Source organism: Cobetia sp. Dlab-2-AX, assembly GCF_024124625.1.
Taxonomy (GTDB): domain Bacteria; phylum Pseudomonadota; class Gammaproteobacteria; order Pseudomonadales; family Halomonadaceae; genus Cobetia.
On the sequence record NZ_JAMXRV010000002.1, the window covers coordinates 57,028 to 114,698 of the forward strand.

Annotated in this window: 51 protein-coding genes and 1 pseudogene (1 of these 52 running past the window's edge); 21 read left to right on the plus strand and 31 right to left on the minus strand. The window is 61.5% G+C overall.

All coding sequences use genetic code 11. The features are described from left to right. A protein-coding gene (locus tag NH396_RS03335; RefSeq protein ID WP_253061648.1) for an FAD-dependent oxidoreductase crosses the window boundary here: on the minus strand, positions 1 to 1,323 show its 5' portion. It extends 123 nt beyond the left edge of the window; 1,323 of the gene's 1,446 nt are visible here — the first part of the coding sequence; the start codon lies at positions 1,321 to 1,323; its stop codon lies off the left edge, out of view. A 227-nt stretch (positions 1,324 to 1,550) separates the two neighbouring features. On the opposite strand from NH396_RS03335, the gene NH396_RS03340 reads away from it, so the two are divergent. Then, entirely contained in the window at positions 1,551 to 2,387 is an 837-nt protein-coding gene (locus NH396_RS03340; protein WP_253061650.1) for an FCD domain-containing protein, read from the plus strand. Between the two features lie 48 nt (positions 2,388 to 2,435). Then, positions 2,436 to 3,713 (plus strand): Zn-dependent hydrolase, encoded by a 1,278-nt coding sequence (locus tag NH396_RS03345; RefSeq protein WP_253061652.1) that lies wholly within the window; start codon positions 2,436 to 2,438, stop codon positions 3,711 to 3,713. Positions 3,714 to 3,840: 127 nt separating this feature from the next. Here NH396_RS03345 and NH396_RS03350 read toward each other — a convergent pair whose 3' ends face one another. The 5 genes from NH396_RS03350 to NH396_RS03370 all read right to left on the minus strand — a co-directional run bounded on the left by NH396_RS03350 (position 3,841) and on the right by NH396_RS03370 (position 9,043). Then, the gene (locus tag NH396_RS03350; protein ID WP_253061654.1) at positions 3,841 to 4,602 is read right to left on the minus strand and encodes a M15 family metallopeptidase; all 762 of its coding nucleotides are present in this window, start codon (positions 4,600 to 4,602) and stop codon (positions 3,841 to 3,843) included. Positions 4,603 to 4,608: 6 nt separating this feature from the next. Further along, a complete protein-coding gene (locus tag NH396_RS03355; protein WP_253061656.1) occupies positions 4,609 to 5,886 on the minus strand; it encodes a TRAP transporter large permease in 1,278 nt (425 codons plus the stop codon). Then, positions 5,883 to 6,458, minus strand: coding sequence for a TRAP transporter small permease (locus NH396_RS03360; protein ID WP_253061658.1), 576 nt, complete (start codon positions 6,456 to 6,458; stop codon positions 5,883 to 5,885). The genes NH396_RS03355 and NH396_RS03360 overlap by 4 nt, the downstream gene beginning before the upstream one ends. A 218-nt stretch (positions 6,459 to 6,676) precedes the next feature. Further along, a complete protein-coding gene (gene dctP, locus NH396_RS03365; RefSeq protein WP_253061660.1) occupies positions 6,677 to 7,705 on the minus strand; it encodes a TRAP transporter substrate-binding protein DctP in 1,029 nt (342 codons plus the stop codon). 408 nt (positions 7,706 to 8,113) lie between these two features. Continuing rightward, positions 8,114 to 9,043, minus strand: coding sequence for a LysR family transcriptional regulator (locus NH396_RS03370; protein WP_253061662.1), 930 nt, complete (start codon positions 9,041 to 9,043; stop codon positions 8,114 to 8,116). 193 nt (positions 9,044 to 9,236) lie between these two features. Between NH396_RS03370 and NH396_RS03375 the strand changes: the two genes are divergently transcribed. Both NH396_RS03375 and NH396_RS03380 read left to right on the plus strand, forming a co-directional pair. After that, positions 9,237 to 9,584 carry a DUF2848 family protein gene (locus tag NH396_RS03375; protein ID WP_290441698.1) on the plus strand — a complete coding sequence of 116 codons (348 nt, stop codon included), beginning with the start codon at positions 9,237 to 9,239 and terminating at the stop codon, positions 9,582 to 9,584. 197 nt (positions 9,585 to 9,781) lie between these two features. Beyond that, positions 9,782 to 10,952: pseudogene (locus NH396_RS03380) on the plus strand (amidase family protein). A gap of 145 nt (positions 10,953 to 11,097) precedes the next feature. On the opposite strand, the gene NH396_RS03385 reads toward NH396_RS03380, so the two are convergent. The 7 genes from NH396_RS03385 to NH396_RS03415 all read right to left on the minus strand — a co-directional run bounded on the left by NH396_RS03385 (position 11,098) and on the right by NH396_RS03415 (position 16,880). Beyond that, on the minus strand, positions 11,098 to 11,526 hold the full coding sequence (locus tag NH396_RS03385; protein ID WP_253061664.1) for an RcnB family protein: 429 nt from the start codon (positions 11,524 to 11,526) through the stop codon (positions 11,098 to 11,100). A 390-nt stretch (positions 11,527 to 11,916) separates the two neighbouring features. Beyond that, positions 11,917 to 12,354 carry an RcnB family protein gene (locus tag NH396_RS03390; RefSeq protein ID WP_253061666.1) on the minus strand — a complete coding sequence of 146 codons (438 nt, stop codon included), beginning with the start codon at positions 12,352 to 12,354 and terminating at the stop codon, positions 11,917 to 11,919. Between the two features lie 215 nt (positions 12,355 to 12,569). After that, a complete protein-coding gene (locus NH396_RS03395; RefSeq protein WP_253061668.1) occupies positions 12,570 to 12,965 on the minus strand; it encodes a VOC family protein in 396 nt (131 codons plus the stop codon). A gap of 157 nt (positions 12,966 to 13,122) precedes the next feature. Further along, the gene (locus NH396_RS03400) at positions 13,123 to 14,136 is read right to left on the minus strand and encodes a zinc-binding alcohol dehydrogenase family protein (protein WP_253061670.1); all 1,014 of its coding nucleotides are present in this window, start codon (positions 14,134 to 14,136) and stop codon (positions 13,123 to 13,125) included. Positions 14,137 to 14,471: 335 nt separating this feature from the next. Further along, the gene (locus tag NH396_RS03405) at positions 14,472 to 15,638 is read right to left on the minus strand and encodes a major royal jelly family protein (RefSeq protein WP_253061672.1); all 1,167 of its coding nucleotides are present in this window, start codon (positions 15,636 to 15,638) and stop codon (positions 14,472 to 14,474) included. A gap of 124 nt (positions 15,639 to 15,762) precedes the next feature. Further along, positions 15,763 to 16,491 (minus strand): glycine betaine ABC transporter substrate-binding protein, encoded by a 729-nt coding sequence (locus NH396_RS03410; protein ID WP_253061674.1) that lies wholly within the window; start codon positions 16,489 to 16,491, stop codon positions 15,763 to 15,765. Between the two features lie 98 nt (positions 16,492 to 16,589). Then, complete coding sequence (locus tag NH396_RS03415) at positions 16,590 to 16,880, minus strand: putative quinol monooxygenase (protein ID WP_176676911.1); 291 nt, start codon at positions 16,878 to 16,880, stop codon at positions 16,590 to 16,592. 122 nt (positions 16,881 to 17,002) lie between these two features. Here NH396_RS03415 and NH396_RS03420 point away from each other — a divergent pair, with 122 nt between their 5' ends. Next, a complete protein-coding gene (locus tag NH396_RS03420) occupies positions 17,003 to 17,893 on the plus strand; it encodes a LysR family transcriptional regulator (protein ID WP_253061676.1) in 891 nt (296 codons plus the stop codon). A gap of 186 nt (positions 17,894 to 18,079) precedes the next feature. Here the strand turns inward: NH396_RS03420 and phnE (NH396_RS03425) are convergent, their stop codons facing one another. The 6 genes from phnE (NH396_RS03425) to NH396_RS03450 all read right to left on the minus strand — a co-directional run bounded on the left by phnE (NH396_RS03425) (position 18,080) and on the right by NH396_RS03450 (position 23,770). Next, positions 18,080 to 18,904 (minus strand): phosphonate ABC transporter, permease protein PhnE, encoded by an 825-nt coding sequence (phnE, locus tag NH396_RS03425; RefSeq protein ID WP_306424379.1) that lies wholly within the window; start codon positions 18,902 to 18,904, stop codon positions 18,080 to 18,082. Continuing rightward, positions 18,901 to 19,662: a phosphonate ABC transporter, permease protein PhnE gene (gene phnE / locus NH396_RS03430; protein WP_253062182.1), complete on the minus strand. Its 762-nt coding sequence runs from the start codon at positions 19,660 to 19,662 to the stop codon at positions 18,901 to 18,903. Before phnE (NH396_RS03430) ends, phnE (NH396_RS03425) begins: the two co-directional genes overlap by 4 nt. A gap of 56 nt (positions 19,663 to 19,718) precedes the next feature. Then, positions 19,719 to 20,555, minus strand: a complete 837-nt coding sequence (phnC, locus tag NH396_RS03435) for a phosphonate ABC transporter ATP-binding protein (RefSeq protein WP_253061680.1) — start codon at positions 20,553 to 20,555, stop codon at positions 19,719 to 19,721. Between the two features lie 22 nt (positions 20,556 to 20,577). After that, a complete protein-coding gene (phnD, locus tag NH396_RS03440; RefSeq protein ID WP_253061682.1) occupies positions 20,578 to 21,525 on the minus strand; it encodes a phosphate/phosphite/phosphonate ABC transporter substrate-binding protein in 948 nt (315 codons plus the stop codon). Positions 21,526 to 21,767: 242 nt separating this feature from the next. Continuing rightward, a complete protein-coding gene (gene phnD, locus NH396_RS03445; protein ID WP_253061684.1) occupies positions 21,768 to 22,682 on the minus strand; it encodes a phosphate/phosphite/phosphonate ABC transporter substrate-binding protein in 915 nt (304 codons plus the stop codon). A gap of 704 nt (positions 22,683 to 23,386) precedes the next feature. Further along, a complete protein-coding gene (locus NH396_RS03450) occupies positions 23,387 to 23,770 on the minus strand; it encodes a hypothetical protein (protein ID WP_253061686.1) in 384 nt (127 codons plus the stop codon). Positions 23,771 to 24,223: 453 nt separating this feature from the next. Between NH396_RS03450 and purU the strand changes: the two genes are divergently transcribed. The 7 genes from purU to NH396_RS03485 all read left to right on the plus strand — a co-directional run bounded on the left by purU (position 24,224) and on the right by NH396_RS03485 (position 32,520). Next, positions 24,224 to 25,102, plus strand: a complete 879-nt coding sequence (gene purU / locus NH396_RS03455; RefSeq protein WP_253061688.1) for a formyltetrahydrofolate deformylase — start codon at positions 24,224 to 24,226, stop codon at positions 25,100 to 25,102. Between the two features lie 100 nt (positions 25,103 to 25,202). Beyond that, positions 25,203 to 26,144, plus strand: coding sequence for a bifunctional methylenetetrahydrofolate dehydrogenase/methenyltetrahydrofolate cyclohydrolase FolD (folD, locus tag NH396_RS03460; protein WP_253062184.1), 942 nt, complete (start codon positions 25,203 to 25,205; stop codon positions 26,142 to 26,144). A 38-nt stretch (positions 26,145 to 26,182) separates the two neighbouring features. Then, positions 26,183 to 27,424, plus strand: a complete 1,242-nt coding sequence (locus tag NH396_RS03465; RefSeq protein ID WP_253061689.1) for an FAD-dependent oxidoreductase — start codon at positions 26,183 to 26,185, stop codon at positions 27,422 to 27,424. Between the two features lie 95 nt (positions 27,425 to 27,519). Further along, entirely contained in the window at positions 27,520 to 27,831 is a 312-nt protein-coding gene (locus NH396_RS03470) for a sarcosine oxidase subunit delta (protein ID WP_253061691.1), read from the plus strand. After that, positions 27,828 to 30,836 carry a 2Fe-2S iron-sulfur cluster-binding protein gene (locus tag NH396_RS03475; protein WP_253061693.1) on the plus strand — a complete coding sequence of 1,003 codons (3,009 nt, stop codon included), beginning with the start codon at positions 27,828 to 27,830 and terminating at the stop codon, positions 30,834 to 30,836. Before NH396_RS03470 ends, NH396_RS03475 begins: the two co-directional genes overlap by 4 nt. Before the next feature lies 1 nt (position 30,837). Continuing rightward, positions 30,838 to 31,533 (plus strand): hypothetical protein, encoded by a 696-nt coding sequence (locus NH396_RS03480; protein WP_253061695.1) that lies wholly within the window; start codon positions 30,838 to 30,840, stop codon positions 31,531 to 31,533. Positions 31,534 to 31,674: 141 nt separating this feature from the next. After that, positions 31,675 to 32,520 carry an IclR family transcriptional regulator gene (locus tag NH396_RS03485; RefSeq protein ID WP_253061697.1) on the plus strand — a complete coding sequence of 282 codons (846 nt, stop codon included), beginning with the start codon at positions 31,675 to 31,677 and terminating at the stop codon, positions 32,518 to 32,520. Between the two features lie 172 nt (positions 32,521 to 32,692). Here NH396_RS03485 and amt read toward each other — a convergent pair whose 3' ends face one another. The 8 genes from amt to glnT form a co-directional block, all read right to left on the minus strand. Next, entirely contained in the window at positions 32,693 to 34,039 is a 1,347-nt protein-coding gene (gene amt / locus NH396_RS03490; RefSeq protein ID WP_253061699.1) for an ammonium transporter, read from the minus strand. A 160-nt stretch (positions 34,040 to 34,199) separates the two neighbouring features. After that, on the minus strand, positions 34,200 to 35,255 hold the full coding sequence (locus NH396_RS03495; protein ID WP_253061701.1) for a DUF3445 domain-containing protein: 1,056 nt from the start codon (positions 35,253 to 35,255) through the stop codon (positions 34,200 to 34,202). Positions 35,256 to 35,295: 40 nt separating this feature from the next. Further along, complete coding sequence (locus NH396_RS03500; RefSeq protein WP_253061703.1) at positions 35,296 to 36,240, minus strand: PDR/VanB family oxidoreductase; 945 nt, start codon at positions 36,238 to 36,240, stop codon at positions 35,296 to 35,298. Next, entirely contained in the window at positions 36,225 to 36,911 is a 687-nt protein-coding gene (locus NH396_RS03505) for a dimethylamine monooxygenase subunit DmmA family protein (protein ID WP_253061705.1), read from the minus strand. Before NH396_RS03505 ends, NH396_RS03500 begins: the two co-directional genes overlap by 16 nt. A gap of 562 nt (positions 36,912 to 37,473) precedes the next feature. After that, positions 37,474 to 38,814, minus strand: coding sequence for an FMN-binding glutamate synthase family protein (locus NH396_RS03510; RefSeq protein ID WP_253061707.1), 1,341 nt, complete (start codon positions 38,812 to 38,814; stop codon positions 37,474 to 37,476). A 14-nt stretch (positions 38,815 to 38,828) separates the two neighbouring features. Further along, the gene (locus NH396_RS03515; protein ID WP_253061709.1) at positions 38,829 to 39,515 is read right to left on the minus strand and encodes a protein glxC; all 687 of its coding nucleotides are present in this window, start codon (positions 39,513 to 39,515) and stop codon (positions 38,829 to 38,831) included. Continuing rightward, a complete protein-coding gene (locus tag NH396_RS03520) occupies positions 39,515 to 40,432 on the minus strand; it encodes a glutamine amidotransferase family protein (protein WP_253061711.1) in 918 nt (305 codons plus the stop codon). Before NH396_RS03520 ends, NH396_RS03515 begins: the two co-directional genes overlap by 1 nt. A 116-nt stretch (positions 40,433 to 40,548) precedes the next feature. Then, on the minus strand, positions 40,549 to 41,883 hold the full coding sequence (gene glnT / locus NH396_RS03525; protein ID WP_253061713.1) for a type III glutamate--ammonia ligase: 1,335 nt from the start codon (positions 41,881 to 41,883) through the stop codon (positions 40,549 to 40,551). A gap of 676 nt (positions 41,884 to 42,559) precedes the next feature. On the opposite strand from glnT, the gene NH396_RS03530 reads away from it, so the two are divergent. The 5 genes from NH396_RS03530 (at position 42,560) to NH396_RS03550 (ending at position 48,508) form a co-directional block, all read left to right on the plus strand. Next, a complete protein-coding gene (locus NH396_RS03530) occupies positions 42,560 to 43,705 on the plus strand; it encodes an aminomethyltransferase family protein (RefSeq protein ID WP_253061715.1) in 1,146 nt (381 codons plus the stop codon). Positions 43,706 to 43,894: 189 nt separating this feature from the next. After that, on the plus strand, positions 43,895 to 44,728 hold the full coding sequence (locus NH396_RS03535; RefSeq protein ID WP_253061717.1) for an XRE family transcriptional regulator: 834 nt from the start codon (positions 43,895 to 43,897) through the stop codon (positions 44,726 to 44,728). Between the two features lie 64 nt (positions 44,729 to 44,792). Next, the gene (locus NH396_RS03540; RefSeq protein WP_253061719.1) at positions 44,793 to 45,221 is read left to right on the plus strand and encodes a GNAT family N-acetyltransferase; all 429 of its coding nucleotides are present in this window, start codon (positions 44,793 to 44,795) and stop codon (positions 45,219 to 45,221) included. A 502-nt stretch (positions 45,222 to 45,723) separates the two neighbouring features. Continuing rightward, positions 45,724 to 47,199 carry a sodium:solute symporter family protein gene (locus NH396_RS03545; protein WP_253061721.1) on the plus strand — a complete coding sequence of 492 codons (1,476 nt, stop codon included), beginning with the start codon at positions 45,724 to 45,726 and terminating at the stop codon, positions 47,197 to 47,199. A 172-nt stretch (positions 47,200 to 47,371) separates the two neighbouring features. Next, a complete protein-coding gene (locus NH396_RS03550; RefSeq protein ID WP_253061723.1) occupies positions 47,372 to 48,508 on the plus strand; it encodes a hypothetical protein in 1,137 nt (378 codons plus the stop codon). Between the two features lie 78 nt (positions 48,509 to 48,586). Here the strand turns inward: NH396_RS03550 and NH396_RS03555 are convergent, their stop codons facing one another. Further along, entirely contained in the window at positions 48,587 to 49,654 is a 1,068-nt protein-coding gene (locus NH396_RS03555; protein ID WP_253061725.1) for a LacI family DNA-binding transcriptional regulator, read from the minus strand. Continuing rightward, on the minus strand, positions 49,651 to 50,637 hold the full coding sequence (locus tag NH396_RS03560) for a LysR family transcriptional regulator (protein WP_253061727.1): 987 nt from the start codon (positions 50,635 to 50,637) through the stop codon (positions 49,651 to 49,653). Before NH396_RS03560 ends, NH396_RS03555 begins: the two co-directional genes overlap by 4 nt. 148 nt (positions 50,638 to 50,785) lie before the next feature. Between NH396_RS03560 and NH396_RS03565 the strand changes: the two genes are divergently transcribed. The 3 genes from NH396_RS03565 (at position 50,786) to NH396_RS03575 (ending at position 54,256) form a co-directional block, all read left to right on the plus strand. Next, positions 50,786 to 52,135 carry an aspartate aminotransferase family protein gene (locus NH396_RS03565; RefSeq protein WP_253061729.1) on the plus strand — a complete coding sequence of 450 codons (1,350 nt, stop codon included), beginning with the start codon at positions 50,786 to 50,788 and terminating at the stop codon, positions 52,133 to 52,135. A 101-nt stretch (positions 52,136 to 52,236) separates the two neighbouring features. Continuing rightward, positions 52,237 to 53,727, plus strand: coding sequence for a CoA-acylating methylmalonate-semialdehyde dehydrogenase (locus tag NH396_RS03570; protein ID WP_043332153.1), 1,491 nt, complete (start codon positions 52,237 to 52,239; stop codon positions 53,725 to 53,727). Positions 53,728 to 53,944: 217 nt separating this feature from the next. After that, positions 53,945 to 54,256 carry a putative quinol monooxygenase gene (locus NH396_RS03575; RefSeq protein WP_043332154.1) on the plus strand — a complete coding sequence of 104 codons (312 nt, stop codon included), beginning with the start codon at positions 53,945 to 53,947 and terminating at the stop codon, positions 54,254 to 54,256. A gap of 555 nt (positions 54,257 to 54,811) precedes the next feature. On the opposite strand, the gene NH396_RS03580 is transcribed toward NH396_RS03575, so the two are convergent. Beyond that, positions 54,812 to 55,660 (minus strand): LysR family transcriptional regulator, encoded by an 849-nt coding sequence (locus NH396_RS03580; RefSeq protein WP_290441690.1) that lies wholly within the window; start codon positions 55,658 to 55,660, stop codon positions 54,812 to 54,814. Positions 55,661 to 55,782: 122 nt separating this feature from the next. On the opposite strand from NH396_RS03580, the gene NH396_RS03585 reads away from it, so the two are divergent. Beyond that, entirely contained in the window at positions 55,783 to 56,148 is a 366-nt protein-coding gene (locus NH396_RS03585) for a DoxX family protein (RefSeq protein WP_253061733.1), read from the plus strand. Between the two features lie 177 nt (positions 56,149 to 56,325). Here the strand turns inward: NH396_RS03585 and NH396_RS03590 are convergent, their stop codons facing one another. Next, complete coding sequence (locus tag NH396_RS03590; RefSeq protein WP_253062186.1) at positions 56,326 to 57,552, minus strand: glutamate carboxypeptidase; 1,227 nt, start codon at positions 57,550 to 57,552, stop codon at positions 56,326 to 56,328. Between the last annotated feature and the right edge of the window lie 119 nt (positions 57,553 to 57,671).

Sequence of the window (57,671 nt, forward strand, 5' to 3'; positions counted from 1 at the left end):
GCGGGCGAAGCGTCCTCTCACCTGCAGATCATCATTGCCCTTACTGCCCTGGGCATTGCCCAGCTTGTCACTCAACTTGCCGCTGAGCTCACCGACGCTGCCGGCACTGGAGAGTGACAGCAAGGTACCGCGGTCCTTGAACTCGAAGGCCTGAGCCGGCTCACCCTGCTGGCGACGCGGCAGTTCATCGGCGAGAAACTCGGCCTGCTCGCTGGCCACCTGAGCGGTGGGCGGCAGCGGTGCCTCATCGATGTTGGCACAATCGCCCAGTGCGAAGATGCTGTCATGGCCGAGGCATTGCAGCCCGGGCGTCACCGTGAATTGACGCTTCTTGTTGCTTTCCAGGGCGTCGACTTCTTCGACGATGGCAGGCCCGACACGCCCTGCCGCCCAGACCACCAGATCCGCGTCCCGCGTCACCGACTCGTCGCCGTCACGGATCTCGACACTGCCGGGGGACACCTTGGCGACCTGACGAGACAGTTCGATCTTGATGCCCTGCGTCTCGAGTCGCTGATGGATCGACTCGCGCAGTTCCTGTGAGACACCGGGCATGAAGGTCTCGGTGGCCTCGAGAATCGTGATCTCGACCTTCGCGCTCTTGGGTGCAGGGGCGTCATGCATGCCACGCGACTCATGCAGATAGGCGGCCAGTTCGACACCGGTGGCGCCGGAGCCGACGATCACCACCTGATACGGCCGTCCCGGGGACTCCCTGGCACTATCTTGAGCGCCTCCCTCAGTGCCTCCCTCAATGCCAACCTGAGCGCCGCCCTGGCTGGCTGACAGGCCAGCATCGTCTGTCGGTGATATTTCCATCGCCACATGATTGGCCAGCAGCCCACGCGAGAACTGCTGAGCGATGCGCTCGGCGTTGTCGGGGGAGTCCAGCAAGCAGGCATGCTCCAGCACGCCTTCCACGCCCATGTCCGGCGTCACGCCGCCCAAGGCCAGCACCAGCTGACGATAGCCCCTGACGCGCGCCGGCACCTCGGCGCTCGCGTGGTCTTCCCTGCTCGGGATCGCGGCTAGGGTGATCTGGCGCTGTTCAGGGTCCACGCTTTCGAGTGTGCCGCACTCATAGCGAAACCCCCACTGCTCGGCCAGACCGGCATAGCCCAGTTCATCGACCTGCCGACGCCCGAGGCCTGCCGCGATCTCGTGCAGGCGCGGCTTCCACACATGGCTGGTCTCGCGATCGATCAGCAGTACGTCCTTGTGGCCTGCCTTGGCCAGGCGGACCGCCAGCTCCAGCCCGCCAGCACCACCGCCAATGATGACGATGTCGGTGTCTCGCGTGCGGTGAGAATCGTGCGTTTCCATACGACCTCCTTTAGCAGGAACGAATATGAAAACCTTATGCCACTTCGAAGCCTTTTCAAGAGCGTTGTGCAATGGCATGCCGGGACACGGCTCTCATCGCGACGCGTGATGCCCATGACATGCCTGGCAACGCTTGAAGCCACTACAGCGGTTTGACAGCACTCCAGTCCACGACTAAAGCTTATTTATACGAATAAATTGACTGACTCGCCCATTCAGGACACCGCATGCCGACATCGCCTTCCCCTCTGGACACTTCACGTTCCAGCACCAGTGCCAACGCCTCTGGCACCCACCTGCCCAAACGGCAGAAGCTGGCCGAGCTGATCAGTGATGACCTGAGGCGCAGCATCGTGCGCGATGGGTTGAGCGAAGGCGACCGGCTGCCCAACGAGAAGGCGCTGATGGCCCAGTACGGCTGCGCCAAGGGCACGCTGCGCGAAGCCCTCAAGATTCTCGAGGTCGAGGGCTTGATCACCCTGAAGACGGGGCCCAATGGCGGTGCCGTGCTCAATGCGCCGAGCATGGAGCCCGCCAGCCGCATGCTGAGAAGCTTCCTGCATTTCAAGACACTGAATGGTGCCCAGGTCTATCAGTTACGCCGACTGCTGGAAGTCGAGATGGCGGTCTCGGTGGTGGGCCTGCTCAGCGAAGAGGACCTGGTGGCGCTCGAGAACAATGTCCATGACTGCAGTTGCCACCAGCCACAGGAAGAGGACCAGCGGCGCCAGCGCTTCCTGGAAATCGAATTCCATCAGGTACTGGCCCGCGCCTGCCCCAACCCGCTGCTCAGCTTCATGTGCCAGTTCCTCAACGACATGCTGCATGAGCTGGTCGTCATCAAGAAGGCCTACCTGCCGGAGCGCAAGCAGTTCGACCAGGCCAATCAGCATTACCACTCCAGCCTGATCACGGCGTTTCGCCACGAGGACCATGAGCAGGTCAGACAGCTCATGACAGAACACATGCAGGATGCCGAGCACCACATGACGGCACTCGAGGTGGAGATGGCCGACCAGTTGCTCGTCACCCCCGCGCAGCTGATGGCTGACAGCAAAGCCTGAAACCGCACGACACATCACAACAACAATACCCACGAAAGGATCAAGCCGATGACCACTGCCCTGATGGACACATCGCCCGCGAATACCCTGAACGAGCTGCGTACCGACAGCGATCGCCTGTGGCAATCACTGATGACCCTGGCCGAGCTGGGCGCCACGCCCAAGGGCGGCGTCAACCGCCAGGCGCTGACCGAGCTGGACCGCCAGGCGCGCGATCTCTTCATTCAATGGTGCAAGGCCGAGGGCTGCACGATCCGTATCGATGCCATCGGCAACATCTTCGCGCGTCGCGCCGGCACCGATCCGGACGCACCGGCGGTGATGACCGGCAGCCACATCGATACCCAGCCGACCGGCGGCAAGTTCGATGGCTGCTTCGGGGTGATGGCCGGACTTGAGGTCCTGCGCAGCCTTAACCAGCACGACATCAAGACCCGCTGCCCGGTGGAAGTGGTGATCTGGACCAATGAAGAAGGCTGTCGCTTCGCGCCCTGCATGATGGGGTCCGGCGTGCATACCGGCCAGTTGTCACTGCATGAGATGCTCGCCCAGCAGGACAGCGACGGCGTGACCGCCGGTGAGGCACTGGACGCCATCGGCTATCGCGGCAGCGATGAGATCCCCCGCGAGAACGTGCGCGCCTTCTTCGAGAGCCACATCGAGCAGGGCCCGATTCTGGAAGATGAAGCGACCACCATCGGCGTGGTGATGGGCGCGCTGGGTCAGCGCTGGTTCGATCTGACTCTGACCGGTCAGGAGGCGCACGCGGGCCCCACGCCCATGTCACTGCGCAAGGACGCCATGCTTGGCGCGGCCGAGATCACCGTCGCCGTCAATCGCATCGCCATCGATCACGCGCCGCATGGCCGCGGTACCGTGGGCGTGATGCAGGTCCACCCGGGCTCGCGCAACGTCATCCCCGGGCAGGTCAACATGACCATCGACCTGCGCTCGCTGGAGCCCGACTCCCTCACCGCGATGGTCGCGGAGCTGAAAGAAGTCGTCGAAGCCGTCAGCCAGCGGCATCGCCTGACCTACGAGCTCACCCCCACCGCCGACTTCGTGCCGGAACACTTCGCCGACAACTGCGTGAATGCGGTGCGCAATGCCGCCAGCCAGCTCGGCTACTCGCATCTCGATATCGTCAGCGGCGCCGGCCACGACGCCATCTTCATGGGCCGTATCGCCCCCGCCGGCATGATCTTCGTGCCCTGCGAAGGCGGCATCAGCCACAACGAGATCGAGAACGCCGCACCCAAGGACCTGCACGCCGGCTGCAACGTGCTCTTCCATGCGATGCTCGATCAGGCCGAGATCGTCAGCTGAACCATCAGGCACGGCCCGCTGAACGCTGATCGCATAAGCTGCTGAAACGAAAGCCCCGCTCGAGTCGTCATCGAGCGGGGCTTTCGTGTCTTGCAGGCTAGCGGCTGTCAGGCATTCTCAGACACCTTCACGCCAGTGAGCGTTTCCAGAGGCTCTCGATGCTGTCCATCTCCGCCGGACCGAACAGCGCCTCGGGTTCGCCGCGGTACCAGGCCCAGAGCTGATCACCGAAATCGAAGTGCCACCATTCGCTGGGCAGATTGGTGAAACCGGCCTCGGTCATGACGTGATAGAGCAGACGCCGGTTGTCGCGTGCCTCGGCCTGGGGCGTATCTCTGGCAGGCGGATGACGCTCGAAATGATCGGCGTGGGACTCGGGGGTCGCCTCGTCAAACAGCGTCCCCATCTCGAGCAGCAAGCCATCGGCGTCACACAGGGTGACATCGACGGCGCCGCCGGTGAGATGCGGACTCGGCGCGTCTGGGTCACGGCTGGGCAGCGAGACGAATTCGCGCGTACGCGCCAGCAGCTGCTCCTCATCAAGCTCAGGGTCATACGTCTTGAGCGACTGATACAGCGTCTCGAACAAATACTGCTGCACCCGCCAGGGGCGCCAACCATCCATCACCACCAACGAAAGCCCTTGCGGTAATGCGCGCGCGGCCTGCAACAGGCGCTGATACACCGCGCGCCGTACCAGACATTCATTGACTGCCCCGGGGATACCGAGGCGCGCATAGGCGGGATAGACCTTCAGACATGACGGCCCGAGGCTGGTCGGCACCAGAGTACTGTCACAGCCCTTGACGGGGATTCGGGTGACCTGCGTCCAGTCCGGCTCGTCATGACTCGGAATGGGGGGAATTGGGCGATTCAATGTTGACGTCATGAGGTGTTATCCAGACAGGGTCGGCAACCACAGGGTAAGAGGCGGGAAGATGATCAGCATCAGCAGCACCGCGACCGCCACCAGCACGAATGGCCAGATGGTACGAAACAGTGAGGTGATCTCGAGCTTGCTGACCGCGGCGGCCACGAACACGCAGGCGCCCATCGGCGGCGTGATCAACGCGATGGTGATATTGAGCGTGATGATGACACCCAGGTGTACGGGGTCGATGCCGGCGGCCATGGCCACGGGCACGAAGATCGGCGTCAACAGCATCAAGGCCGAGACTTCCTCCATGAACATGCCAGTGACGAAGGTGATGGCGCTGAGCAGCAACAGGATCAGGATCGGGCTGTCGATATAGGGTGTCAGCAATGCCACGAACTGGTTGGGCACCTGGGCATAGGACAACAGCCAGCTGACGATGGACGATACCGCCATGATCACGAAGATGGCGCTGGTAAGCCGTGCCGTATCCTTGATGGCACCCCACACCTCGACCAGCTTGAGCGGCCCCTGGCACAGCCCGCAGAGCAGCACATAGGCCACGATCAAGGCGCCGGATTCGGTCGGGGTCACGATGCCCAGCACGATACCGGAGACGATGATCACCGGTGCCACCAATGCCGGCAGCGCGCCGATGACCGCCGAGATCACTTCACTCCATGCCGGTGCCTGGCCACGAGCCTGCAGACCATGACGTCGGGCATACCAGGCATTCATGGCCATGAACGCCACCGCCAGTACAAGCCCCGGCACGACACCGGCCAGGAACAGGCTGCCCACGGAGGTATTGGTCAGCGAGGCGTAGAGGATCATGAAGATGCTGGGCGGGATGATCGGCCCGATCAACGAGCTGCCCGCCGTGAGGCCTGCGGCGAAGGACGTCGAATAGCCCTCCTTGCGCATGGCCGGCACCAGCAGTGAGCCCAGCGCGGAAGTATCGGCGACCGCCGAGCCATTCACGCCGGCGAAGAACACACTGGAAACGACGTTGACATGGCCCATGCCACCGCGCAGATGCCCGACCATCAGACGCGCCAGACGCATGAGGCGTTCGGTCAGGCCACTGATGTTCATCAGGTTGCCGGCGAGAATGAACAGCGGAATCGCCATCAGCGAGAAGGCATTGATGCCGCCGAAGAACTGCTGCGGCCCAAGGCGCTCCAGCATCGAAATATCGACGAACAAGAAGCCGGTCACGGCGGTGGCGAGCAAGGAGAGAAACAGCGGCAGGCCCAGCAGGACGTGCACGACGAAGATGGCCAGCATTGCCCAGATCATGTGCGCGGCCCTCCTGTCTTGTCATCATGCGCCGGAAGGCCGGCAGCCTCCTCGTCCGGTGCGATCTCCAGTGTCTGGGATGTCAGCGGCCGTGGGCCATGCAGCAGGACCTGCACCGTGATCAGCGCGAAGCCGATCGGCATCGAGAGCATCGGCACGCTGCGACTGATACCCAGCCCCATGGTGCGGAACATGCTCGCCGACATGGCGTAGTGCAAGGTCATCCAGCTCGCTCCGGCCATCAGCACCAGCGTCAGCCACCATTGGTAATGGATCAGCACCTTGGCCATGCGTGGAGGCAGACGCCGTTCGAGCAGCGCCACGCGCATGTGCGCCCCTTCCGCCCAGACGACGCCGATCGCCAGCATGACACTGGCGATGATGAGATAGCGGGTCAGTTCATCGACCCAGATGGGCGCGCCGCCCAGTACATAGCGCATCACCACGCCGTAAAGCATGATCAGCACCGTGGAAGCCAGCAGTACCGCCGCGATCGCCAGCGTCACGCGGCCACAGGCAAGCAGCAGGCCTTCCCGCAGGGAAGGCTGTCGTGAAGGAGTCATGGAAGTCATTTACCGCAATCCACCAGCAAGGAGGGAAATTCAGAGCCTCGATGCCCGGACTGTCATTGCCCGGGCACCGGGTACCGCAGCGAGATGCTCGCTGATGCTTGAGCGTCACTCGCCTTTCACCGAATCAGCGTGTCAGGTCATCGCAACAGACCATCGCAACAAGCCATCTCGAAAGACCATCGCAACAAGCCATCTCGAAAGACCATCGCAACAAGCCATCATGAAGACAGGCCGGCATCCTTCATGGCGGTATCGATCAGCTCTGGCGCGATGTCCTGGCTCTTGAGCCATTCCAGATAGGCCGGCTGGCCCTTGCTGCGAAACGCCTCGAGGTCCGCCTCGCTCGGGCGGATCACTTGCATGCCCTGCTCTTCCAGCGAGGCGATGCGCGATTCGACCTGGCTCTGGTTGTCATGGCGGGCCTGGGCATTGGCTTCCTTGACGGCCTCGAGCAGTGCCGTGCGCTCCTCCTCCGACAGGCTCTCGAGCAGCTGACCACTGGCGACCAGGAACTGATCGGAGTACTGGATGTTGGCCAGCGTCAGGTACTTCTGCACTTCCTGCAGACTGCCCAGCAGGATGTACATCGGCGGGTTCATCTGGCCATCCGCCACCCCGGTGCGCAGCGCCATGTAGACCTCCGTCCACGGAATCGGCGTGCCCGAGGCACCGAAGGCCTCATAGAGCGCTACCTGGCTTGGGTCCATCGCACGGAAGCGAAGCCCTTCGAAGTCATCGGGGCTGGTAATCGGCCGCTTGTCATTGGTGAAGGCCAGAAAGCCCCCTTCCTCCACGACAGCCAGAATCTCGGCGCCATTGGTGCGCTCGCTGAATAGCTGCTGCACCTGCTGCCAGTACTGACCTTCATCGAAGAAACGGCGGGCATCCTCAAAGCCGTCGAACATGAACGGTGTCGCGCTGACATAGACTTCCGGCACGATGGGGGCCATGCCCGCGAAGGAAGCGATGTTCAGACTCGGCGAGCTGATCACCTGCTCCATGCGTTCCTGCTCTTCACCCAGCATGCTGTTGGGATAGAGCTTGAGTTCCAGTTCACCATCGGTCTTCTCTTCCACCAGCGTCTTCAGGTTGCTGGCAAAGACGTGCACGGCATTCTTGTCGGCATCCGGCGCACCGTTGTAGCTGAGATTGATGGTCTGGGCCTGCACGCTGGCCGCGAGCAGACTGAGCGCCAGAGTGGAACCGGTAAGCGTCTTGCGCAGCAGAGATGTCTTGGACAAGGACATGTGGATTCCCTTTTGTTGTTGTAAATATTCGTTGTATGCGGCGGGAGTGACGCCGCCTTTGTCAGTGTGGCCCTGCGGCCAGTCAAGGTGAGGGACTTTCGCCTTCACACCTCGAAAGTAGCGTTGCCGCTGTAGACTAATCAATCGCCTGAGTGTTGTTTTTTCGTCCACACCTGAAAAAGCGCCTTGATAGTACCCTTCCTGACGACGACTGCCCCGCCAGCATGGGCTGTACGAGGCAGTCGGGGCGTTCTGTGACATGCTGCACTGAGCGAGAGAATGGCCTGTGCAATGGGACAGCCGTATGAGGAGATCGAGCAGGACAATCGCCCGTCAGCGCCAATACCCTGGCCTGTGCGTCGAGCGATGCTGCTTGAATGTCACATGACGAATGACACTTGTCGAACATCACTTGCCCAGCAGGCGTGGCGCATCCGCGGTAAAGAATCGCAGGCCCTGCTGAAGGTGGGTGACGCAGGCCTCGACGGCGACGGTCATCTCGCGCCCACGCCGCGTACACATCTGCGCACGGGTCATCGCCAGCGCAGGGTGCTGCATCGGCAGCAGGCAGATATCGCCACGCCGCAGCTCTTCCACCACGCTCAACTCCGGCATGAAGGTCACGCCGATCCCCGAACGCACGAAATTCTTGAGCACCGACACGGAATTGGTGCGCAACTGCGCGCGCAGCGAGACTCGCTCCTGCTGCGCCGCCTGATTGACCATCTGGCGCATGCCGGTGCATTCATCGATCAGCGCCAGCGGCCATTGCGCCACCTGCGAAAGCGTCAACGGCTCTGCGATCTCGAGTAGTGGATGCTCCGCCGGCACGATCAGATCCAACGGCTGGCAGGTCTCCACATGACAGCAAAGAATCGGATCGACAGGCGGGGCGTAGAGCAGCGCGATATCCACCTCGAAGTCGCGCAGCAGCTCAGTCGCCTCATTCACCCCCGCCATGCGCACCACGACCTCGATGCCGGGATGACGTGCCATGAAGCTCTGCAAGGGCAGAGAGATCAGGTCGGCAATGAAGCCTTCGCCCACTGCGATTCTCACCTCACCGCTGCGCAGGCCCTGCAAGGCGCCCAGCTGTGAAAGCGCTGCCGCCTCTGCCGCCTGCTGGCGATGAAAGTGATCCAGCAGCAACACCCCGGCCTGGGTGGCGCGCATGCCCATCTCGCTGCGCTCGCACAGCGCGACACCCACCTCTTCTTCCAGCTGCTTGATCTGGCGACTCACCGCGGAAGGGTCAAGATTCAGATGCCGCGCCGCGCGCCGCAGTGAGCCCCGGCGGATGATCTCATTCAGCGCTGTCAGCGCCTTGGGATTGAGCATGGAATACGGTACTCGCCAGCAGCAGTGGAGGAAGAGGCAAAACCCTGATCACTCAGGATATCCTTGCAGATCAAGCGACTCCAGAGGCCCATATCAGGAAGCGAGCGACCACGAAAAAGGAGCCGCATGAGCGCCTCCTTGTGGTTCGACGTGATCAGCAGTTGCCTTTCTTGGCCTGCTCGGGCGGACAGAGCTGTGTGCCAAGCCGATTGCCCGCCACGCCTGGAAGCTCAGTGAGGTCATCGACCACTGGGACAGCCTCGAGATCGAAAGCGAGATCGAAGACGCTGGCAAGACCGTGCGCTATCAGCAGGGAACCCTCGCCGAGCTGCTGCCGGTCGCTACCCTGATGGAGCGCCTGCCGGCCGGCATCGCCAAGGACGGCAGCCTGGCCCCCAACAGCGTACTGCTGTGCGGCACCGTGCCGGCGATCGGTGGCATCCGCCCCAGCCCGAGCTTTACCATGCGCCTGACCGACCCGCAGACCGGTCGTCGCATCGAGCACCGTTATGAGGTGGAAGAACTTGAGGTGGTGGCATGAGTGATGAGCACAAGCGCCTTGAGCAGGCGCGTGAATTCTGGGCGCGCCCGCCCCGCCAGCGCACGCTGACGCAGTTGCTGGAGGCCTATCAGACAGGCAGTTTCGGCCCCGAGCAGACCGCTACGGTAATTGCCGAGCGCCATCAGGCCCTGGGCGAGGCCGCCAGTCACAGCATCATCAGCCGTGATGATGCGGCCATGAGCGTGCAGGCCACCGCTCAGCAGCAACTCAAGGCAGCTGCGACGTCGTTGCCGCTGGGAGGGGTTCCGGTCTCGATCAAGGACCTCTTCGACGAGACCGGCATGACGACGTTGGCAGGCTCGCGGGCACTGGCAGGAAGCGCTCCTGCCAGTCAAGACGCCCCGGCGCTGAGCCGCCTGAAAGCCGCCGGCATCCTGCACGCCGGCCGCACCAGCATGAGCGAGTTCGCGTTCTCGGGCCTGGGCCTGAACCCGCATGTCGGCACGCCGCCCAACCCCTACGATGGCGAGCGCATCACCGGCGGTTCGACATCCGGCGGGGCAGCCTCCGTCGCCTTCGGGCTGGCCGCGGCGACCCTGGGCAGCGATACCGGCGGCCTTCTGTGGCCTGACGGGCTTCAAGCCGTCACAGGCCAGCGTGCCGGGAGATGGCGCCTTCCCGCTATCACCGAGCCTGGACTGCATTGGCCCCATCGCGCCCAGCGTCGCCTGCTGTCGCACGCTGTGGGAAGTCCTGAGCGGTGAGGTCGCTGACGCGACGCCGCTCACTCGCCCGCTGACGCTGCTGGTGCCGGAGAGCGAGCTGGTCAGTGAAGTTGACGCCGATGTGGCCGCCGACTTCGCCGCCCTGCTGGAACGGCTCGAAGGGCTGGGGGTTCGCCTCCAACGTGCGCCGATCGAGGCCATCGAGGCCGCTTACGCCATCAACCAGCGCGGTGGGCTGGTCATTCCGGAAGCGGCAGCCGTGCATCACGAACTGCTGGCCATTCATGAAGCCCAGTATGATCCGCTGATCGCCGAACGCCTGAACGGCGGGCGCGACATCACCTCCAGCGAATATCTGGCGCGCCTGTGGCCGCGCACCGCCATCCAGCAACGCTTCGCTCAGCAGGTGCAGGATGTCGATGCGGTGCTGATGCCGACCGTTGCCATGCGTGCCCCGCGTCGTGACCTGCTGGAGCAGGATGGCGCGCTCTTCGCCCAGCTCAACAAGCGCGCGCTGCGCAACACCAGCGTCTTCAACTACCTGGATGCCAGCTCGATCTCGATTCCGGCGCCGGCACCACAGAACGAGGAACCGCTGGGCCTGATGCTGTCGCGCCCTCAGGGTCAGGATGTGGCGCTGCTGCGCGTCGCCCAGGCGCTGGAGACACTGCTCTCGCAATAGTGCTGTGCCGGCTTAGCGCAGCAACGACTGACCGCAGCAATGGCTGCCACAGCAACGGCTTAGCTCAGCAGCGACCGAGCACAAAACGCAAAAGGGGCCTCCAGATGGAGGCCCCTTTTTCATGACGCGGACAGTCTGACTGTCCTCAATGATTGAGGATGATCGCGGTAATGGCACCGCCCGCCACGGCCGCCAGTACATAGCGACCATCGATGTTCAACCAGCGATGCCCCTGCGGCGGCGCAGACAGCTTGTGAGCACGCCAGTCACTCACCCAATAACGCTTGTTGGCGTAGTAGCTGCGCGGCACATGGTCGCCGCGACGCCAGTTGTGTGACTTCTGACCTTGATGCCTGGCCTGCGCCTGATGCTTTTGCTGATGATGGCGCTGAGACTGGTCGTGACGCGTCTGCTGCTTTTTCTTCTGATGCCCGTTGCCGTGGCTGTTGTGCTGGTTGCCTTGGCTGTTGTGTTGACCGCCATGATCATCGCGGTCGTTGGGCGATGCCTGCGCCAGCGACGCGGTCATAAGGGTGAAGATCATCATCATTACGGTCAGGGTGCGATTGCGCATGTCTGGCCTCCTCGTCGTACTCGGCATCAATGAATGCCGAGGCTGTGAATCAGGGTCATGAAACGGGGTCTGAGACAGAGTTATGAAACAGTGTTAACAAACGGTATGAGAGAACCCTATCGCCTCGTGTTCGTCACAGCAAGCCAGCGCGCCAACCTCCACTTTTGCGCACAATTCGCAACGATTTGTCGTCAGTTGACGCATCCTTGTTGCGTAATGACGACATCGAGAAGCAGATATTCGTAATGACTGATATGGCACGCCATGGCGCGTGACAAGCATTGGTGCCTGCGCATTGCATGGTCGCAAGGGAGTGGGCGCCCCATCAGAGCGTCGCCAGATGAGGACAGCTTGCATCAGAGATAGGTAGTGTCATCGCTGCCCGCGGCATCACTGCTCGAGCACGATCTCATCGATGACATGGCTTTCGGTATTCATCAGCACGAAGGCATTCTTGAGCTGCAGCCAGCGCTGGTTGGCGCCCGGTTCCGAGAGCTTGTGCTGCTGCCAATTCTCGACCCGAAGGCCATCATCCCGGGCGACAGTGTCCGGCACCTTGCCGCCCCGCTTCCAGACATGTGCCGGCGAAGCCTCTGCCACCGCTTTCTTCTCAGCCAGCTTTTCCTGGTGCTGAATCTTCTTCAATTCCCGCATCTGTTGCGCCTGAACGCGCTGCGCCTTTACCTGACCTTCCAGATCATGATGCTTCTGGCGCAGACGCTCCTCGTCCTTGTCATCATTACCCTCACCCGCCGAGTCAGCCTGCACGAGGCCAGCACCCAGCAACGACACCATCAGGGTCAGTACCGCAAATGACCGCTTCGCCATGTTGGCCTCCTCGGCTGATTGCGTATGCGTGCGATGTGCTGAGTCCAGCTCAGGCCATCTTGCTGACGGCTGGACACTCTGCGCTCCAGATCGCCATTCCCTACCATCAGCTTATCGCGCCAGCGGCGCAATGTGAGGTTGGATAACGCGCGATCTACACGCTTTCCTCAAGTCTGGCAGCCACTTGGCGCCAGATATGGCTTCCTAGAGTCATTTCAGGCCACGGCGCGGCAGGTTGCGGTGGCAAAATCGAGATGCAGATGATTGCCGTCCGGGTCTCGCATGTGCAGTTGCACGAGCCCGCCACCTGCGAGCGCGATCCGCTGATAGTGCGTACGGGAAGCCGCCAGGCGCGCCTCGAATGCCTCGATATCCGTGGCGGCAAGCGAGAAATGCTCAAGCCGGAGACTGGCATCACTGCTGATCGCTGGCAGGCAACCGATGTCGATGAGATGGATGACCGCCACCTCCCCGGCGTAAAGCCAGGCACCGGCAAAGGAGAAATCGGGTCGCGGCCCGCTGTGCAGCCCCAGTACATCGCCATACCACTGGAGCATGGCACTCAGCTGTCCGGTTCGCAGGTTTACATGATCAAGGCGCTGTATGCCCATGACAGGGTTCCATCATTTTATCAGCCACCCGGCACACACCAGCAGACAAAGCAGCTTGCGAGGGCTGGGTGGCAGTGAGAGTGTCTTTCACGAAAAGGAGTGCGACCGGTTACCCGGCCGCACTCCTTTCATGTCACCGCCTCAACAGTGGCTTCGATCAGAAGCCTTCGAGGACGATCTTGCCCTTGGCCTTGCCGCTTTCCAGCAAGGCATGCGCGCGCTTGAGGTTTTCGGCGTTGATGGTGCCGAAGGTTTCCGTCGCGGTGGAGGTGATTCTGCCAGTATCCAGCAGACCCGCCACCTTGGTGAGGATCTCACCCTGACGCGTGATATCGGCGGTGGTGAACAGTGAACGAGTGAACATCAGCTCCCAATGGATGGAAACGGCCTTGGGCTTGAACGGCACCACATCGAGGGTCTCCGGGTCATCGATCATGCCGAAACGACCCTGCGGCGCGATCAATTCGGCGACCTGCGGCGCGTAGTGCTCGGAGAAGTTGGTCGAGAACACGAAGGCCGGGGCACCAATGCCCAGCGCCTCGATCTGGGCCGGCAGCGGCTGGCTGTGGTCGATGACGTGATGCGCGCCCAGTGACTTCACCCACTCGCGAGTCTGGGGGCGTGACGCCGTGGCGATGATGGTCAGGTCGGTCAGCTCACGCAGCAGCTGGATGGTGATGGAGCCCACGCCACCGGCCCCACCGATGATCAGGATGGCACGTGCAGCACCCGGCACCGGCTCGGTGACACGCAGGCGATCGAACAGCATCTCGAAGCCGGTCAGCGTGGTCAGCGGCAGTGCAGCCGCCTCATGAGCCGGCACGGACTTGGGCGCTTGGCCGACGATACGTTCATCCACCAGATGGAGTTCGCTGTTGGTGCCAGCGCGGGTGATATCACCGGCATACCAGACCTTGTCGCCCGGGGCGAAGGCCGTGACCTGGTCACCGATGGCGACGACCTCGCCCACGGCGTCCCAGCCGATGACGGCAGCTTCGCCGGCGGCCGGCTCGCGGCTCTCACGAATCTTGTAATCCACCGGATTCACAGAAACCGCAGCAACCTTGACCAGCAGGTCGTGACCGGTGGCGACCGGTGTCTCGAGTTCGATATCGACCAGGGCGTCGTCACGATCAATGGAACCGGCAGCGTAGTAACCAATGGCTTTCATCAGAGTTTCTCCTAAAGATCAGGTCAGTCACGGCAGCGCTGAGGGCCTTGCCGTGATGCGATGACAGCATGTTAACTCTCTGGCCTTGGCGTAAAAACAACCCATGACCGCAAGGTTAATCCGGATAAAGCGGATAATGTATGACGAGTTTGCGTGTTGCGTGCAAGGAGACGCCGACGGGTGATCAGCTTGCGATGCGAGATACGCCGGCCAGACACAAAAACGACAACGCAGGACGGTCGTGAGACACGTCCTGCGCAGATCACAGGCTAACGAGAAAGCCATGGCGCCAAGGCAATGTGTTGCCCAAGGCCCAAGGCCCAAGAGAGCAAGGGTCAGTTGGCGGGTGTCAGCTTGAGCAGGTAGTAATGCTTGTCACTGCCATCCACGCCCTGGTTGAGTGCCGGATGGGCGTTCAGCTGGTTGGTGGTCAGGTAGAGGCTGCCATCCGGCGCGAAGGCGAAGCCATCCGGCCAGCGCAGACGCTCGTCATCCTGGGCGATCACCGACATACCTTCCGGCGATGAGAAGGTCAGTGCGTTGTGCTCCGCGTCACCGGCGATGATGCCACCGCGCTTGGTATCGAAGATGAAGCCATCATTGGGACGCTTGGAGGCGTAAGGCGTGATGGCGCGAGCCAGTTCCGCCGCCGTGGCAGTATCATCGGCCAGCTCAGCCGCCGGCAAGCGATAGATCTCACTGCCGTTCACGCCACCGAAATAGACGACGTCATCAGCCGGATCGAAGGCGATGGCATTCAAGCCCAGGTACCAGGGCTTCGGCTCACCATTCTTGTCGCCCTTGGCCGCCATCAGATGGCCATTGATGACCATGTCGTGTTCCACCGGCATCAGCCTTTCATCGCTCTGCAGCACGCGACGCGTCTTGCCGCTGGCGATATCCACCACCACGAAAGCCGGTTTCATGCTGGAGGCCGGCGCGGTAAAGGTCATGTCAGCGATATAGATCTTGCCGCGCTGCTCATCGATGACGAAATCCTGCAGGAAGGAGATCGGCAGCACGCTGTCACCGGCAAGCGAAATCACCTTCTTGAGCGAATCACTGCGGGTATCCCAGCCCACCAGCTTGGGCGCACTGTCCTGGCTGCCCATGTCGAGCATCCACACCACGCCCTGACTGTCGGAGTGCACGCCGATGATCGAGGCGATGCCGACCTCGCCCTTTTCCGGGCCATCGGCCCAGTCCAGGTTCGGGAACGGCACACGCTTGCCGTCCTGGGTGATCTCGACCACGCGCAGCGCCGGTGCATCAAGTGGCTGCTGGGACATGATCAAGCGGCCATCCGGCGTGAAAGTGATGTTGCCGGGGCGGGTGTCCGAATATTCGGCGACGGTGGTCAGCGTGCCGTCGCGCAGGGAGGCGGCTTGCGCATTCTGGGGGTTAACAGCCGTGCTGTCAGCGGCCGCCTGAGTGGCGCCGGCGACAGTGGCAACGCCCAGCGAGGCGATGAGGATGGCAGTCTTGAGGCGAGAAAATGGCATGGGGACTCCTTGCCCGCCGGTTGGCGCTATGCGCTGCACCGGCAGGGTCGATGATGATGAGATGAAGAGACTGGGCGGTGGCGTGGCCATCGCCCGGGATTTGTCTAGATTCAGGTGCGACGCATCAGGCGCGACGACGCAGGTTGTCTTCCAGTTCGCTCAAGCGAGGATTGCCGATGTAGAGCTGAGAGAGGTCCTTGAGGGCCGCGGCGCCGATGCGCTGGCGAGCCTCCTTGCGCACCACCAGCGTGGCCTCATCCTGGGTACCCAGAAGCCCCTTGGGTTCCTTGAGGGCGCGAATCCGGTAGCGGTGATGCAGGAACTGCGGATGCCACAGCGGCACCACGACCCAACGCCCCTGCGCCACCGCCGCTTCGTAACGATCGAAGCAGTCCGCTTCGCTGCCGGTGCGGAAGACATACCCGGCGGCGTCCAGACCATATTGCTTGATCATCTCAGCCGAGAAGCGACTGATGCCGGCCCCCGGATTGATGCCCTGAATGATGGGCTCCATCTTGCTGAGCGCCGGTTCCCGCAGCAGGTCCGTGACGCTTGCCACCGCGCTTTGTGGCACGTAATCCGGTACTCCCCAGATGCAATACGGTTCGTAGATTACGGCGATCTTGTCGACCTCCTCCAGCATGGGGGCCAGGTAGGCCTCATGACTCGAGGGCAACCAGGCGGAGGCCAGAATGTCGACCTCCCCTCGCCCCAGCATCGCGAAGGCCTCTTCGTGGGGAGCAGAAGCGAAGGTCACCTCATGGCCGTGGTTCTCCAGCACACGTGCCACTTCCAGAGCGCTGGCCTCATGGAAGGTCAATGCGATATGGCCGATACGGATGGGGTCTGTCATGACTGCCTCGAGTGGGTCATTGAAGAAGAAAGAAAGCGAGCAGGCCTGCATGGCCGCCCAGGAAAGCCAGAGCCCATATCCAGGACCCAGGCCCGCCCTCAGTCGAAGGCGGTCATTTCATGCAGGGTGAATTCGCTGACCGCGCCTTCCGTCGCTGCCATGTAGTCTTCCAGGTGCGGGGCCTGCATGTGCTGCTGCCAGAGTTCCCGCGAGGCCCAATTCTCATAAAAGGTGAAATGCGCCGGGTTGTCGTTGTTCTGGTGCAGGGTGTAGCCAAGGCAGCCTTTTTCGGCACGAGTGATGGGTACCAGTGCCAGAAGTGCTGCCTTGACCTGCTCGATCTGGTCCGGCTTGGCATGGATATTGGCGATGATGGTCAGCTGAGTCATGAAAGGGGCTCCGTGGCGTGATCGGGAAACTTGAGTTGCGCAGGCAATGTGGTCATCCTAGCCACAAGCCTCAACCGTATAAACGTACAACTTGCGCAAATATAATTCGGAAAAACCGTACAATGCTGCTGGATAATATTGCCCTGTTTCTGACCATCATCGAGAAAGGCAGCCTGACCGCTGCAGGACGCGAGACGGGCCTGTCGCCCACCACCGTGTCCGAACGCCTCGCCGCGCTGGAAGCCCATTACGGGGTGGTGCTGCTCAACCGCACCACGCGCGCCATCAGCCTGACCGAAGAAGGCCGGACACTGATGGAAGAAGCTCGCGGCCTGCTTGATAGCGTGTCAGAACTCGAGACCCGCATCCGCCTGGGCGCCCAGACCCTCACCGGCCGCATTCGTGTCAGTGCACCGAGCGACCTGGGCCGCAATGCCCTGTCTCGCGCCATCACCGAATTCCAGCGACAGCACCCTACCATCGAGATAGAACTGCTGCTGTCGGACAGCTACGTGGATATCGTCGGCCAGGGGATCGATCTTGCCCTGCGCTTCGGCACCATCATGGACAGTACGCTGCGCGTGCGGCATCTGGGCCAGAAACGCCGCCTGCTGTGCGCCTCTCCCACCTATCTGGCGCAGCATCCTGCGCCGTTGACGCCGGTGGACCTCAAGCACCACAACTGTCTGGTGATGCGCTTCGGCAAGAGTCTCGACAACGAGTGGCGCTTCGGTAGTCACAAGGTGCCGCAGATCGTCACCGTCAGTGGCAACCGGATCGCCAATGACGGCGAACTGGTACGCCAGTGGTGCCTGGAAGGATTGGGCATCGCCCTGAAATCGGAAGTCGATGTGAAGGAGGATCTGCATGCGGGCCGCCTGATCGAACTGCTGCCGGAACATGCCGCACCGCCCTCACCGCTGCAGCTGCTGTTTCCGCCGGCGCGCGCCCAACCGCGTCGTGTGCAGGCGTTTGCCCAGCATCTGGTCGAGACCTTCAGCGAACCGGCCTGATCAGGACACAGCCGCCTCGTCATTTGCCGGCCCGTCGTTGTCGATCTGGCGAGACATTTGCCGCAACCAGAACGCCAACACCTCTGTGCGCATTGCGCGCGACAGCGGTGTTGGCGTCTTGCTTTGTGCGTGTTGCGGACATGCCTCAGGGTCTGGGCCTGGATCTGGATCCGGGGATGGGCCAGGTTACAACACGGCCTGGCGCACCCTGGCCGAGACCCACTCGGAGGCGATCACGGTAAACAGGATCACCACGAAGATCATGCTGACCTGGTTCCACGCCAGCACGTTGAGCGAGGACTGCAGATTGAGCCCCAGCCCACCGGCCCCGACCAGCCCCAGAATCGTCGACTCGCGGATATTGATGTCCCAGCGGAACACGCTGATGCCCCAGAAGGCCGGCAGAATCTGCGGCACCACGGCATAGTTCATCACCTGCAGCCCCGAGGCACCGGTGGCGCGCACGGCATCGACCTGACGCTCATCGATCTCCTCGATGGCTTCGTAGAGCAGCTTGGCGACGAAGCCGATGGAGCGCAGCCCGATGGCGATCACCCCCGCCAGCAGCCCCGGGCCGATGATGGCGACCAGCAGCAGCGCCCAGATCAACGAGTTGATCGAACGCGAGGCCACGATGATCAGCAGCGCCAGCGGACGGATGAAGCGCACGCTCGGCGTGGTGTTGCTGGCGGCAAGGAAGGCGACCGGCACGGCCATGATCACGCCGAGCACGGTGCCCAGCGTCGCCATGTTGAGGGTGTCCCACAGCGGCTGCCACAGGCGCCCCAGGTAGCTCCACTCAGGCGGGAACATGCGTCCACCGATATCGGCCGCCTGGGCGGGCGCATCCTCCACGAAGGCCCAGATGGTGTCTTCATTCATCACCTGCCAGCAGTAGACGCTGAACGCCACCAGCCAGAACAGGACAACCCACTTCACCAGGCGCTGACGCGACGAAGAACGCTGCCAGACAGGGGCTTGAGACGGGGAACTGTCTGTCATGACTGTCATTGCACCCACCGACGGATATAGGAAGAGGAATATTCCACCACCAGCACGATGGCGATGATCATGATCAGGATGGCGCCGGCGGAATCGTATTCGTAGCGATCGATCGCCGTGTTGAGTGTCGCGCCGATCCCGCCCGCGCCGACGATGCCGATCACCGAGGACTCACGGAAATTGATGTCGAGACGATAGAGCGACAAGCCGATCAGGCGCGGCATGACCTGAGGCTGCACGGCATAGTTGACCACCTGCCACCATCCGGCGCCGGTGGCACGAATCGCCTCGATCTGGACGGCCTCACAGGCTTCGATTTCCTCGGCCAGCAGCTTGGCGACGAAGCCGATGCTGGCGAACGTCAGCGTCAGAAAGCCCGCGAAGGGTCCGAAGCCGAACATGGCCACCAGCAGGATGGCGATGATGATTTCCTGGAAGGAGCGCGACAGCGTGATGATGAAGCGGCACAGGAAATAGATCGGCGCCGGGGCCAGATTGCGTGCTGCGCCGATCCCGATGGGAATCGAGATCAGAATGCCCGCCAGCGTCGAGGTCCAGGTCATGGTCAGGCTCTCGATCAGCCCTTGCTGGATATCACGCCAGCGCGACGTGAAATCCGGGACCAGAAAGCCCTGCAGGAAGCGCCAGCCGCGGATCATGCCTTCCTGAACCCGTGCCCAGTCGACCTCGATGGTCGAGGCTGCCACCACCAGATAGGCGATGGCACACAGCATGAACAGCCAGGCATGCCAGCGACGCTTGAACATCACCGGCGGACGCTGCCAGCGGGGCGGCATGGTGTAGGAAGAGGAAGCTGGTGTTGTCATGTCGCCGCCACCATCTGCTCGCGCAGTGCCTGCGGGCGCACCGCCGGTTCGTCTGCCGCCTCCTCGGCGCCCTCTTCCGGATTGAGCTGCGTCCAGTCCTCGGCACCATAGATGGAGGTCAGCACCTCGTCGGTCAGTGCGTCCGGCGGTCCATCGAAGACCACTTCCCCGGCACGCAGCCCGATCAGGCGGTCCGTGAAGTTGCGGGCCAGCATCACATCGTGGATGTTGATGATCGCCGGCAGGCCACGCTCGCGGCACATGCCCTGGATCAGACGCATGATCTGGCGCGAGGTCTTGGGGTCCAGTGAGGCGGTCGGCTCATCGACCAGCAACAGCTCCGGATTCTGCTCCAGTGCCCGCGCGATGCCGACTCGCTGACGCTGCCCGCCCGACAGCTCATCGGCGCGCTTGTCGTGACGTCCTGCAAGCCCCACCCGCTCCAGCAATGCAAACGCCTGCTGCACGTCTGCCGCCGGGTAACGACGCAACAGCGAGCGCCAGTACGAGACATAGCCCAGTCGGCCTGACAGCACGTTTTCCATCACCGTCAGACGCTCGACCAGCGCATATTCCTGGAAGATCATCCCGATACGCCGACGGACGCGGCGCAGATCGCTCCCCTTGAGACCCGTCAGGGACTCGCCGGCCAGACTGATCTCGCCGGAGGTCGGCTCGACCAGCCGGTTGATGCAGCGGATCAAGGTCGACTTGCCCGCTCCTGACGGGCCGATCAACCCGACCACCTGCCCTGCCGGTACCTCAAGACTGACGGCATTGAGCGCCAGATCACCCGTCTTGTAGGTCTTGGTGACTTTCTCTAGTTTCAGCACGTTTGACTCCCGACCCTGCCGATCAACGGCAGTGGTATTGAACGTTGTTCGCCGCGTCGATCTTGCGGATGACTTCCCACTCCTTCTTGAAGGAAATCGGGATGAACTGGGTTTCCCCCACCGGCGTGAATTCTTCTGCCAGTGACGAGCCTTCCCACGGGAAGGTTCTGAAGGCGTCCTTGATCTTCTCCTGCAGCTCCGGCGTCAGGTTGTGCGCCATGCCGTAGCTGGTGGTCGGGAAAGTCTGGGAGGTATACAGCGTCTTGAGCTGCTCGGGCTTGATCACACCGCGCTGCTCCATGCGACGAGCGACCTTGTTGGCGATCGCGGCGGCCGGGTAGTCCTTGTTCGCCACACCGAGGACCGAGTTGTCATGCTTGCCGGAAAACACGGGGGTGAAGTCGGTACCGGCGACCATGCCGTAGTCGGATTTCAGAATCGCCGACGGTGCCTTGTAGCCGGAGTTGGAGGTCTCGGAGGTGAAGGCCATCTCACGGCCCTTGATGTCCTCGACCTTGTCGATCCCGGAGCCCGGATAGGTGATGATTTCCATCTCGTAACCGAAGGAGCCATCGTCCGCGGCCATCATGGTGAAGGGACGGAAACCGGCACAGGCCACCGCCAGCGGGGTGGAACCGGTATTGAAGCCGGCAATCTGCAGGCGGCCGGCACGCATGGCCTCGATCTGGGCGGCGTTGGACTGCACCGGGAAGAATTGCACCTTCTTGCCGGTCTTCTCGGCCAGATACTCCAGAAAATCAGACCAGGCGTCGGCGTAGACTGCTGGGTCTTCCACCGGGGTATAGGCAAATACCAGGGTGGCGGGGTCCTTCAGCTCGGCGGGGTCCGCGGGGATATCCGCCACCATGTCGCCATCGGCATCGCTGTAGCGTTCGCCCAGACTGAACTGCGCTTGCGCCAGCGTCGGCACCAACAGCAATGACCCCAACCACCATCCAAGACGCTTCATTCCCTTCTCCCGTGTGTTCTCTGGTCTACCCCCCGCCTCGCGCGTGGGACAGATATCATCAGCTGGCGACGCCACCCGACAATATTTACTAATCCATATAAGCCAATATTTTAGACTGGCATTCAGGGTCCTGGCCCTTCACGATCTAGCCCCTTCACTACCTCCCGGCCAGCCACATATGGCATCAATTCGGGAAGCCGCGTTACGCCCGTCATGTCACTGCCTGATCCCTCTTGCGGGGTTCAGCGGCAGTTGTATTGAACGTTGTTGGCGTCATCGATCTTGCGAATGACTTCCCACTCCTTCTGGAAGGAGATCGGCACGAATTGCGCTTCACCGGACTCGGAGAACTCCGCTGCCAGTGAGGAGCCTTCCCAGGGGAAGCTCATGAAGGCGTCCTTGATCCTGGCCTGCAACTCCGGAGTTAGGTTGTAGGCGACGCCATAGCTGGTGGTCGGGAAGGTCTGCGAGGTATAGAGCGTCTTGATCTGGTCCGCCTCGATCACGCCGCGGTCTTCCATACGCCCCATCACCGAATTAGCGACGGCAGCAGCGACGTAATCGTGGTTGGCAACGCCGAGGATGGAATTGTCATGCTTGCCGGAGAACACCGGCGTGAAATCGGTGCCGGCGACCATGTCGTAATCGGCCTTGAGGATGGCAGACGGTGCCTTGAAGCCGGAGTTGGAGGTCTCGGAGGTGAAGGCCATTTCCTTGCCCTTGATGTCCTCGACCTTGTCGATGCCGGACCCCGGGTAGGTGATGATTTCCATCTCGTAGCCGTAGCTGCCATCCGCCGCCGCCATCATGGTGAACGGGCGATAGCCGGCACAGGCCACGGCCAACGGGTTGGAACCGGTATTGAAGCCGGCAATATGCAGACGACCCGCACGCATGGCTTCGATCTGGGCGGCGTTGGACTGCACCGGGAAGAACTGCACCTTCTTGCCGGTCTTCTCGGCCAGGTAATCCAGGAAGTCAGACCAGGCATCGGCATAGACTGCCGGGTCTTCCACCGGCGTATAGGCAAATACCAGCGTGCTCGGGTCCTTGAGCTGTGAGGCATCCGTCGGAATATCCGCCACCAGATCCCCATCGGCGTCGTTGTAACGGCTATCCAGACTGAACGCCGCCTGTGCCATCGAAGGAACCAGCATCATCGCGCCTACCACCAAGCCAAGCGTCTTCATATTCCCTGCCCCTTGAGTTTTTTTTCGTTCGAACCGAGATCCAGCTGCGGGTGTAAAGTAGGCGCTTCGTATGAAGATCGGATGACGCTTGCATTGCGAACGTGATGCGCTCGCATGACAGTCCAAAGACAACGCCCTGGAGCGAGCGTGACAAGGCGAATTTCACTGTTATCTGAAAATATGAATCTCCATATATATTTTCCGATAACGGCCCGCACCGAGGCCGCCAGGCCCCGTGATGCCCCGCTATCGTGGCCTTCTCCCCCGCTGATTGACGTTCATTTGAAGATGGCGAGCTGAGCACTTCACCACGCGATGACGCTGTCTTCCCTGACAGACACCCAGCACGTCTTGAAGGTCGCGCTTTCGAGAACGCTGAGATCCACTCGCTCTCTACACCCTGCCATCGTGAGCCAGAGGGCAAGGCGCTGATCCGAGAGCTTGGACCCAAGGGCTTGATGCAAAGGGCTTGGGAACGAAGGCCTTACGCAAAGTGCTTTACCGCAAAGGGCTTGGCGCAAAGGGCTTGGCCACAGCGTCTGGAGACAGGATCTGAACAAAAGAGGCCGAAACGCAAAAGCCCCCGGCAACCAGCGGCTGCGGGGGGCTTTCATCATCCGGGGCGTTAATCACCCGGGCACTCAGCTGCCATCAGGCAGCGATGTCATGCCTCAATGGCGCTCGTTCTTGAGCACGTCGGCGTAGCTCTTCTTCTGGTAACGAGAATGGGTATCGCTCGCCTTGTTGCTGGCACTGGACTTGGCTGACTTGGCCGCCTGGCTGGCGTGTGATGTCTTGGCCGATGCCTTGCTGCTTGCCGTGGCCTTGTGAGACTTGGCAGATGACTTGCTGCTTGCCGTGGCCTTGTGAGACTTGGCAGATGACTTGGCGCTGTTCTTTGACTGGGAGTACTGAGACTTGGCGCTGTCCTTGGTCTGGGAGTACTGAGACTTGGCGCTGTCCTTATGAGCCTCAAGCGTCGGATTGCCGGCCAGTGCCACGGAGGAACCGGCCATGCTGGCCACCATCAGTGCTGCGATCGTCAACTTGCGCATCGTGTCTACCTCGTCATCTTGCATGAATACCGAGTCCTGGAGGGCGTCCCTCGAGGTTTGTCATGAGCAGACACTAACGTGTTGATATTCAAGCTCGCAATTGTCGATCCCTGACATGACGATTTCTTTCACCTTATCCGAAAGTTGTAGCCATCCCGAGACGAGCGTGTCTCATCTGACACCTGTCCCACCCTCACCCGCCTCATGGTTTCACCCTGCGCCGCACTCCCCCAAAGCGGTAAAAATTCATCAGTGAATGATTGTCTTCATTTAATGAGTGCTATCGCCGGCCGGCGCGTCGATCAGGCTTGACCCAGCGGCAGAAAAACATTGTTATTTACTTGAGAAGAAAATTAAGTCACTGACAGGAAATAACCGAACCACAAACACGTCAGTGAATGAAACTCTTCAGATCACAACAACAATGCCTCTCTGCCGACATCGGAGCCCAGAATGCCTCACGCGACCTGCACCTCAGACGATCACTTCATTCTCACCATCAGCTGCCCGGCGACGTCCGGTATCGTGGCGGCCATCACCACCTTCTTGAACACTCACGAATGCTACATCAGTGAACTGGCGCAGTACGACGATGAGGACAAGGGACAGTTCTTCCTGCGTGCGCGCTTCCGTTTCAACACGGGCACCGAAGGCGATATCGAGCGTATGCGTCAGGCCTTTGAAGATGTGGCAGCGCCCTTCGAGATGCAATGGCAGATCCATGGTGGCAAGGACAAGATGCCGGTGCTGATCATGGTCTCCAAGTTCGACCACTGCCTGGATGATCTGCTCTACCACTATCGCAAGGGTGAGCTGGACATGCAGATCACCGCAGTAGTCTCCAACCACTTGGATCTGCGCCCGATGGTCGAGCGCGAAGGCATCCGCTTCGTCTACCTGCCGATCACCAAGGACACCAAGGCGCGCCAGGAAGCGGCCTTGATGGACATCGTCGAGGAAACCGGCACTCAACTGGTGGTACTGGCGCGCTACATGCAGATTCTCTCCGATGAGCTATGCCAGAAGCTGGCCGGGCGCGCCATCAACATCCACCACTCCTTCCTGCCGGGCTTCAAGGGCGCCAAGCCCTATCACCAGGCACACGCCCGCGGGGTCAAGCTGATTGGCGCCACCGCCCACTACGTCACGGCGGATCTTGATGAAGGGCCGATCATTGATCAGGCCGTACAGCGAGTCGAACACAACTTCGCCCCGGATGACCTGGTCGCAGCGGGCCGCAATACCGAGACCCAGGCGCTGACCAATGCTGTGCGCTATCACATTGAACACCGCGTCTTCCTCGCCAATGATCGCACCGTGATCTTCAAATAGGTCTTCAAAAAAATCTTCAAGACAGGCGCTACATGAGCCTTCAAGAAAGACCACGCGTGAATCATCAGCCGTCACACAAGGAGGAAGCGTAGTCGTGAATATCTCAACAACATCCGCCGCGATCACGGACGAGACACTCGCACAGCCCACCGCCGCCGTCATCGATGGCAAGGCCGCCTCGGCGCGACTGTTGGAAGAAGTCACGGCAGGGGTTGCAAGCCTCGCAAAACAGGGCGTGATACCGGGGCTTGCCGTCGTACTGGTCGGCGAGGACCCGGCCAGTCAGGTGTATGTGCGCAACAAGCTCAAGCGCACCGTCGAATGTGGCATGCAATCCTTTGAGCACGTGCTGCCCAACGAGACCCGCGAGGCTGAGCTGCTGGCGCTGGTCGCCAAGCTCAACGCAGACCCCGAAGTGCATGGCATCCTCGTTCAGCTACCGCTGCCGACGCATATTCAAGAAGATGCGGTGCTCGAGGCCATTGACCCCGCCAAGGACGTCGACGGCTTTCACCGCATGAACGTCGGGGCGCTGGTGCAGGGCGCCGATGCCCTGGCGCCCTGCACGCCCACCGGCTGCATGCGCCTGTTGCGTGACACCTTTGCCGAGCGTGGCGGAGACCTTTCCGGACTGCATGCGGCGATCATCGGCCGCTCCAACATCGTCGGCAAGCCAATGGCCAGTCTGCTGCTGGCCGCCAACTGCAGCGTCACTCAGCTGCACTCGCGCAGCCAGAATCCCGCCGAACTCTGCCGCCAGGCCGATATCGTAGTCGCCGCGGTCGGGCGCCCGAACATGATCAACGCCGATTGGATCAAGCCCGGTGCCGTGGTCATCGATGTGGGCATCAATCGCATCGCGCAGTCCGCCGAGCAAAGCCCCACCGGCAAGGCACGCACCCGTCTGGTCGGAGATGTGGACTTCACTGCGGTCAGCAAGATTGCTGGTGCCATCACGCCCGTGCCCGGCGGGGTCGGCCCGATGACCATCGCCTGCCTGCTCGCCAACACCCTGACTGCCGCACGTCGTCAGTCGACCTGAACCACTAGAGGTACGTTTGCGCGTACCGGGAGTCACCGATGCCCTTTTCCCTGCTCAAGTACGGCCTGTCCTCCGAGTATCCGGCCGAAGTCGACCTCCCCCCGCCCACGGAGCTGAAGTCCCGTTACGACGTGGTCATCATCGGCGGCGGCGGGCACGGCCTGGCCACTGCCTACTATCTGGCCAAATATCACGGCATCACCAATATCGCCGTGCTGGAAAAGGCCTACCTGGGCAGTGGCAACACCGCGCGCAACACTGCGGTGATTCGCTCCAACTACCTGACGCCCGAAGGCGTGCGCTTTTACAGCGAGTCGGTGCGCATGTTCCAGGGACTGTCCAACGAATTCGACTACAACATCATGTACTCGGAGCGCGGCCAGCTGACCCTCGCACACACTGACTCCACCGTTCGTGCCTTCCGCCAGCGCGCCGAGGTCAACACCCACTTCGGCGGGCGCACCGAGATGCTGGATCGCCAGCAGATCCGCGAACTGGTACCGACCCTGAATCTGGACCCCGGCCACCTGCCTGTCATGGCGGGCCTGTGGCACATCGATGGTGCCACCGCGCGCCACGATGCGGTTGCCTGGGGTTATGCCAAGGAGGCCGCCAAACGCGGCGTCGAGATCCACCAGCTCACCGAGGTGCAGGACCTCGTGGTAGAAGGCGGCAAGATCAGTGCGGTGAAGACCAATCGCGGCACCGTGCAATGTGGATGCGTAGTGCAGGCGGTGGCCGGACACAGTTCGGTACTCGCCAGGAAAGCCGGCTTCACCATGCCCATCATCAGCTATCCGTTGCAGGCAATGGTCACCCAGCCGTTCAAACCGTTTCTCGATCCGCTCGTCAGCTCCTCGGCCCTGCACTGCTACGTGCAGCAGACCAGCCGTGGCGAGGTGGTGTTCGGCGGTGGCTCCGACCCCTATCCGCTCTACAACACCCGCTCGACACTGGATCTCAAGGAAAGCCTGATCGCGGCGGCGCTGGAGATGTTCCCCTTCCTGTCCCAGGCCCGCCTGATGCGCCAATGGGCAGGCACGACCGACATGACGCCGGACTACAGCCCGATCATGGGCGAGAGCCCCGTCGAAAATTACTACCTGGATGCCGGCTGGGGCACCTGGGGCTTCAAGGCGACGCCGATCTGCGGCAAGACCATGGCCGAGCTGGTCGCCTCCGGCGGCAAGACCCCAGACCTGATTGCCCCCTTCGCGCTGGAACGCTTCGCACGCTTCCGTCAGGTCAACGAGATGGGCGCGACTGCCGCCAGCCACTGATGCCTCGCGACGGCTCGACCGACAAGGCTCGATGACTGCCCGGATATGCGCACCCCACGGTGGATGTACAAGAACAACGGTCAAGGATTTCCGCGATGAAGATCATGCCCTGCCCACTCAATGGGCCCCGAAATATCAGCGAATTCGTGTATGGCGGCGAACTTGCCGTCATGCCAGACCCCGATACCTGCAGTGATCGCGAGTGGGCCGACTACGTCTTCTTCAGCGACAACACCGCCGGTGTCGTCACCGAATGGTGGATGCATGCGGCCTCCAGCTACTGGTTCCTCGCCGAGCGGCACACCGTGACCGACGAGATCCTGCGCACCTTCGACCCCTCCGAGCGCTTCACACAGCGCGTGGAGTTCCCACTGCACACCACGGATAGCTCGGGAGAACGCGCATGAACGCCAGAGTCCCCATGACCCGCGGCGCACGTCTGCCGGCCCCGATGGGGCGGTTGATCGACCGTGACACGCCCATGACCTTCAGCTTCGACGGCAAGAGCTATCAGGGCTTTTCCGGCGACACCATCGCCAGTGCCCTGGCCGCCAATGGCCGCTGGCTGCTGTCGCGCTCCTTTAAGTATCACCGCCCGCGTGGCGCCCTGACCTTCGCCGGCCAGGACGCCAATACCCTGGTGCAGTTGCCGGATGAGCCCAACGTGCTGGGCGATGAGCGCCAGATCAGCCCGGGGCTTGAAGTCACCGCCCAGAACGTCTCTGGCAGCCTGGACAACGACTGCGACATGCGGCTGGGCAAGTTCTCGAAATTCATGCCGGTGGGCTTCTATTACCGCGCCTTCTACAAGCCCAAGGGCGTCTGGAAGTACTGGGAGCCGCTGATTCGGCGCAAGGCCGGTCTGGGCACGCTGAATCTGGACGTGCGCGGCGAGTATCACGACAAGGCCTATCTGTTCCACGACGTAGTGGTGGTAGGTGCGGGCCCGGCGGGCATGACGGCCGCACTTGAGGCTGCCGAGGGTGGCGCGAGCGTGCTGCTGGTCGAACAGGGCCGTCTGCTCGGCGGTGCCTTGACCTACGCACGCTTCGATGCCGAAGGACGTGAGGCCAGCCAGACGCTTGAGCGTCTGGGTGCGGCCGTCACGGCGCATCCGCGCATCGACGTTATGACCGAGGCGACCTGCAACGCCTGGTTCACCGACAACTACCTGCCGGTGATCTGCGGCAAACGCCTCTACAAGGTGCGGGCCAAGGAGTGCATTCTCGCCAGCGGCGCCTTCGATCAGCCAGTGGTATTTCGCAACAACGACTTGCCGGGCATCATGCTCGCCAGTGCCGCCCAGCGCCTGATGCAGCACTATGGCGTGTTGCCGGGCAAGCAAGGGGTGGTGATCACCGGCAGCGATGATGGCTATCTGGCGGCGCTGGACCTGATGGAGCACGGCGTCAACATCGTCGCCCTGCTCGACATGCGCACTCAGCCCGATGAGCCAAGCCTTGCCGATGCGGTGCGTCACTGCGGCATTGCGCTCAAGCTCGAGCACGCCATCTTCGAGGCGCAGGCGGAGAAGTCTCTGCATCACGTCACGGGCGTCGAGGTACGCAAGATCATCGCGCGCGGCGAACTGGCCACCGAGGGAGAGGTGATCCCCTGTGATCTGGTCTGCATGACGGCGGGCTACATGCCAGTCTACCAGCTGGCCTGCCAGGCGGGCGCCAAACTCTCCTATCTGGATGACGATGCACGCTTCAGCCTCAGCGGCCTGCCGGCACACCTGCACATGGCGGGCTCTGCCAATGGCCTCTATCACCTCAAGGACGTGATGGCCGACGGCCAGCGTGCCGCCAGGTCTGCATTGGCCGGGCTTACCGCCGCAGGCAAGGTCGTGGATGTCACGCTTGAGGCGAATGAGCCGCCAGCCGTCACGCCATCACGTCCCTTCCGTCAGCATGGCTGGCCGCTGTTCGCACACCCCAAGGGCAAGGAATTCGTCGATCTGGACGAAGACCTGCAGATTCGCGACATCGTCAATGCCACCCGCCACGGCTATCGCGACATCCAACTGGTCAAGCGCTTCTCGACGCTGGGCATGGGTCCGTCCCAGGGTCGTCACTCGGCATTGCCGGCCGCGCGTCTGGTGGCCGACGCCACCCAGCGCACCGTCAGCGAGACCGGCGTGACCACCGCACGCCCGCCCTTCGTTGCCGAACCGCTGCCCCTGCTGGCCGGTCGCAGTTTCGACCCTTACCGCCAGACACCGATGCATCAGCGCCACCTGGACCTGGGCGCCACCATGATGCCGGCCGGCCACTGGGCGCGCCCGGCCTTCTATGGCCGCCCGGAGGAGCGCAATGACGCCATGCAGAGTGAGGCACTGGCCGTGCGCAATGGTGTTGGTCTGATCGATGTCTCGACCCTGGGGGGCATCGAGCTGCGCGGGCCGGACGCCGCTGAACTGCTCAACCGAATCTATACCTTTGCCTTCCTCAAGCAACCAGTGGGGCGCACACGTTACGCCACCATGGCCAACGAGCAAGGCGTGATCATCGACGACGGCGTGTCGTGTCGCCTCGGTGAGGAACACTTCTATGTCACCGCCACCACCAGCGGGGTGGACCGGGTCTACCAGCAGATGCTGAAGTGGAATGCCCAGTGGCGACTCGATGTCGACATCACCAATGTCACCGCCGCTTACTGCGCCATCAATCTGGCCGGCCCCAGGGCCCGCGAAGTACTGAGCAAGGTGTGCCGCGATATCGATTTAAGTGCCGAGGCCTTCCCCTACCTGGAGCTGCGCACCGGCCACATCGAGACCGAGCTGCTGGGCACTACCGGCAGCATACCGGCACGCCTGCTGCGGGTCGGCTTCGTCGGAGAGCTGGGCTACGAGATCCATGTGCCGAGTCGTTTCGGCGAAGCGCTGTGGGATCTGCTGATGCTGGCGGGCAAGGAAGCCGGTATCCGCCCCTTCGGCGTCGAGGCCCAGCGACTGCTGCGTCTCGAGAAGGGCCACATCATCATCGGTCAGGATACCGATGGCATGAGCCATCCCGGCGAGATCGGCCTGGAATGGGCGGTCAGCCACAAGAAGCCCTTCTGTGTCGGCCGCCGTGCGATCGATATTCTTTCCGCCCAGCCCCAGACCCGCAAGCTGGTCGGCTTCATGCTGCCCAAGGACAGCCCGCAACCGCTGGAAGGTCAGCTGGTGCTCAGCGGAGGTGAGCAGAGCGCAGACGCCGCCAAGCCCGGCGGCGACATCACCGGCAACGTGACCTCGTGCGAGTATAGCGCGACCCTTGGCGCCATCATCGGCCTGGCCTACGTCGGTATCGACAGCAGTTCGCCCGACAGCAAGATCACCATCCGCACGCAGGGCGACGTACTGGTCCAGGCCGACGTCGTGGCACTGCCCTTCTTTGATCCCGAGTCTGTCCGCCAGGAGCTGTGAGATGACGACAACAATAACGGACCCTCTGAACAGCGCCAGCCTGTTGGCACGCTGCGCGCTGCCACAAAGCCTCACTGGCGCGTCGACCGCCGACAGCTCAAGTGACATGACGGCGGCCCTCAGTCACTGCGCGCTCGCCGACATGAGCGCTCTGGGTCGCGCAGGCGTTCGCGGCCGCGCCGCCGCCGATTGGCTGGCCTCGCTGGGCTTCACGGTACCGGGCACGCCCAATGCGGCAACGCTTCAGTCAGATGACAGCTGGCTGGTCAGGCTGTCAGTGGGTGAGTTTCTGCACCTCGCGCCGGCCATCAGCCCACAGGCGGGCGTGGCCGAGCTGCCGCTCATCGCACAGGCGGATGAAGCGCTGGCCCAAGGCATTCGCGTGCATTCCCTGCCACGGCGGGACTCCCACGCCTGGTTCAGCCTGAGCGGCAGCACCCTGCCCGCGCTGATGGCCAAGCTGTGCGGGGTGGACCTGCGCAGTGAGTCCTTCCCGCCGGGAAGCGTCGCCCAGACATCGGTGGCACGCACCAATGCCATCATCGTCAGTGCAGGGAGCCTTGCGTGTCCCTGCTTCCACCTGCTGTTCGACATCGCCTCCAGCCACTATCTATGGGGCGTCATGCTCGATGCCATGCGCGAATACTCCGGCGAGAAAGTGACAGCCGCTGCCCTGCTGGCCCATCATCACGGCTAGCGATTGCGGCGCGACATCGGCATCCGCCAGCGGATGCCTCTCGCTTTACCACCCGCTCCCCGTCGGGGCCTGACCCACAGGCCGCGACGGGGACACTGCGTTTCGCCCACCGCCTGTCGTACGTTGCCAAAGGATCCAGGTATGTCCGATTCCCAAGTGTGGCTTTCCCGCGGGCAAGATGTCGCGAGCGCCCCGACAGCACTTTCCTCGCTCGCGGCATCGCGCGAGAACGATTACACCGTGCCAGCGCTGTTTCGCGGTCTGAGAATCCTCGAGATGTTCAGCAGCAGTCGCAAGGTGCTGACAACCAACGACTTCGCTGAGGAGTTGGGTACCAGCAACTCGGCTATCTACCGCATTGTCATCACCCTCACCGACATGGGTTATCTCAAGAAGATCGCCCGCAATACCTATGAACTGGGGCCACAGGTCATCTCGCTAGGCTTCAGCTATCTGGCCAGTCGTGACCTGGTCGAGGTAGTGGCACCTCACCTGGATACCCTACGCGACCAGACCACCATGTCGTGTCACCTGAGCATCCGCGAGGGTACAGATGCCATCTATCTCTACCGCGCCTTTGCCGCACAGCGCATGTCGGTCAACATCCCCATCGGCTCCCGACTGCCGTGTCATGTCAGCGCGATGGGGCGCATTCTGCTCACGGTACTGGGCGAGGATGAACTGCAACAGCTCTACCGGCAGATCCGCCTAGATGATTACCCACCACCGGCACCTCAGAATCTGCCTGCCCTGAAGGATGCCATCGAGGAAGCCCGCCGCCAGGGGTGGGTGGAGAGCCGCTCCGACTACGCCACCGCCATCGCCACGGGACTGTATGACCACACCGGCCATCTGGTCGGCGCCATCAATATCTCAGGGCCCGATGCGATGATGGCCGATGAACGCCGCCGCCTGCTGTTGCGCGGCGCATTGATGGACTGCGCCCGCCATATCAACCACGAACTGGGCGGGCTGCACCGCCGTTGACGCCGTGTCCGTCTGATCGCGGCCTGTTCATACCAAGGCATTCTTTCTCTTCCTCTCCTTTCCCCTTCGCTCACCCCGGAACACGAGAAGGCCCGCCAATTGGCGGGCCTTCTCGTATCACATGCTGACAGGACTCACCCCACTCGGGGAGTCCAGCCCCCGGGGTGCGTGCTCAACGTGTCGCCCCCTTGAGCACCGCAGCCGAGGCCGCTGTGCTCGCCTTGCCGGCGTGCCCGGACACATTGCCTTCCCCCTGTGACGGCGAGGACATGTTGACGAATTCCGGGTAGGCGCCCATGCCGCATTCATGCATGTCCATGCCTTCCAGTTCTTCTTGCTCGCTGACACGCAGGCCACCACAGACCTTCTTTATCACCAGCAGCGCCACGAAGCTTGCGCCGAACATCCAGGCGAAGATGATCAGCGTGCCCAGCACCTGGGTGCCGAAGGCCGCATCCGGATTGGAGAACAGCACCGCCATGATGCCCCATAGACCGGCGGAACCATGCACGGAGATGGCGCCGACCGGGTCATCGATCTTGAGACGATCAAGCCCCACCACCGACAGCACCACGATGATGCCGCCCACCGCGCCGACCAGCACCGCAAGGCCGGCAGACGGCAGCAGCGGTTCTGCAGTGATCGAGACCAGACCGGCCAGGGCACCGTTCATCACCATGGTCATGTCGGTCTTGCCGAACATGGCGCGTGACAGCAGCGCCGCGGCCACCATGCCCGCAGAGGCCGCGACATTGGTGTTGACGAAGATACGCGCCACGCTGTTGGCATCATCGAGACTGGCGATCTTGAGCATCGAACCGCCATTGAAGCCGAACCAGCCCATCCACAGGATGAACATGCCCAGCATGGCGATCGGCAGATTGGCGCCCGGGATGGCACGCACCTTGCCGTCTACGCCGTAGCGCCCCTTGCGCGGACCGACCAGCAATACCGCCGCCAATGCCGCCGCCGCACCCGCCATGTGCACGACCACCGAGCCTGCGAAGTCCTGATAGCCCATCGCATCTAGGAAACCGCCGCCCCACTTCCAGTAACCCTCAACCGGATAGATGACCGCGACCATCACCACCGCGAAGATCAGGAACGGCCACAGGCGCATGCGTTCCGCCACGGCCCCCGAGACGATGGACATGGTCGCGGCGGCAAACACCGCCTGGAAGATGAAGTCCGCCATGCTGGAGTAATAGGCGGCTCCTTCGCCGGCACTGATGTCGCTGAGGGTATTGTCAGCGCCGAGCATGAACGACAGCCCCGGAATCACGCTGCTGATGGCGTTGTCGCCGGGATACATCACGTTGTAGCCCACCACCAGGAACACCAGACAGGCGATGCCGTAGAGCAGCGCATTCTTGGTCAGGATCTCGACGGTATTCTTGGAGCGCACCAGGCCGGATTCCAGCATCGCGAAGCCGCAGGCCATGAACATGACCAGCGCGGTACACATCAGGAAGTAGAACGTATCCAGCGCGTAGCTGAGTTGCAGGACATCGATATTCACCAGCGTTTCCTCTTTGTTGTTATTCGCAAGCGCTGTGGTCAGTGGCTTGCGATCCATTCCCTGTCACGCCCTCGGCGCCGAGAGTTGTTTGCCGAGTGCTCTTTATCAGGAGCTCTTTATCAGGAGCGGTTTGCCAGAAGCAGCTTGCCGAGAGCGTGGCCTAGACCGCTGCCTGGGCCGGCGCCTCGGCCTTGCCCGCGACACTCGCCTCGCGGTTTTCCAGCCACTCGAGCACGCTGGGCAGATAACGCGTCAGTCCCTTGTAGTCGATCAGCTCCGGCGGAAGAGTCTTCAGCACCTTCAACAGCCGCGTCTGCCAGACCGGGTTGGTACACAAGTCTTCCAGACTGATCAGATAGGTGCGGATTCCGAAGAACAGCGCATGACTGCGCGGCATGCGCACCAGCGTCTGCAGCTCGACCCGCAGATGTACATCACGCCCAGCATTCTCTGGCGTGATGGTGGTGCGATCACTGCCCCACTCGGCATAGGTCTCCGGGGAGCTGTCCATGCGCGGATGGATGGTCATGGTCCAGTTCAGGCGCCGCACCGGCCCGCCGACCTGGATGGCGCACAGGTATTTGAGCGCGCGATCGAATACGCCCATCTCATGCGCCAGCGGCACCGGGCCATGCCACTGCTTGAAGCTCATGCCGGCATCGAAGGCCAGTGACCAGTCCGCCGGGCAGGTGATCATGCCGGCATCCATGAAGAGGTCACCGTCACGCTGGTCGAGCAGCGCGATATCGCCCTGCATCTGACGGCCGATATAGTCCAGCGGCGGCAATGGCAGGCTGGCGTCATTACCCATGCAAAAGGCCTGCTCCAGCCCCAGCAGATGGTTGCGCCACACGCAATCATCGCCGTCGCGCTCGAAACTAAATGCTTCGGGATAGTCCTTGGCGTAATGCGTCATCACGAATTCCAGGAAGTCCCAGGTAGCCGGCTGCATATGCGGCATCACCAGGCAGCGCCTGGGATCCTTGGCCAGCACTCGCTCACGCTCGGCGATCTCGCTCAGATAGTGCTCATCGATGTCCAGCATGTGCTCGGTGATGGAACCTGGCTTGCCCGGCAAGGTGTGCGGTTCGATATTGACCGAGTAACGATACTCATCTTCCGGGAACGGAAAGGGAAAACGCTGGATGGCGCAGTCGGAATTCTTGAAGGTGAACTGGCCATGGAAGGCCTGGTCATCCCGTGGGGAAAATTGCATATTCCTGCTCCTTGAGTGTCCATCTCGCCAGAAGACGTTTTCAGAGATCCAGCACCAGCCGTTGACTGCGTGCCCGAGAAACACACGGCATCACACAGCGCTGACCGGCACGCTCCTGTTCATCGAGGAAGGCGTCACGGTGCTCCGCTTCCCCTTCCAGCATCTCGACCCGACACTGTCCGCAGACGCCACCACGACACAGGCTGGTTACCTCGACACCGCTGCGCTCCAACGCTTCCAACAGCGATTCATCCGAACCGACCGCCACTTCGACGCCGCTGGAGCGTGCCACCACCGTGAAGGGAGTTCCCGGTTCCGGGGCAGCAAAGACCTCGTGGTGGATGCGCGCAAGACTCCAGTGCAGCTCGCGTGCCGCTTCCTTCACGGCATCGATCATGGCCTGCGGGCCGCAGAGATAGACGTGCGTGCCGGAGGGCTGGCTCGCCAGCAAGGCCTTCAGATTCGGGCGTTCGAGACGATGCTGGGTGATGTTGCCACTTGCCAGATAGGGCGCTGCCTCCGGGAAGCGGGCGACATCGAGGTCTTGACTGCGCAGGTGCAGCTCCCAGCTTGCGTCACGTCGCTCAAGCTCCGGCAGGTAGGACAGAAACGGCGTGATGCCGATGCCCCCTGCCAACATCAGATGATGGCGTGCCTGCCAGTGCGGCAGAAACAGGTTGGCCGGCGGGCTGAGTTCCAGCTCGTCGCCGACCTGCACGCGGGAATGGATGGCTTCGGAGCCACCACGCGAGACCGGCTGTCGACGCACCGCGATGCAGTAATGCGAGGGATCATCCGGCGGGCTGATCAATGAGTAGGCGTTGCGACACACCCGCCCCTCTCCCGGGATACCCAGCACCACATGACTGCCCGGCGAGAACGGCGTGAAGGGGGAAGCCTCATCGGCAGGCACCAGAGTAAGCCGACGCACGCTGCTGCTGAGCTGATCAACCGCGACGACCCGCGCCTTCATGAAGCGAGACATGGTGTCACCTCCTCTTGTGGGGGAATCTCTCCCGGGGCTTCCGCATCGATTCGCACGCCCATGTAGGCGCCGAGACGCTTGGAAAAATGATCACGCACTTCCAGCATCAGGCCGCAACCATCACAGGCTGACGGCGAGTGGATGACATGCCCACTGACTTGCTGACAGTGCACGCAGAACATATGCCGCCCCAGGGCAGCGACCGGCAGCATCACCATGTCATCCAGCAGCAGCCCCTGCTGCTGAGCCAGATTGGCGACCTGCCACACAAAATGCTCACTGCCGATGATGACCAGACACCCCGTGACACCGATCTCGCTGATGGCGCCGACCACTGCCTCGCAGGCCTTTGGACGGTCATCGACGTCATGCCAGCGATGCAGGCGGGCGTTGTCGGCGGGCCCCGTGGGCAACGCCTCTGTTGCCGGAGCGGATTGCACGGCGCCTCCCACCTCGTGGCTGCCGAGCTGATCGAGCAGCGTACTGATCAGCTGACAATGCAACTGCAGCTGCTGACGGGCGTTGCCCCCCGCCTCACCAGTGCCTGGCAGGCTCTCGGGAGACTGGCACGCCACCAGATAGCGTTGGGCATCGGGCAGCGCCTCGATGCGTGGATAGTGTTGCCGACTTCGAATCCCGGCAGTGACAGAGGATGATTGCGGGCTTTTCATGACACGACCCTGCTCTGAGAAATTGTCCTTGTTGTAATGCCGCCGTCTTGACGATGACGCGCATCCGACTACCACTCAATTTCTTGAGCACATTTCGTGCCATTGACGGCAAATACATTGCTCGATATACCCGAAAAAACCGCCTAAAAACCCCACTTTATATATGAACAAACAATGGGTACATTCACGCACCAAAACAGTACACTAAACTCAGGAAAAACGGCTTGTATTCACCATTATTGCCCTGATTCAACCTCACTCCACAAGCCAACCCCTACGCCTGACATCTTCCTCACTAAACAACCACAATATCCTGAAAGAATAGAAAAATATGCCTTGATAAAATCACGACCTTTCATTCGAAACGACACCATGTGCTACTCCGTCGCCAGCATTCTGACGCGCTTTCGCTTGCATGATATTGGACGGATTCCTTGGTTTGACTCAGCACAAAAGAAAGCGCCTCACCGGAGGGGTGAGGCGCTTTTATGACTCGATATCGTCAGGTCACATTGCCACATCAAACATGCGCAATGGCATACGCACAATAAAGATCATGTCATCAATATCCACCCTGTCCCGGCACCCAGTTGGTGCCCGCCAGCGGCACCCGGGCCATGGCCGCGGCTTCCACGTTCAGGGCGACCAGATCTTCTGGTTCCAGGTGGTGCAGATGCGACTTGCCACAGGCACGTGCCAAAGTCTGGGCTTCCAGTGTCAACACACGCAGGTAGTTGGCCAGACGCTTTCCGGCTGCGGCCGGGTCCAGTCGCTGGCTCAACTCCGGGTCCTGGGTGGAGATACCGGCCGGGCACTTGCCATCCTGGAAGTCATCATAGAAACCGGCGGCGGATCCCAGCTTTTTGTACTCCTCAGCGTAGCGCGGATGGTTGTCGCCCAGCGCAATCAAGGCGGCGGTGCCGATGGCCACGGCGTCGGCACCTAACGCGATCGCCTTGGCCACATCGGCGCCGTTGCGAATCCCGCCGGAGACGATCAGCTGCACCTCACGGTGCAGGCCCATTTCCTGCAGAGCCTGAGTGGCCTGAGGAATGGCGGCCATGGTCGGAATGCCGACGTGTTCGATGAAGACATCCTGAGTGGCGGCGGTACCGCCCTGCATGCCATCCAGCACGATGACATCCGCGCCCGCCTTCACCGCCAACTTGACGTCGTAGTAGGTGCGGGTTGCGCCGATCTTGACGTAGATTGGTACCTGCCAGTCGGTGATCTCACGCAGTTCGGCAATCTTGATCGCCAGGTCGTCCGGGCCGGTCCAGTCCGGGTGGCGACAGGCGCTGCGCTGGTCGATGCCCTGCGGCAGCGTGCGCATGCCCGCGACCCGCTCGGAAATCTTCTGCCCCAGCAACATGCCGCCACCGCCGGGCTTGGCGCCCTGGCCGAGCACGACTTCGATGGCATCAGCCTTGCGCAGGTCGTCCGGGTTCATGCCATAACGTGACGGCAGATACTGATAGACGAGGCGCGAGGACTGACCGCGCTCCTCCGGGGTCATGCCGCCATCGCCGGTAGTGGTAGAGGTGCCAACTTCCGAGGCACCACGTCCTAGCGCTTCCTTGGCCTGGGCGGACAGGGCACCGAAGCTCATGCCGGCGATGGTCACCGGTGTGCTGATCACGACCGGCTTCTTGGCATGACGCGTGCCGAGCACGACTTCGGTCTCACACTTCTCGCGATAGCCTTCCAGCGGATAGCGCGACATGCTGGCACCGAGGAACAGCAGATCATCAAAATGCGGCACCTTGCGCTTGGCGCCCCAGCCACGGATATCGTAGATTCCCGTTTCTGCCGCTCGCTGAATCTCATGGATGGCATCGCGGCCGAAGGTCGCGGATTCGCGCAGTGCCGGGTTATAAGGCTGTGTTTGAGTCTCGTCGGTCATGTTGGGCATCCTGATCAGTAGGCTGAGGCGTTGTCGACCTTGAAGTGATAGAGCTGACGCGCAGATCCATAACGCGTGAAGCTGGCCGGGTCTTCCTCGATTCCGGCACTCGTCAGCAATTCCGCCAGTTCTTCCAGGTGCTCGGAACGCATCTCCTTGGCGACACAATCCGCACCCAGCGATGCGACCGTACCTTTCACATAGATTCGCGCTTCATAGAGCGAATCACCAAGGCCTTCACCGGCATCGCCGCAGACCACCATGCGTCCCGCCTGGCCCATGAACGCACTCATGGCCCCGATGTTGCCCTTGACGACGATATCGACACCCTTCATCGAGATACCGCAGCGCGCCGAGGCATTGCCTTCGATGATCAGCAGGCCGCCGTGCGCGGTCGCGCCCGCGGACTGGGAAGCATCACCCTTCACTCGTACGCAGCCGGACATCATGTTTTCCGCCACCCCGACCCCGGTGTTGCCGTGGATGGTGACGTTGGCCTTCTGGTTCATGCCTGCGCAGTAGTAACCCGCATGGCCATCGATATCGACACTGATGTCGTCATTGATGCCGCAGGCGATGTTGTGGGCGCCGTCGGAATTGACCACTCGCCACTCACGCGCTTCCTTCAGGGTGTCGGCATCGTGCAGGGCCTGGTTCAATTCGCGCAGCCCTTCAACGGCCAGATCGTGTGTCTTCATCATTACGCGGCCTCCGAACGGGCGGTGTCTTTTTCCCACAGATACAGGCGGCCGGGTTCCGGCTCCCACACGCGGGCATCCTTGATGCCCGGCAGACTGGCCAGGGCACGGTATTCCGAGGCCATGGCGACGTAGTCATCGGTCTCGGCGATCACGGCTGGCTTGCAGGCAATCGGGTCACGCACCACGGCGAAGCCATCACGCGTGCCGATGGTGAAGGTGAAGAAGCCATCAAGGTCCTTCAGGGCGCCGGTGATCGCGGCTTCCAGGCTGTCGCCCTGCTCCAGACGCCAGGTCAGGTAGCCGGCGGCAACTTCGGAATCGTTGTCGGTCTCGAAGCTGATGCCTTCACGCTTGAGCTTGGTGCGCAGCCAGTTGTGGTTGGACAGCGAGCCGTTGTGGACCAGGCACAGGTCGCGCCCGGTGGAGAACGGGTGACTGCCCTGCAGGGTCACAGCGCTTTCGGTCGCCATGCGGGTATGGCCGATGATGTGGCTGCCCTGCATGCCCTTGAGGCCATAGAGGCTGGCGATATGGGCCGGCAGGCCCACCGCCTTGAGGATCTCGATGCTCTGCCCCACGCTCAGCACGCGAATCTGCGGGGCGCTGTCGGCAAGCCAGCTGCGCACGGCGCTCTCTTCCCCGGCGATCTTGAACACGGCGACACTGGCATTGCTGAACCAGTCCGCCACCGTGCCGACCTGCTCGCCCAAGCCTCTGGCGATCGCTTCCCAATCCTCATCGGCACCATCGCTTTGCAGCGTCAGCTTGATGCCAGCGTCGAATTCGTCGCCATAGATGGCGAAGCCGGCGCTGTCCGGGCCGCGATCGGTCATCGCGATCAACATCGGCTCGAACAGCTCCCCCAGGCGCGATTCCAGCGCCGGGTTCTTGAGATATAGTCCTACGATTCCACACATGGTGATGTCCTCTCACGGGCAGGAGGCGTCTCCTGCTTGTTATCTTGAGCGTGGTAGTGAGGTGGTGACCCTCGTCAGGCATGACCCGCGATATCCACGAGCGCCACCGGATGAGGTCAGAAGAATTCGGCGTAGCGCTGGACTTCCCAGGCACTGACCTGCGCGTTGTAATCCAGCCATTCCTCGCGCTTGAGACGCATGAACTCGGCGCAGATTCCCTCGCCCAGGCTCTCGCGCAGAATGCTGTCCGCCTCGAGCGCATCGATGGCCAGCGCCAGATTCTGCGGCAGTTTCTCGATGCCCTTTTCGGCGCATTCACTCGGGGTCAGCGAGTAGAGATTGATGTTGTGTGCAGTGCCCGGATCCAGCTTGCGTGCCACGCCATCCAGTCCCGCCGCGATGATGGCGGCGTGGACGAGATAGGGGTTGCAGCCGGCGTCCGGTAGGCGGAACTCAAGGCGGCCGTAGGGTACACGCACCATGGCCGAACGGTTGTTGTCGCCATAGGCGACGAAGACCGGCGCCCAGGTCGCGCCGCTGGTGCTGCCACCACCGACCAGACGCTTGTAGGAATTGACGGTCGGCGCGGCAAAGGCACACAGTGCTGGGGCATGTGCCAGGAGACCACCGAGGAAATGGTACGCCAGCGGCGACAGGCCCATGCCCTGGGCGTCGGAATCATCGCCGAACAGGTTGCGGCCGGTGTCATCGCAGATGGACAGGTGGAAGTGCATGCCGTTGCCCGGGCGGTCTGCCAGCGGCTTGGGCATGAAGGAGCACACCATACCCAGATCATTGGCGATCTCGCCGGCGGCCATGCGCACGAAGGTGAAGCGGTCTGCCGAGGTCAGCGCATCGCTGTAGGTGTAGTTGATCTCGAACTGGCCGTTGGCGTCCTCGTGATCGATCTGATAGACGTCGAAGTCCACCGCTTGCAGCGATTCGACCAGACGTTCGAGGAATTCCCGCGAACGCGACAGACCCTTGTAGTCATAGCAGGGCTTGGCGAGGGTATCGCTCTCGTCCACCGGCAATAGCTCACCCGCTTCCCCCCGACGGAATAGTGAGAATTCTGGCTCCAATCCGCTATTGAGCGTCCAGCCCTTCTCCTTCAAACGCTCTAGCTGCTTGAGCAGCACCACGCGGCTATCATTGGCGAACGGCTCACCATTGACGTAGCCATCGCAAGCCATGCGTGCATAACCCGGCTGCCACGGCACCAGCGACAACGAGCTCAGATCTCCCCGCGCCAAGAAGTCCGGCCCCTCCGGGGACATACCGAGACCACTGACGGCGAAGCCGGCAAAGCCGGCGCCCTTCTCGACCACATCCATCAGGCAATTGGCCGGCACGGACTTGGTCTTGGCAGCGCCATGAATATCCACGAACTGCGCCAGCAGATAGCGAATGTCGTGATCCTTGATGAACTGTTGCGCGTTTTCGGGTGACATCTGGGTTTCCTCTGAGAGCGGACCGGGTTCCATCTCCCTCGACACTGTCTGCCACCCCGGGGAACCTGACCCCTTGTGGTGACTCGCCACGTCAAGATAGCGGATGAAACGATTTTTGTGATTCCTGCTGGTCAACTTTATTTCCCTCAAAGAAAAGCATGCGGCATGCCATTTCGCCAGTTGCCGCCCGGAACTTTTCATCAACCTCCTGTTTTGCATGGAAATTTATTTTCCAAGTCCATTTCACCCCACAGGAAACGCCAGGTGATCCTGAGTGAATTCCCGCCCGTTTCTCGAAATAGGCATCATTTCGGTGCCCAAAGCTCTCTCTTCGCACCAGCATGACGCAAAACGCTAATATTCACGCCCGAATTCGTGCTGCCAATTGGCGCCTGACTCGCTCAAGGGCTGCCGTGGCCATGGCCTTTGACGGAATTGGCAAGCCCCTTGCTTAACCATGAGGAATGTTTCTTTCCTTCCAAGAATCGACCCTCGTACGATCAAGCAAGGCAAGCAGCAGGCACAAGCCCTTGTGAAGCGCCTGAAGAGGCGCCTGACAAGGCGAAAGAACAACAACACCTCCTGCGGCGGATGCGCGTCTTGCGCGCCATCATCAGCAGGACTACGGCACCCCCCACTTACGCTAGGCAGCACGACTCACAGGAGAAAGGGACGCATGGCGAATTCATGGCGCATCTCGGCACTGGCCGAACAACACCGCAAGCTGGGCGCGGAGCTGGAAGACTGGAATGGCATGGGCACCGCCTGGAATTACGCCGTCTCGGAGACGGCCGATGACCACGAGACCATCCGCACCCGCGCCGGATTGATGGATGTCTCGGGACTCAAGAAGATCCACTGCAATGGCCCGCATGCCCAGGCCGTGCTGGATTACGTCACCACGCGCGACATGTCCAAGCTGTATCCGGGCAAATCGGTGTACGCCAGCGTCTTGAATGAGGCAGGCAAGTTCGTCGACGACTGCATCGTCTATTGTCTGGCGCCGAACTCTTACCTCGTAGTGCACGGCACAGGTACCGCGAATGAAATGCTGGCCAAGAGTGCCCTGGGGCGCGCCGTCAGCCTGACCTTCGATGACGACATGCATGACATGTCACTGCAGGGGCCGGTCGCGGTGGATTTCCTGGAGCGTCACGTACCAGGTGTTCGTGAGCTGCGTTACTTCCACCATCTGCAGACCCAGCTATTTGGCTACCACGTGATGATCTCGCGCACCGGCTACACCGGCGAGCGTGGCTACGAGATCTTTTGCAAGGCGAAGGACGCCCCCTCTCTGTGGGAGAAAATTCTCGAGGACGGCGCCGACATGGGCATCAAGCCGTGCAGTTTCGGTACCCTTGACTGGCTGCGGGTCGAGAGCCACCTGCTGTTCTACCCGGCGGACAATTCCGAAACCTACCCCTATCCTGATCAGCCGGTGGGCGACACCCTGTGGGAGCTGGGCCTGGACTTCACAGTCTCGCCGGGCAAGACCGAATTCCGTGGCGCCAGCGAACACTTCGCGCTGCAGGGCAAGGAGCGTGTCAAGGTCTATGGCGTGCTGCTGGATTCGAGAGACGTCGCCCAGATCGGTGACAAGATCTACGCCGACGGCAAGTGTGTCGGTGTCATCACCCAGGGCATGTACTCGCGCCTGAGCGATCGTTCCATGGCCCTGGCACGTCTCGAACCCGGCTATGCCGAGCATGGCACTCCGCTGACCCTCAAGACCGGCACTGACGGCGAGACCAGCCTCTCGGCCATCAGCCACTCCCTGCCCTTCGATGACCCGGAAAAGGCCAAGCGACTGGCGCGCGGCTGATCGCGCGCCATAGCCACGAGGCAACAGCTCAAGCCCCGAGGCGACAGCGCGAATCGCGTGATGCTGGATTGCGTGAAACCTGAGAGGCCTCCTCGGCATGACGTCGAGGAGGCCTCTTGCATCAGATGCCATGGAGTCAGGACGAGGACTGGCCACAAACGTGGATGAGGGTTGGCGGTAAACTTGATAATGTCACCCAATATCCGCACGCGGGTGACGCGCAACGACTCCCACAAGGACGCGTATTCTCACCCCGCCTGCCCATTCCTATCGCATTCACCTCCGCCACAGGAGTTATCCATGCCGCGAGAATCCTCCAGTACTCCCGACACACCTCAAGCGAAGGTGTCTGACACCAAATCCTCTGACACGAATTCCCCTGCGCTGGCCGCGAAACCTGCCGCGCAGTCCGAGGTGAAAGAGACCATCACCGCGGCAGCCGACGAGACACGCCTGGGACTTGAGCAGCACATCGCGCGCGCGCTCAAGCAGCAGCGCGTTTCACAGGGCTACAAGATTTCCGATGTCTCGCGTATCGCTGGGATCAGTCAAGGCATGATCAGCAAGGTGGAAAACGCTCAGGTATCCACCAGCCTCGATACCCTCAACAAGCTTTGCAATGCCTTAAGCCTGCCGATCTCAAAGCTGTTCAGCGATTACGATGTCAATGGGCGTGGCGCACAGCACATCAGGGCCGGGCAAGGCATGCAGGTGGTGCGTACCGGCACGGAAGTCGGCCATGCCTATCAATTATTGAGCTACAAGCAGGGACCAAAGAAACGCTACGAACCCTTCCTGATCACCATGGATGACGCCAGCGAAGTCTTTCCCAACTTCTGTCATGCCGGCCATGAGTTCATCTACCTGCTCTCAGGTCGTCTCACTTATCGTCATGGCGACAGGTTCTACGATATGGAACCTGGCGACAGTCTGGCCTTCGATGCCGGTGTGCCGCATGGTCCCGAGAAATTGAACGAGGTACCGATTCAGCTGCTGTCGATCATTCACTATGACGATGAATGAGCCTCTCTGACGAATGAGACCCTCGAACATCCATCATCATCGTCATGGGGACTGGGCAACATCAATGAAGATTCGCCTTGCCACACCCGAGGATGCCCAGGGAATTTCACGCGTCGCGTCCGCACTGGGCTATCTGCCCCACGACGATGATGCGTTGATCCTGCAGCGACTGGAGCACCTGTTGGCTTCTCAGTATGACCGCATCTGGGTAGCGGAACAGGCGGGGATAGTGATTGGCTGGCTGCACGCCCAGCACGTCTTTCGTGTCGCTTCAGCCGATTTCATCGAGATACTGGGCCTGTCCGTCGCCCAGGAGGCGCAACGACAAGGCGCAGGGCGGGCATTGGCCAGGCAGGCCATTGCCTGGGCATCGGACGAGGCGCTGACCCTGCGAGTTCGCACCCATGAGGCGCGCGATGTCGCCAGGAAATTCTATGCCGCCTGCGGCTTTACGCTGGCCAAGACACAGTGCGTCTTTCAGATGACCCCGTGATTCTGCCCGCCTCCCTGACCGAGCTCGCCCCGAGTTCATGCCCTGCCATGCCCCGCAGGCCGAAGAAAAAATCGCCTGCCTCGCCACCTTGCGAGATGTGTCCTGCATAGCCCTTCCTTCATTCGGCAGTCGTATCGCCTGAATGGCATCAGAGCTGTCGCCGTTTCCTCCAGTTACGGCACCTGTTTTCTGAGCGAAGAGGCATGTGGATGACGCTTCTTGCATGACTCTCCTCCCCACGAGAATCTTGCCATCGCGCCGGCATGAGACTTTCGTCCATCGGTGAAATTTGTTTTTGACAGCGCCTTTTTCTCGGCTAGATTGAGTCGATGTAACGGGTTACATTCAAAGGCAAGACATGGCTGTCCCGGCCATGTCCGCTACCTGCCCCACTGCGCCATCCCCGACAATCAGAGGGTCGTTTCAGTCCCTGCAACACCACGTACGCTCTGCTTCATGCACGCCCTTCATAGAACAATCAACAATAAACGGAGACTCGACTATGGCTTGGTACTACTCCTATATCATTGGCTATTTCGTGATCATGTTCGCGATCGGCTACTACTACTTCCGCAAGGTGAAGACCTCTGACAGCTATCTGATTGCCGGCTGGAACATGGGCTACTGGAAGATCACCGGCACCACCATCAGCACCTGGTGTGGCGCGGCAGCCTTCATCGGCTGGATGGGCATGGGCTTTTCCAAGGGGCTCTCCGGCTACTTCATGTTCGCCCTGCCCGGCATCATCGCGAGCCTGATGCTGGTCATCTTCTTCAGCCGCCCGCTGCGGCGCAAGAAGCTCTATACCTTGGCAGACCTGTTCGGACGCCGTTTCGGCCGCAAGGCCAGTCTGTTTCCCTCGTGCTTCTCGGCTTTCATCTACTCGGTGCCTGCCACCGCGATCCAGATCATCGGCATGAGCACCATTCTCACCGTGGTGCTGGGGCTGGAGTTCAATACCGCCATCTTCGTGTCATTTGCGCTGATTCTCGGTTTCACCATTCTGGGAGGACTTGAAGCCGCCATCGTCACCGATGCCCTGCAGAGCATCCTGTTGATCGCCGGCATCATGGTGCTGGGCTTCACAGCGCTCAGCTATGCCGGAGGCCTGGAACATGCCCTGCTCAATACGCCGATCGAGTTTCTGGCCCCGCTGCCGGAAGGCAAGACGATGGAGGTAGTGACCTTCGCGCTGACGGTGGCGCCGTTCTATCTCGTCTGGCAGTGCACCTGGCAGCGTATCTTTGCCTCCGAGAGTGAGGACGTGGCCATCAAGGCCGGCGTGTCAGGCTTCTCGATCGTGATGCTGATTTCCTTCCTGCCCTATTGCATCGGCGTGCTGGCGCGTCAATTCGTGCCGCTGGATACCTCGGCCGACCACGTCTTCTCCTACGTCACCATGCAGTTGCTGCACCCGGCCATCGGCGGGCTGGTCATCGTCGGCCTGCTGGCCGCCCTGATGACCTCGGCGGACTCCTACATCCTGCAGGGCAGCTCCAATCTGGCGCATGACCTCTACGGCAACTTCATCAATCGTCAGGCCAACGAGAAGCAGAAGATGGCCTCGGCACGTCTGAGTGTCGTCGTCATCAGCGTGCTGGGACTGGGCGTCACCTTCCTGATGACCGACATCATCTCGGCCTACCAGTGGGCGCTGCGTATCTCAGCCACCACGCTGATCTTCCCGTTCTTCGCGGTGATGTTCTGGAAGCATGCGACGTCCAAGGGCTGCATCAGCAGCATGGCGAGCGCCCTGAGCGTCACTGCTCTCTGGCCGCTGCTGTCGACCGACATAGACCCCGCCTACCCGGGCTTTTTGACCTCGCTGGTGGTGCTAGTGATCGTCAGCAAGCTGACCCGCCATAGCCCCAGCGAGGATGTTGCGGCCTATTACTGGGACGGCGCCGATTCACAGGCCACAAGCGTCGCATCGAGCACTTCCAAAGCGGATCTCGCGCTGACCTCGAAAGTTGGCTGAGCGAGCCTGAATCGCAAGAACCAGAACGAGAGTAAGTGGCTCGGGGCTTGTTGCTGCCACGAGCCGCTGCTTGAAGTCTGGTACCTGCCCCCGCTTGCTTGTGATCCCTCCATTTGCTGACTGATCAGCAGAGCTGTTATTTCGGCCCGCTGTCATCACAAGGACGCCACACATGACCCGAGCAGCACAGACTTCCCACAGCGCCGCCATGCCAGCCGCCCATCGTGTCAATAACCCCTACGCCCCACTGAGCGAGTCAGAGCCTCAGTCCGGCACGCGCTGGCTCAAGGGCAATATCCATGTACACACCTGCGAAGCGCTCGATGAGAGCATTTCGATGGACCGGATTCATGGCAAGGACCATGACGAAGTGATCCGGCGCTCACAGACCGCTCCCTTCCACTTCGATTTCGTGTGCACCTCGGTTCACCCCTACCTCAACAATATCGAGCTGTTCTCACGCGGCGAGCAGCGTGATGACTTCGTGGTGATTCCGGGACGCGAGATCCAGAACGACACTATCGACGATGGCGGCTATCTCGACGGCTATTTCGCCGGCGAGCATTCGAAATATCTGCATGTGCTGAGCATGGGAAAGGTCGGCGGTCTGTCGATCTGCGCCCACCCCAACTTCTTCGAGACCACTCGCCCGCGCGAAGGCGGCGAATGGACACAGATCAAGAAGACGCTCCTAAACCCGTGTGTCCGCCTCGCGGAGATGAACATCATGGGCATGGAGGTCTACAACGGCCTTTCCATCCTGGAAGAACACATGGGGGAGAAGCCCTACGCGCCACACATGGCAGAGCCCTGCTGGGATGATCTGCTCTGCGAGGGGGTGCGTTGTGCCGGCTTTGCCGGCAATGACGAGTTCTATCGTGAACAGTACATCTACGAGAACTATGCCCCCCTCGGCTTCATCATGGTGGAGGCCGCCCTGACCGAAGTGGATATCCTGCGCAACGTGAAGCGTAACCGGTTCTATGCCAGCACCGGGGTCGTGCTGGCCGATACACCACTGGCAATGTCTGAACAGCAGGAACGCTACACCTTTCGCGTCTGCGCACAGGACAAGGTGAAGTGGAAGGCGATGGTGCAGCGAGGCATGGCCCCCACAGACGCAGGCGAGCCAGAGGCGCCGCAGCTGATCGAGATCACGGCCCCCACCGCTGCTGCAGAGTGGGAGCTGGAGCTGGACGGCGACTGGAAGTACGTGCGCTTTCAGGCCGAGTCGCTGGACAACTCCCTGCATCGCGCCTGGTTGCAGCCGATCTACGGTCCGGGCTGGGTCGACTACAAGACGCTGTGAGCCAGGCAGTGTGAGTCAGGCAGTGTGAGTCAGGCCCCGAGAATCAAGCCCCGAGAATCAGACCCCGCGAGCAGGTGCTCAGTCCGGACTGGGCGCCGGGCCTGCACTGCCGCGAATCGCTAGCGACGCGTCCAGCAAGCGTGACGTCAAGGGCGCGTCGTCCTCGAGATGGCGGATCAACGCCTGGGCGATCACTTCGCCCATCTCCTCCACCGGCAGGTCTACCGTCGTCAGCGGTGGATTGAAAAACTCCGCCATTTCCAGGTCATCGAATCCCACCACCGAGACCTGTTGCGGCACACGAATTCCCCGCCGCTGCAGTGCCAGCATGGCACCACTGGCCAGTACATCATTGAGGCACATCACGGCGGTGATGCCATCCCGCAGGCCGCCTTGCCCTTCGCCATCGAGCGCGCCCCCAGCCTCACAATGAAGCTCGCCTATCGCGGCACTCGCCCCGGCGGTGGTGATATCGACGAACTGATCATGTTCGCGATCGGTGCGGGCGGCCTCCAACGCCTGCAATGCGGCAACGGCGCCGTCGTAGCGCAGGCGCGCGCGGTCGTTGTGAGCCAACGGTTCGGAGAGGATCACGATACGCTGATGCCCCAGGGACATCAGATACTCCGCCAGCGCCTTGGCCAGGCCATAGTTGTCATAGCCCACCGTGATCAACGGCGAGTCCGGCAGGTAGATGCTGTTGAAGACCACCGGCACCGAGAAGCGTGACAGGTAGTCCAGTGTCTCGGCGGCATGACTGCCACCGGGCAGAATCACGGCGTCCACCCCCATGTTGACCAGCTCGCGTACCTTGTCGAATTCCGTCACCCGCCCTTTCTGAGTGGTCGTCACCAGCAGGCTGTAGTGCGCCCGCGCCAGCGCGCCTTCCAATGCATCGATGAACTTGGCGTAGATCGGGTTCTCGAAGGTCGGGATCACGATTCCCAGAGTGCGCGACTGATGCTGAGACAGCACACGCGCGGCATTATTGGGCAGGAAATCGAGGGCGTCGGCCGCCGCCAGCACCTTGTCGGCCGTCTTCTTCATCACCTTTTCGGGATTGTTGAGTACCCGTGAGACCGTCGCGACCGACACCCCCGCCAGCTGGGCGACTTCCCTGACCCCGGCACGCCTGGGCTTGTTCATGGCTTGCTCTCCCTCGCCGCCTGCGCTCTTCGGGCCGGTTTCGCCTGGCGCAGGGCGTCCAGCTCCGTCAGATAACGTTCCAGCACCAGATTGGGTGGGCGACTCTTGCGCGTGATGGCGCTGTAATAAGTGACATAGGAATTGGCCACCGGACTGAGCGCCTGCATCTGGCCATCGCGCACCCAGCGCTCGGCATAGTGGGTGGGCAGATAGCCGAGATAGCGCCCGGAAAGCACCAAAAAGGCGATGCCCTCGCGGTCAGTCGCGGAAGCGGCGGCTTTGAGCGGTTCATGCAGCGCCTTGATCGCAGGCGTCTGCGCGTAGGCCGGTAGCACCGCATCATGCTGGCGAATCTCTTCCTCACCCACCGGACGCCCCCGCGCAAGGGTATCGCCCGCGCGGGGCTCGCGAAACAGCGCGTGGCCCCGCGCGCAGTAAAGGCAGGAGGTTTCCTCATAGAGCGAGCGATACTCGAGCCCCGGCAGCGTCTTGAGCGTCGGGATCACCCCGGTATGCAGGCGGCCATCCAGCACGGCACGCTCGATCTCGTTGGGGGGAATCATGCGGATGTTGATCATCACCTCCGGGCCGTGGCCCTTCAGCGCACTCAGCGCATCCGTGATGTGCATCTCGGGCATGGTGACCAGATTGTCGGTGATGCCGATGTTCAGCTCGCCCTTGAGCCAGGCATGCAGACCATTGATGCGTGTGCGAAAGCCCTCTGCCGCCGCCAGCATCTGCATCACAGCTTCATGCACGTCTCTTCCCTCATTGGTGAGCGCGAAACCACTGCGCCCGCGCTGACAGAGCTTGAGGCCCAACCGCGTCTCCAGGTCACTCATCGCCATGCTGATGGCGGAGCGACTGATATTGAGCTCGATCTCGGCCGCCGAGAAACCGCCGCACTCCACCACCTTGCGAAAGATGCGCAGCAGACGCAGATCGGCATCGCCAAGCTGCCCCCTCATGCCGTCCTTGCGCATGGTCTGCCCTCCTGAATTCCACGACATAGAAAGTTAAGTAAATGCTTTCCTGAAGATAAAGACAATGACATTTATCTTACCAAAAGGACTTCCTAATCTAGTCGACAGGAGCCGAGAACCAACAACAACACACTCTGTGGGAGACATCATGACCGCCTTCGATACATCCCCTTCCGCTCAGGCAGGGTTGAGCCAGGAGCAGCTCGATGCCTACTGGATGCCCTACACGGCCAACCGCCAGTTCAAGCAGGACCCACGCATCATCACCAAGGCGCAGGGAGCCTACTTCACGGACTCCCAGGGCCGTCAGATCTTCGATGGCCTGTCGGGTCTCTGGACCTGCGGTGCCGGCCATTGCCGCCCGGAAATCGCCGAGGCGGTCAGCACGCAGCTGCGCGAGCTGGATTACGCGCCCGCCTTCCAGTACGGCCATCCCAAGGCCTTCGAGCTGGCGCACCGCATCAAGACGCTGATGCCCGAGGGGCTGGATCACGTCTTCTTCACCGGCTCCGGCTCCGAGAGTGCCGACACCTCACTGAAGATCGCGCGTGCCTACTGGCGCAAGAAAGGCAAGCCGACCAAGACCAAACTGATCGGGCGCAGCAAGGGCTATCACGGCGTCAACTTCGGGGGCTTCAGCGTCGGTGGCATCGGGGCCAACCGCTCGCTCTACGGCCAGGGGGTCGATGCCGATCACCTGCCGCATACCCTGCTCAAGGAAAATGTCTTCACGCCCGGCATGCCCAAGACCGGTGCCGAGCGCGCCGATGAGCTGCTGGAGCTGATCGCGCTGCATGATGCCTCCAATATCGCCGCCGTCATCGTCGAGCCGATGGCAGGCTCCGCCGGCGTGCTGCCACCGCCAGTAGGCTATCTCAAACGCCTTCGCGAGATATGCGACCAGCACGACATCCTGTTGATCTTCGATGAGGTCATCACCGGCTTCGGACGCATGGGCGCCATGAGCGGCGCCGAGGAATTCGGGGTCACGCCGGACATCCTCAACGTCGCCAAGCAGATCACCAATGGCGCGGTGCCGATGGGCGCCGTGGTCGTCAAGGGCGACATCTACCAGACCTTCATGGACAACGGCGGCCCCGACTACATGATGGAGATTCCCCACGGCTACACCTACTCCGGTCACCCGGTGGCGTGTGCCGCGGCGCTGGCAGCCCTCGACGTGCTCGAGAACGACCAGCTCATCTCCCGCGTCCGCGAGCTGAGTCCGGTATTCGAGAAGAAGCTGCACGAGCTCAAGGGCACACGCTACATCAGCGACATCCGCAACTACGGTCTGGCCGGTGCGCTACAGGTCGAGGCCTATCCCGGCGAGCCGGCGCGTCGCCCGTATGAGATTGCCATGCACTGCTGGAAGGCCGGTTTCTATGTCCGTTACGGCGGCGACACCATCCAGCTGGGCCTGCCGTTCATCACCGAACACGACGAGCTGGACCGCCTGATCAATGCCCTCGGCGATGCCTTCGCCGCCCAGGACTGACGGTCGACGCTCAAGGCTGACCATCAACATTCAGAACTGACGATCAACACTACTTCATTCATCGCCATTCATTTCACAAGTCATCTCAGGGAGCCCATCCAATGAAGACGCTCGGACACCTCATCAACGGCAACATCGATCACAGCGAAGGCCGTACCCAGGACATCTTCAATCCCTCCACCGGCGAAGTCGGCGGTCAGGTGCGTCTGGCCAGCAAGGCGACGGTCGAAGAAGCCATCGCGGCCGCCGAGGCCGCCTTCCCGGAATGGCGCAACACGCCGCCGATCAAGCGCGCCCGAGTGATGTTCCGCTTCAAGCAGCTGCTGGAAGAACACGCCGACGAGATCGCCCGCCTGATCGGTCAGGAGCACGGCAAGATCTGTCACGATGCGCTGGGCGAATTGCAGCGCGGCATCGAGAATGTCGAATATGCCTGCAGCGCCCCGGAACTGCTCAAGGGCGAGCACAGCCGCAATACCGGCCCGGGCATCGATTCCTGGAGCGAATTCCAGCCGCTGGGCGTGGTTGCCGGCATCACGCCGTTCAACTTCCCGGCCATGGTACCGCTGTGGATGTACCCGATGGCGATCGCCTGTGGCAACACCTTCGTCCTCAAGCCCTCCGAGCGCGACCCGACTTCCACGCTGTTCATCGCCGAGCTGCTGATGGAGGCCGGACTGCCGGCCGGCGTCATGAATGTCGTCAATGGCGACAAGGAAGCCGTCGATACGCTGCTGGACGACCCGCGCATCCAGGCAGTCAGCTTCGTCGGTTCCACCCCGATCGCTGAATACATCTACAGCCGCGCCGCGGCCAACGGCAAGCGCTGTCAGGCCCTCGGTGGCGCCAAGAACCACGCCATCGTGATGCCGGACGCCGACATGGAATACGTGGCCAACTCACTGAATGGCGCCGCCTTCGGCTCTTCCGGTGAGCGCTGCATGGCACTGTCCGTCGCAGTGGCCGTGGGCGATGACGCCGCCGACAAGCTGATAGCGCAGATGAAGCAGCAGATGGAAGGCCTCAAGGTCGGCATCTACAGCGACAAGGGCAATGATTTCGGCCCGCTGATCACCGCGGCCCATCGTGACAAGGTGGTCGGCTACATCGACAGCGCCGAGCAGCAAGGCGCGACGGTGGTGGTCGATGGCCGCAATCCGCAGGTCGAAGGCGGCGAGAACGGCTTCTTCGTCGGCGGCACCCTGATCGATGGCGTCACCCCGGAGATGACCTGCTACCAGGAAGAGATCTTCGGCCCGGTGCTGCTGGTCGTGCGCGCCGATTCGATGGAAGCCGCCATGCAGCTGATCAATGATCACGAATACGGCAACGGCACCTGCATCTACACCCGTGATGGCGAAGCCGCCCGCTACTTCAGTGATCACATCCAGGTCGGCATGGTCGGCATCAACGTGCCGCTGCCGGTACCGGTCGCCTATCACAGCTTCGGCGGCTGGAAGCGCTCGCTGTTCGGCGATCTGTCCGCCTACGGCCCGGACGCGGTGCGCTTCTACACCCGCCGCAAGACCATCACCCAGCGCTGGCCTTCCGCCGGTCTGCGTGAAGGCGCCCAGTTCGCCTTCCCGTCCTGATCCATCGCCTTCCTGTTCTGATCCGCGGATCATCGTCTGATGACAACTGCGCCGGACAGCCCTGCTGTCCGGCGCTTTCGTGTGCTCATCACGCGGGGTCATGCCGGCAGTCAGCCCCTGCCCCTTGCAGTGGCCAAAAACGGCTCCACATAGTCAGGACATCTCATCACGAGAATCCCGACAACATCGGCGGTCAGCACCGTCACAAGGAGCCAAGATGATCTGGGTAATCGCCACCGTTACCGCCAAGGAAGGCCACGTTCAGGATGTCTTCAATGAACTCTGCGCCGTCGCCCCCACCGTGCGCGAGGAAGATGGCTGCCACGCCTACCACCCGTGTCTGGACTCCGAACGCGCCGCCGACAAGGACAACGACCCACGCCCCGACACCATCACGGTGGTGGAAGCCTGGGAATCCCACGATGCGCTGCAGGCCCACCGTGAGACCGAACACATGCAGCGCTTCCGCGACAACGCCGGTGACTGGATCGCCGATGGCGATATCCGCATCCTGAGCCCGGCGGGCTGATAGCCAGAACAGCATTGGGAAAGACCCAAAAAAGCCCGGCCTCCTGGAGGCCGGGCTTTTTCGTGAGATACCGATGAGCAATATCCGCTAACAGCTTTGCCTGCCGCCCACCATTGAACACAGGTGCACCCCGTCTGATCTGACAAGGCAACCCATGTAGCTACACAACTCACAAGACACAGTACTTGATGCACGACCTGGATTCACAGAATAACCGCAGCACTTTGGGCCATGAGGTAGAGGCGGGAGGGGCAGCGCCGGCACCCTTCTCGGCTCACCGTCCAAAGTGAGACAGGTCACCGATGCCAAGCTGCGCAAGGTGGTCAAGAAGCTGAATGACCGCCCCCGAAAACGTATCGCTATCGCACACCGGAACAGGTTTTCCTGGGGAATCTTCAAGAGCCCTGAATACCGAAGATGCTGCGCTTGTTGCTTGAATTCAGGTTCCTGTGAGCGCGGATCGCCGCCCGATGTGGGTGTTCTGCGATTTATGGAGACCCGGAAGAAACGCCGGGTGTCCCCGCGGTCGATATACATCGGGTGAAGGCGCGCGGTTCAAAGCTTCTCGAGGAACCGCTGCACTTTTTCCGTGCGATGGAGGTCGACGTGGGTGACGATCCAGATGGGCACCGACCAGTCTTCTGATGGGGGCAGGATCTCGATCAGGCCCGGGTCTCGGGCTGCCTCGTGCTCGCCAAGGAAACCGATGCCGAGCCCATCCTTGACGGCCGCCTCCATAACCTGCGGGTCAGCCACCTTAATCAGCATCGTGCCCGCATCAAGGTTTTCCCGCATCCAACGGGCGAACGGCAGCGGCGAGGTTTCGTCGATGGAGCCAACGAAGCTGTGGCCGTCCAGTTTGCCGATATCTGGTCGCCCGAGTCGGCGAACATAGTCGCGGCTGGCGTAGAGGCCGAAGCGAACATGCCGGAATAGTTTGACCACATAGTCCGGGGTCTGGGGTTTAGGGCCGGCACGGAAGGCGACATGAGCCTCGCCGTGCTCGAGGCGCGCAAGATCGGTCGTGGCCGAGAATTCCAGTTCGATCTCCGAGTGGTCGAAGTGGAACTCCCGCAGCGCCGGCATGATCAGCGGTGCGACACCCGCGAGGGCGGTCACGACGAGCTTGCCAGATAGCCTACCCGAGCGGCCCCGATTACGGCCAGCTAGATCGATGAACATCTCGTCGGCGCGACTGGCAACGTCAAGCATCTCCTGTCCGCTCTCCGTCAGCGTATATCCCCGCGCATGGCGTTGAAATAGCTTGGTCTGAAATGCCGTCTCGAGTGTGTCGACGTGCCGGTTGACGGTGGCCCTATGCACGCCCAAGGCGTCCGCCGCGGCGCTGACAGTGCCATGGCGGGCGAGCATGAGCGCGGTTCGAAGTTCTGTCCAATGTTGCATGCTCCCAGATTATCAGGCTACCCGTGTCGCATCAACGCGCATAAGGTGCGCATTTCGATCAGTTGTGGCGAATTGGTGCCTCACTTATATTCCGGCAAACAATCCATAGATTGGAGTTGAAGATGAAATATCTCTCGCTGGGGCTGCGAGCCCTACTCACTTTTGTGTTTATTGGCGCAGGTGGTGCAAAACTCGCCGGCATTCCCATGATGGTGGAGACATTCGATGCCGTTGGTCTTGGTCAATGGCTTCGCTACCTCACAGGGGTCATCGAGGTTTCGGGCGCCGCGCTGCTGTGGTGGCCGAACCGACAGGTAGTCGGCGCTTCGGTTCTTGGTGGCACGATGGTTGGGGCCGTACTGACGCATTGGTTCATTCTCGGCCCGTCTGCGGTCCCAGCCATCGTGCTTGGACTGATCGCTGCCGTCGTGCTGTTTATCCATCGCGACCAGATATCGGAAGTCCTCGGCGGCGCTCTGAAAACCTGATCTACGATTCGATGGACTTAGGTCCATGGTTCATCACGCTCTCCCTAAAGATAGGTCAGAACGTGTCAACTATATTCAGGACGGGGCAAGAGCCCAAAAAAGCCCGGCCTCCTGGAGGCCGGGCTTTTTTGGGCTTGCTGTCATGACGGCATATCATTTACCGCTACAACCCCGGTTTCACTCCTGCGGCTGATCCTCGGACAATTGCATGATCATGCGCGTCGTCAGGTAAAGGCGTGGCACGACGCTATCGACCAGCACGAACTCCTGATCGCTGTGGTAGCCGCCGCCGACGAGACCCAGGGATTCGAGCACTGCCGGTTTATCGGAATCTGCATGATAGGCGTAGGCTGCATCGGTGCCGCCACCGATCTCGACCGCTTGCAGTGTCTGCCCCAACTCCTGATAGATCTTCTGGGCCTGCTCGGCCAGCTGCTGACTCTGCGGATTGTCAGGCAGCGGCGGACGCCCCTTCTCGAGGTGAAACTCCACTTCGGTATCATCGATCAACTGGTTCTTCGTGATGGCCTGCGCTTCTTCCAGGACACGCTGATACTCGCTGCTATCGAAGTAGCGCATATCACCTTCCGCCCTGGCATGCTCCGGAATCACGTTGCGCTTGACGCCGCCCTCGACGATCGTCCAGTTGAGCGTCGTCTCCTTGTCCGCATCATCAAGCTCATTCAACTGCAGCAGCTGATGAGACAGCTCCATGATGGCGTTGCGCCCTTCCTCTGGTGCGCCACCGGCATGGGAGGCACGGCCCTTCACCTCGAGAAACGCATAGTTGATGCCCTTAGTGACGACGGTGACGGCATCAACTCCCGGGTCAGCGAAGGTAGGCTCGAATACCAGCACGGCATCCTGATCTGCCGATAGCTCATGAATCAGGTCATGCGAGCCCGGCGAGCCCTTCTCCTCATCAGGATTGAAGACAACCGTCACCTGGCCATAGTCATCAAACCCGAGCGACTTCAGCGCCTCGAGACTGTGCAGAATAACGGCTGCGCCACCCTTGGCATCGCCCACGCCCGGGCCATAGGCACGCCCATCCTCGATACGGAAGGCACGCTCCGTGGCGGCGCCTTCATCGAAGACGGTGTCGTAGTGAATCATCAACATGATCTTGCGACTGCCATCTCCCTGCAGGCGACCAACAATCGTATTGCCGCCATAGGTCTTGGCAGGGTGCGTTTCCACCTGTGCGCCAAGCGCTTCGAGATGCTGGGTCAGCATTGCCTCAACGTCATTCAAGCCTTCACGGTAGCCCGTTCCCGAATCCACGTTGACCAGTGTTTCCAGCGTCTCCAGCAGAGGCGCTCGCTGTTGCTCGACGGCATCCTGCACATCCTGATAGTCCGCCGCTTGCGCACCGGCACTGCACATACCGTATGCCAAACCCACCGCCAACATCGGAAGCCGCATTCCACACCTCTAATATTGTTATATAAGGAATAACGAAGGTAAGGCGGATATCAGGCAAACGCAAACGCGAGGCCTACCGGGAAATTTTTTCCGCTAGC

What these genes read in the sequence shown, in the direction of transcription:
- NH396_RS03340 (WP_253061650.1), top strand. Translation starts at nt 1,551, where the DNA reads ATGCCGACATCGCCTTCCCCTCTGGACACTTCACGTTCCAGCACCAGT.
- NH396_RS03345 (WP_253061652.1), top strand. Translation starts at nt 2,436, where the DNA reads ATGACCACTGCCCTGATGGACACATCGCCCGCGAATACCCTGAACGAG.
- NH396_RS03350 (WP_253061654.1), bottom strand. Translation starts at nt 4,602, where the DNA reads ATGACGTCAACATTGAATCGCCCAATTCCCCCCATTCCGAGTCATGAC.
- NH396_RS03355 (WP_253061656.1), bottom strand. Translation starts at nt 5,886, where the DNA reads ATGATCTGGGCAATGCTGGCCATCTTCGTCGTGCACGTCCTGCTGGGC.
- NH396_RS03360 (WP_253061658.1), bottom strand. Translation starts at nt 6,458, where the DNA reads ATGACTTCCATGACTCCTTCACGACAGCCTTCCCTGCGGGAAGGCCTG.
- dctP (WP_253061660.1), bottom strand. Translation starts at nt 7,705, where the DNA reads ATGTCCTTGTCCAAGACATCTCTGCTGCGCAAGACGCTTACCGGTTCC.
- NH396_RS03370 (WP_253061662.1), bottom strand. Translation starts at nt 9,043, where the DNA reads ATGCTCAATCCCAAGGCGCTGACAGCGCTGAATGAGATCATCCGCCGG.
- NH396_RS03385 (WP_253061664.1), bottom strand. Translation starts at nt 11,526, where the DNA reads ATGCGCAATCGCACCCTGACCGTAATGATGATGATCTTCACCCTTATG.
- NH396_RS03390 (WP_253061666.1), bottom strand. Translation starts at nt 12,354, where the DNA reads ATGGCGAAGCGGTCATTTGCGGTACTGACCCTGATGGTGTCGTTGCTG.
- NH396_RS03395 (WP_253061668.1), bottom strand. Translation starts at nt 12,965, where the DNA reads ATGGGCATACAGCGCCTTGATCATGTAAACCTGCGAACCGGACAGCTG.
- NH396_RS03400 (WP_253061670.1), bottom strand. Translation starts at nt 14,136, where the DNA reads ATGAAAGCCATTGGTTACTACGCTGCCGGTTCCATTGATCGTGACGAC.
- NH396_RS03405 (WP_253061672.1), bottom strand. Translation starts at nt 15,638, where the DNA reads ATGCCATTTTCTCGCCTCAAGACTGCCATCCTCATCGCCTCGCTGGGC.
- NH396_RS03410 (WP_253061674.1), bottom strand. Translation starts at nt 16,491, where the DNA reads ATGACAGACCCCATCCGTATCGGCCATATCGCATTGACCTTCCATGAG.
- NH396_RS03415 (WP_176676911.1), bottom strand. Translation starts at nt 16,880, where the DNA reads ATGACTCAGCTGACCATCATCGCCAATATCCATGCCAAGCCGGACCAG.
- NH396_RS03420 (WP_253061676.1), top strand. Translation starts at nt 17,003, where the DNA reads ATGCTGCTGGATAATATTGCCCTGTTTCTGACCATCATCGAGAAAGGC.
- phnE (WP_306424379.1), bottom strand. Translation starts at nt 18,904, where the DNA reads ATGACAGTCATGACAGACAGTTCCCCGTCTCAAGCCCCTGTCTGGCAG.
- phnE (WP_253062182.1), bottom strand. Translation starts at nt 19,662, where the DNA reads ATGTTCAAGCGTCGCTGGCATGCCTGGCTGTTCATGCTGTGTGCCATC.
- phnD (WP_253061682.1), bottom strand. Translation starts at nt 21,525, where the DNA reads ATGAAGCGTCTTGGATGGTGGTTGGGGTCATTGCTGTTGGTGCCGACG.
- phnD (WP_253061684.1), bottom strand. Translation starts at nt 22,682, where the DNA reads ATGCTGGTTCCTTCGATGGCACAGGCGGCGTTCAGTCTGGATAGCCGT.
- NH396_RS03450 (WP_253061686.1), bottom strand. Translation starts at nt 23,770, where the DNA reads ATGCGCAAGTTGACGATCGCAGCACTGATGGTGGCCAGCATGGCCGGT.
- purU (WP_253061688.1), top strand. Translation starts at nt 24,224, where the DNA reads ATGCCTCACGCGACCTGCACCTCAGACGATCACTTCATTCTCACCATC.
- NH396_RS03465 (WP_253061689.1), top strand. Translation starts at nt 26,183, where the DNA reads ATGCCCTTTTCCCTGCTCAAGTACGGCCTGTCCTCCGAGTATCCGGCC.
- NH396_RS03470 (WP_253061691.1), top strand. Translation starts at nt 27,520, where the DNA reads ATGAAGATCATGCCCTGCCCACTCAATGGGCCCCGAAATATCAGCGAA.
- NH396_RS03475 (WP_253061693.1), top strand. Translation starts at nt 27,828, where the DNA reads ATGAACGCCAGAGTCCCCATGACCCGCGGCGCACGTCTGCCGGCCCCG.
- NH396_RS03480 (WP_253061695.1), top strand. Translation starts at nt 30,838, where the DNA reads ATGACGACAACAATAACGGACCCTCTGAACAGCGCCAGCCTGTTGGCA.
- NH396_RS03485 (WP_253061697.1), top strand. Translation starts at nt 31,675, where the DNA reads ATGTCCGATTCCCAAGTGTGGCTTTCCCGCGGGCAAGATGTCGCGAGC.
- NH396_RS03495 (WP_253061701.1), bottom strand. Translation starts at nt 35,255, where the DNA reads ATGCAATTTTCCCCACGGGATGACCAGGCCTTCCATGGCCAGTTCACC.
- NH396_RS03500 (WP_253061703.1), bottom strand. Translation starts at nt 36,240, where the DNA reads ATGTCTCGCTTCATGAAGGCGCGGGTCGTCGCGGTTGATCAGCTCAGC.
- NH396_RS03505 (WP_253061705.1), bottom strand. Translation starts at nt 36,911, where the DNA reads ATGAAAAGCCCGCAATCATCCTCTGTCACTGCCGGGATTCGAAGTCGG.
- NH396_RS03510 (WP_253061707.1), bottom strand. Translation starts at nt 38,814, where the DNA reads ATGACCGACGAGACTCAAACACAGCCTTATAACCCGGCACTGCGCGAA.
- NH396_RS03515 (WP_253061709.1), bottom strand. Translation starts at nt 39,515, where the DNA reads ATGATGAAGACACACGATCTGGCCGTTGAAGGGCTGCGCGAATTGAAC.
- NH396_RS03520 (WP_253061711.1), bottom strand. Translation starts at nt 40,432, where the DNA reads ATGTGTGGAATCGTAGGACTATATCTCAAGAACCCGGCGCTGGAATCG.
- glnT (WP_253061713.1), bottom strand. Translation starts at nt 41,883, where the DNA reads ATGTCACCCGAAAACGCGCAACAGTTCATCAAGGATCACGACATTCGC.
- NH396_RS03530 (WP_253061715.1), top strand. Translation starts at nt 42,560, where the DNA reads ATGGCGAATTCATGGCGCATCTCGGCACTGGCCGAACAACACCGCAAG.
- NH396_RS03535 (WP_253061717.1), top strand. Translation starts at nt 43,895, where the DNA reads ATGTCACCCAATATCCGCACGCGGGTGACGCGCAACGACTCCCACAAG.
- NH396_RS03540 (WP_253061719.1), top strand. Translation starts at nt 44,793, where the DNA reads ATGAAGATTCGCCTTGCCACACCCGAGGATGCCCAGGGAATTTCACGC.
- NH396_RS03545 (WP_253061721.1), top strand. Translation starts at nt 45,724, where the DNA reads ATGGCTTGGTACTACTCCTATATCATTGGCTATTTCGTGATCATGTTC.
- NH396_RS03550 (WP_253061723.1), top strand. Translation starts at nt 47,372, where the DNA reads ATGACCCGAGCAGCACAGACTTCCCACAGCGCCGCCATGCCAGCCGCC.
- NH396_RS03555 (WP_253061725.1), bottom strand. Translation starts at nt 49,654, where the DNA reads ATGAACAAGCCCAGGCGTGCCGGGGTCAGGGAAGTCGCCCAGCTGGCG.
- NH396_RS03560 (WP_253061727.1), bottom strand. Translation starts at nt 50,637, where the DNA reads ATGCGCAAGGACGGCATGAGGGGGCAGCTTGGCGATGCCGATCTGCGT.
- NH396_RS03565 (WP_253061729.1), top strand. Translation starts at nt 50,786, where the DNA reads ATGACCGCCTTCGATACATCCCCTTCCGCTCAGGCAGGGTTGAGCCAG.
- NH396_RS03570 (WP_043332153.1), top strand. Translation starts at nt 52,237, where the DNA reads ATGAAGACGCTCGGACACCTCATCAACGGCAACATCGATCACAGCGAA.
- NH396_RS03575 (WP_043332154.1), top strand. Translation starts at nt 53,945, where the DNA reads ATGATCTGGGTAATCGCCACCGTTACCGCCAAGGAAGGCCACGTTCAG.
- NH396_RS03580 (WP_290441690.1), bottom strand. Translation starts at nt 55,660, where the DNA reads ATGCAACATTGGACAGAACTTCGAACCGCGCTCATGCTCGCCCGCCAT.
- NH396_RS03585 (WP_253061733.1), top strand. Translation starts at nt 55,783, where the DNA reads ATGAAATATCTCTCGCTGGGGCTGCGAGCCCTACTCACTTTTGTGTTT.